Source organism: Streptomyces sp. NPDC005435 (assembly GCF_040703155.1).
GTDB lineage: Bacteria > Actinomycetota > Actinomycetes > Streptomycetales > Streptomycetaceae > Streptomyces.
In genome coordinates, this window is the sequence record NZ_JBEXEQ010000009.1 from 1 (window position 1) to 55,448 (window position 55,448).

Here is a 55,448-nt window from a genome sequence, read left to right on the forward strand (position 1 = left end):
GGTTGATAGGCCAGATATGGAAGCCCGGTAACGGGTGGAGTTGACTGGTACTAATAGGCCGAGGGCTTGTCCTCAGTTGCTCGCGTCCACTGTGTTGGTTCTGAAACCACGAACAGCCTCATGTGCCACACATGACGGTCTGACAGTTTCATAGTGTTTCGGTGGTCATAGCGTGAGGGAAACGCCCGGTTACATTCCGAACCCGGAAGCTAAGCCTCACAGCGCCGATGGTACTGCAGGGGGGACCCTGTGGGAGAGTAGGACGCCGCCGAACTCCTTTTACAGCTCCGGCTCTTGGGCATAACTGCCCGAGAGCCGGAGCTTTTTTGCGTTGGGGTAAGGTCATGGGGAATTGTTGGCACGTTTCGTAACAGGAGGCCCCCGGGTGGAGGTCCAGGAGACCCGCGTCCAGACAGACCGGGTCCTCACCATCCCCAACATCCTCAGCATGGCCAGGCTCGCCGGCGTACCCCTGTTCCTGTGGTTGATCCTCAGGCCGGAGTTCGGCGGTCCGAAGAGCGATGGCTGGGCACTTCTGGTCCTGGCGCTCAGCGGGGTCAGTGACTATCTGGACGGCAAGCTCGCCCGCCGCTGGAATCAGATCAGCAGCCTCGGCCGGGTGCTCGATCCCGCCGCCGACCGGCTCTATGTCCTTTCCACTCTGCTCGGTCTCACCTGGCGGGAGATCCTGCCGCTCTGGCTGACCGCGCTTCTGCTGGCGCGCGAGCTGATGCTGCTCGTGATGGTGGGTATCCTCCGCCGGCACGGCTATCCGCCGCCGCAGGTGAACTTCCTCGGGAAGGCCGCCACGTTCAACCTCATGTACGCGTTCCCGCTCCTTCTGCTCAGTGACGGAAGCGGTTGGATCGCGTCACTCGCCGCCATTTTCGGATGGGCGTTCGCAGGGTGGGGTACAACCCTGTACTGGTGGGCAGGAGTGCTTTACGTGGTTCAGGTCCGCCGTCTGGTGCGCGCGGACGCCATGGCCGATTGAGCCCGGGCGGCGCTGCCCGGAGGCGATGCTTCCGTGACGCTTCGATGGCCCGCGCGGGAAAAGTGCGGGACAATCTGGACGGGTGAAGTCGGCTGGACCGTCATCTCTTGAGGAGGACGCTTCCGACATGAAGGCCGTCGTGATGGCTGGTGGCGAAGGCACACGCCTGCGCCCGATGACCTCTAGCATGCCCAAGCCGCTCCTGCCGGTGGTGAACCGCCCGATCATGGAGCATGTGCTGCGGCTGCTCAAAAGGCATGGACTCAACGAGACCGTTGTGACCGTCCAGTTCCTGGCGTCGCTCGTCAAGAACTATTTCGGTGACGGCGAAGAACTCGGCATGGAGCTGACCTATGCCAACGAGGAGAAGCCACTCGGTACCGCCGGAAGCGTCAAGAACGCCGAGGAAGCGCTGAAGGACGACGCCTTCCTCGTGATCTCCGGTGATGCCCTCACGGACTTCGACCTCACCGAGCTGATCAACTTCCACAAGGAGAAGGGTGCCCTGGTCACGGTCTGCCTGACCCGGGTGCCCAATCCGCTGGAGTTCGGCATCACCATCGTCGACGAGGAGGGCAAGGTCGAGCGCTTCCTTGAGAAGCCGACCTGGGGCCAGGTCTTCTCCGACACGGTGAACACGGGCATCTATGTGATGGAGCCCGAGGTATTCAACTATGTCGAACCCGATGTGCCCGTCGACTGGTCCGGCGATGTCTTCCCGCAGCTGATGAAGGAAGGCAAGCCCATTTACGGCTACATCGCCGAGGGCTACTGGGAGGACGTCGGCACGCACGAGAGCTATGTGAAGGCCCAGGCCGACGTCCTTGAGGGCAAGGTCGACGTCGACATCGACGGATTCGAGATCTCGCCCGGTGTGTGGGTGGCCGAGGGCGCGGAGGTGCACCCCGACGCGGTGCTGCGCGGGCCGCTGTACATCGGTGACTACGCCAAGGTCGAGGCGGGCGCGGAGCTGCGCGAGCACACCGTCGTCGGCTCCAACGTGGTCGTCAAGAGCGGTGCTTTCCTGCACAAGGCCGTCGTCGCCGACAACGTCTACATCGGGCACAACAGCAATCTGCGCGGCTGTGTCGTCGGCAAGAACACCGACATCATGCGGGCCGCCCGGATCGAGGACGGCGCGGTCATCGGTGACGAGTGCCTGATCGGCGAGGAGTCGATCATCCAGGGCAACGTCCGGGTGTACCCGTTCAAGACGATCGAGGCCGGCGCCTTCGTCAACACCTCGGTCATCTGGGAGTCCCGCGGCCAGGCGCATCTCTTCGGCGCCCGCGGCGTGACCGGCATCCTGAACGTCGAGATCACCCCGGAACTGGCCGTCCGGCTGGCCGGCGCCTACGCGACGACCCTGAAGAAGGGCGCCACGGTCACCACGGCCCGCGACCACTCCCGGGGTGCCCGCGCGCTCAAGCGGGCGGTCATCTCCGCGCTCCAGGCCAGCGCCATCGACGTACGCGACCTGGAGAACGTGCCGCTGCCCGTGGCGCGGCAGCAGACCGCGCGCGGCAGCGCGGGCGGGATCATGATCCGTACCTCGCCCGGTGTGCCGGACTCGGTGGACATCATGTTCTTCGACGGGCAGGGCGCGGATCTCTCCCAGGGCAGTCAGCGCAAGCTGGACCGGGTGTTCGCGCGCCAGGAGTACCGGCGTGCCTTCCCCGGCGAGATCGGTGACCTGTACTTTCCGTCGAGCGTGTTCGACTCGTACACCGGCTCGCTGCTGCGGAACGTCGACACGACCGGGATCGCGGAGTCCGGGCTCAAGGTCGTCGTGGACGCCTCCAACGGCAGCGCGGGGCTCGTGCTGCCCAGTCTGCTCGGCAAGCTCGGGGTGGACTCGCTGACCATCAACCCGGGTCTGGACGAGTCGAGACCGACGGAGACCGAGGAGATGCGCCGCCGGGGCCTGGAGCGGCTCGGCGAGATAGTGGCGTCCTCGGGGGCCGCGTTCGGCGTGCGGTTCGACCCGGTCGGCGAGCGGCTGTCGCTCGTGGACGAGAAGGGCCGGATCATCGAGGACGACCGGGCGCTCCTGGTCATGCTCGACCTGGTCGCGGCCGAGCGGCGCAGCGGCCGGGTGGCGCTGCCGGTGACCACGACCCGTATCGCGGAGCAGGTGGCCGCGTACCACGGCACGCAGGTCGAGTGGACGACCACGTCCCCGGACGACCTCACGCGTGTGGGCGGCGAAGAGGGCACCATCTTCGGCGGCGACGGTAAGGGCGGCTTCATCGTCCCCGAGTTCAGCAGCGTGTACGACGGCACGGCAGCGTTCGTGCGGCTGATCGGGCTTGTGGCGCGGACCCAGCTCACGCTGAGCCAGATCGACGCGCGGATTCCGCGGGCGCATGTCCTCAAGCGGGACCTGGCGACCCCGTGGGCCGTCAAGGGTCTGGTCATGCGGCGGGTCGTCGAGGCGGCCGGTGACCGGTTCGTGGACACGACGGACGGGGTGCGCGTGGTCGAGAGCGACGGGCGCTGGGTGATGGTGCTGCCCGACCCCGCCGAGGCCGTCACGCATCTGTGGGCGGAGGGCCCGGACGACGCCTCCGCGCAGGCACTGCTCGACGAGTGGTCGGCCGTCGTGGACAGCGCGGGCCGGTAATCCGGTCATACGGCACATCGCGGGCCGTCGCCACACCGGCGGCGGCCCGCGGTCGTGTGTCCGTCTCCGCCCCGGCGCGGGGCCCGGCCGCGGGGTGGGGCCGTTCGAAGGCACCGTTCGCGGCATGCGACTATGTGCGACATGCCGCAGCAACCCCCCGTTCGGAGCAGCCCCACGCGGCCGAGGCGTCCGGACGCCTCGATGTCGTTGATCACCAACGTCATGGACCACAGCCTCGACGATGGATACGCCGAGGCCGCCGCCCGCAGGGAGTCCGCCGGCGAGCGGGGTCTGCCCAAGACCCTGCGGGCCAAGCTCGGTCTCGCCGGGGGTCTGGTCCTCGCGGCGCTCGTGGTGACCGTGGGGGCGGCTCAGGCGCGTGTGGCGGCGCCGGGGGTGGCCAAGGAGCGCCAGGAGCTGATCGACCGCATCGACCGCGAGAACGCCGCCGCCGACCGTCTTGAGACCGGCGTGGACAAGCTGCGGGACGACGTGAGCGCGCGCCAGCGGGCGGCGCTCAAGCAGACCGGGGGCAGCCAGGCCGACCTGATGGGCATCCTGTCGGGTGCCACGGCGGTGCACGGACCGGGGGTGCGGCTCGTGGTGAACGACGCCAAGGAGGCGAGCGCCGGGGGAGACGTCACCAACCCGCGCGAGGCCGCCGGGTTCTCCGACACGGGGCGGGTGCGCGACCGGGACATGCAGCGCGTGGTCAACGGTCTGTGGGAGTCCGGTGCGGAGGCCGTCTCCATCAACGGACAGCGGCTGACCGCCCTGTCCGCGATCAGGAACGCGGGTGACGCGATACTGGTCGACAACAGGCCGCTGGTGCCGCCGTACACGGTGCTCGCGGTGGGGGACGGGCAGCGGCTGGCCACCAGGTTCCAGAACACCGCCGACGGGCTGTATCTCCACGCCCTGAAGGACAACTTCGGTATCCGGGTCTCCCTCTCCGCGGAGAAGGACGTCCGGCTGCCGTCCGCACCCAGTGTGATCGTACGCACAGCGCAGCCGAACACAGCGCAGCCGAACGCAGCACAGCCGAACGCCGAGAAAACTGAGAAGGGCACATCGTGATCGCCGTACTGGGCCTCGTCGTGGGAGTCGTGGCCGGCCTGTTGGTCCGGCCCGAGGTTCCGGCGGTTGTCGAGCCTTATCTGCCCATCGCCGTAGTGGCGGCGCTGGACGCCGTGTTCGGCGGTCTGCGCGCCATGCTCGACGGCATCTTCGACGACAAGGTCTTCGTGGTCTCGTTCCTGTCGAACGTGGTCGTGGCCGCCCTGATCGTGTTCCTGGGCGACAAGTTGGGCGTGGGCGCGCAGCTGTCGACCGGCGTCGTGGTGGTCCTCGGCATCCGCATCTTCTCCAACGCGGCCGCCATCCGCCGGCACGTCTTCCGGGCGTGAGCGCGATGAGCGACCAGGGAGAGCGGCCGGAGAACAGGCTGCGCAAGGAACTGCCCGCCGAGGTACCGGCGTCGGAGCCCCGGCCCGAGCCGTCCGCAGCGGAGGAACCCCGGCCCGCGCGCGAGAGCGCGTCCAAGGCGGCGCCGCTGCCCGAGCCGGAGTCCGCGCCCGAGCCCGCGCCCGCGCCCGAGGAGGAGCCGGACGCCGCCGAGCCCCGGCTCACCGGGCGTCAGCGGCTGGCCGCAGGGCTGTGGCCGCCGCGGCTGACCCGGGCCCAATTCATCGTCGCCCTGCTGCTGTTCGGGCTCGGTTTCGGTCTGGCCGTGCAGGTGGCGTCCAACAGCGACAGCGACAGCGCGCTGCGTGGGGCGCGTCAGGAGGACCTCGTCCGCATCCTCGATGAACTGGACGACCGTACTCAGCGTCTTGAGGATGAGAAGCAAGGTCTCGAAAAGCAGCGGGAGGAATTGCAGAGCAGCTCCGACCAGGCGGCCGAGGCCCGCAAGCAGACCGCCGAGAAGGAGAGGCAACTCGGCATACTCGCGGGCACGGTGGCGGCTCAGGGGCCCGGCATCACCATGACGGTCGACGACGCGAAGGGGACGGTCGAGTCGGACATGCTGCTCGACGCGATCCAGGAACTGCGCGCGGCCGGCGCGGAGGCCATACAGATCAACGGTGTCCGTGTGGTCGCGAACACCTATCTCACCGACTCGGGCAAGACGGTCAGTGTCGACGGGAACAAGATCGACGCGCCGTATCGTTTCAAGGTCATCGGGAAGCCGCAGGACCTGGAGCCGGCGTTGAACATCCCTGGAGGCGTGGTGCAGACCTTCGAGAAGGAGCAGGCCACGGTGAGTGTCGAGCGGTCGAACAAGATCGTTGTGGATGCCTTGCGGCAGGCGAAGCAGCCTGACTACGCTCAGTCGTCCTCCCGGTGAACCGGTGGTGCATGGGCCGAGTCCGGCAGGGGCATGAGGTTGCGGGGGGTCGGCGCACCGAAGGGGTGGTGCGTGGTGGAAACTGTCTGGTGGATACGGACGTTGTGAAGATGTCCGGATCGGCCGGTGTCGGCAATCAGGGTTCGTCCTGCCCCACGGGCGGGTCTGTTTCGGTCAAGGGGAATCGCCCGTGAAGTTGTTTGGGAAGTTGTTCGGCAAGAGCGCGCGAGAGGGCGGCGACAACGCGACGGCCCGTCATCGCGCACAGTCCGAAGAGGAAGGCCCCCGTCCGCTGTTCCGCGACGAGGTCGCTGGTCCGGCCGGTGGCAATTCGGGAGGCCAGGGCGCGGCGTCCGTTGACCCTGCCCGGTCCGGCGGCATAGGTTTCGGGCAACCGTCAACCTCAAGTGCGGGTGGAGGGTTTGCCTCCGACCCGTCCGCGTCCAACGCCCCCGGGGGGTCCATGTCGGTCCTGGAGTGTTCCAGGTGCGGGAACCGCAACGCGGAGAACGCCCGTTTCTGTTCCAACTGCGGTGCGCCTCTGCGTCCCGGCGCCACGCCCGAGCGTGCCTCGGAGACCACGTCGACGATCTCCATCTCCGGTATCGAGGCGTACGACGCCGAGATGACCGGTCAGACGGCGGTCCCGATGCTGTCGCCCGAGGCGCAGGCGGCGGTCGACGCGCTGCCGGCGGGCTCCGCGCTCCTCGTGGTGCGCCGGGGTCCGAACTCGGGCAGCCGCTTCCTGTTGGACAGTGACCTGACCACGGCCGGCCGTCACCCGCAGAGCGACATCTTCCTGGACGACGTGACGGTCTCGCGCCGTCACGTGGAGTTCCGGCGCGCTGCGGACGGGTCCTTCACGGTCGCGGACGTGGGCAGTCTGAACGGCACGTACGTCAACCGGGAGCGTATCGACGAGATCGCTCTGGCGAACGGTGACGAGGTCCAGATCGGTAAGTACCGACTGGTCTTCTACGCGAGCCGGCAGGGCGTCTGACCTACCCCCGGACACCCGTCCGGGGGAACCACAGGGAAGGTCCATGCTTCAAACACCGAGCGGCGGTGCCGGAATCGGTACCGCCGCCAGGGACAGCGAACCGATGAGCATCGGCACCGTGCTGAACGTGCTGCGCGACGAGTTCCCCGAAGTCACCATCTCCAAGATCCGTTTCCTGGAGTCGGAGGGCCTCGTCGAGCCGCGCCGGACCCCCTCGGGGTACCGCAAGTTCGGTGCGGAGGACGTCGAGCGGCTGGGCCACATCCTGAGAATGCAGCGGGACCACTATCTGCCGCTGAAGGTGATCCGCGAGCATCTGGACGCCATGGAGCGCGGCGAGGCGGTCCAGCTGCCCGTCGTAGGACGCCAGCGCTCCGCCGAGGACATGGCGGACGAGCAGGCCGAGGTGCCCACGGTGGCCCGGATCGGCCGGGACGAGCTGCTGTCGGCCGCCGGCATCGACGAGGGCGAGCTGCGGGAGTGGGAGTCGTACGGGCTCATCGCCCCCCTGGCGGACGGGGTCTACGACGCCGAGTCCGTCACGGTGGCGGCCCTCGTGGCCGAGCTGGGCGGGTTCGGGATCGAGCCGCGCCATCTGCGGCTGATGAAGGCGGCGGCCGAACGCGAGGCGGGCCTGGTGGACCAGGTGGTGGCGCCGCTCAAGCGCCACCGCAACCCGCAGACCAGGGCGCATGCCGAGGCGCGTACCAAGGAGCTGGCGGCGCTCACCATGAAGCTGCACGCGGCCCTGGTGAAGTCCGCGCTGGGGGTCCGGCTGCCCTGAGCGAGGGGCCCCGAGGGGGGACCGGATCGCCCACCTGTTCCCGGCCCGACTACCCAAACGTCCCGGGCACGGCCTAGGGTTGCTGTGTGAACGAGCTCGATGTCGTAGGTGTCCGGGTCGAAATGCCCTCCAACCAACCGATCGTGCTCCTGCGCGAAGTGGGAGGCGACCGCTACCTCCCCATCTGGATCGGGCCCGGGGAGGCGACGGCGATCGCCTTCGCCCAGCAGGGCATGGCCCCCGCGCGGCCGCTGACGCACGACCTGTTCAAGGACGTGCTGGAGGCCGTCGGTCAGGAGCTGACCGAAGTGCGCATCACGGATCTGCGTGAGGGCGTCTTCTACGCGGAGCTGGTGTTCGCCAGCGGGGTCGAGGTGAGCGCGCGTCCGTCCGACGCCATAGCGCTGGCCCTGCGCACCGGCACGCCGATCTACGGGAGTGACGGGGTGCTCGACGATGCGGGCATCGCCATCCCGGACGAGCAGGAGGACGAGGTGGAGAAATTCCGCGAGTTCCTCGACCAGATCTCGCCCGAGGACTTCGGCACCAGCAGCCAGTGAGACACCGGCGCGGACCCCGTGGTCAGAAGGCCACGAGGGCGCCCGGTGCCGCCGTGCGACAGCGCCGGCGGCGCTGTCACGAGCGGGCAATTGCCAACGGCTCGTGAGAGCGTCCTACGACCCCTCGCGAGCGCATTCGGCTAGCCTTTCCCCGCGGTGGGACACGAGAAACCACTCTCAGGGTGATTATCACTCGGCGTGCCGAGTGTGGCGATCGTTGACGCACCCCTGGTGACTGCCTACCGTCGAGATGGCAGGTCAAGGACGGAGGTCGGCGTGAGAACCAGCGGCGACGGTACGGCTGGGGGCGCCCCCGGAAACGGGTTCGGGGCGAGCGGTCCGTACCCTCCCCCAAGCTCGCGGCTCCGCCCGAGCGGCGGGTATCCCCAGCCCAGTGGTACGGCGGAACCCGCTTCGCAGCGGCCGACGGCGGTGCCCGACGGCGAGGGGGTGGAGACGGCGGCCGAGGAGATCGGTTACCGCGGGCCCACGGCCTGCGCGGCGGCCGGCATCACCTATCGGCAGCTCGACTACTGGGCCCGCACCGGCCTGGTGGAGCCGAGCGTGCGGCCCGCCCATGGATCGGGCACCCAGCGGCTGTACAGCTTCCGGGACGTGGTCGTCCTCAAGATCGTCAAGCGCTTCCTGGACACCGGTGTCTCGCTGCAGAACATCCGTTCGGCGGTACAGCACCTCAGGGACCGCGGCTTCCGCGACCTGGAGCGCATGACGCTGATGAGCGACGGCGCCACGGTCTACGAGTGCACCTCCCCGGACGAGGTCCACGCCCTGCTCCAGGGCGGCCAGGGCATCTTCGGCATCGCCGTCGGCGTGGTGTGGCGGGACGTGGAGAGCGCGCTGTCCCAGCTGCACGGCGAGCGCGTCGACACCGGCGAGACGCTGATCGGGCACAACCCGGCGGACGAACTGGCCAGGCGGCGCAACCGGGCGGTCTGAGCCCGCGGAAAACGCACTCCGGCGCCGGGTGACCGGCGTTGTCAGTGGTGTGGTGCACCATCGGACATGTGAGAGCCGCGCCGACGATCCTCCATCTCGACATGGACGCCTTCTACGCCTCGGTGGAGCAGGCGTCCAAGCCGAGCCTGCGCGGCAAGGCGGTCGTGGTGGGCGGTCTGGGGCCGCGCGGAGTGGTGGCCACGGCGTCGTACGAGGCGCGGGTGTTCGGGGTGCACTCGGCGATGCCGACGGCGCAGGCGCGCAGACGGGCGCCGAACGCCGCGTACCTCACCCCGCGCTTCACCGTCTACCGGGCGATCAGCGAGCAGGTGATGGCCCTGCTGCGCGAGCTGTCGCCGCTGGTGGAGCCGCTGAGCCTGGACGAGGCGTTCGTGGACCTGGAGGCCGCGGGGACGGCCTGGGACGAGCCGTCGGCGCGCGCGGCCGGGGTCAGGCTGCGCGCCGACATCCGGGAGGCCACCGGACTGACGGGCTCGGTCGGGCTCGCCGCCTCCAAGATGCTCGCGAAGATCGCCTCCGAGCGGGCCAAGCCCGACGGACTGTGCCTCATAGAACCCGGCACCGAGCGCGCCCTCCTCGGCCCGATGCCGGTGCGGACCCTGCCCGGGGTCGGCCCCGCCACCGGCGACCATCTGCGCCGGGCCGGCATCACCACCGTGGACGAGCTGGCCGAGGCCGGTGAGGACGAACTGGTCCGGCTGCTCGGCAAGGCGCACGGACACGCCCTGTACGCGATGGCGCTGGCCCGCGACGACCGGCCCGTGGTCGCCGAGCGCGAGGCCAAGTCGGTCTCCGTCGAGGACACCTACGACGTGGACATCCACGACCGGCCGAGAATCGGCCTGGAGGTGCGGCGGCTCGCCGACCGCTGCGTACGCCGGCTGCGCGGTGCCGGGCTGTCCGGCCGCACCATCGTGCTCAAGGTGCGGCGCTACGACTTCTCGACGCTGACCCGCTCCGAGACGCTGCGCGGGCCCACGGACGACCCTGCGGTGATCCGGGAGGCGGCCGCGCGGCTCCTGGAGTCCGTCGACACCACCGGCGGGGTGCGGCTGCTCGGCGTCGGCGTCACCGGTCTGGCCGATTACACCCAGGAGGATCTGTTCGCGCAGGCCGCGGGGGAGCTGGCCGCCGAAGCGCCCGAGGAGGCCGTGCCCGAGCCGCTTCCGGCCGCGCCGGACACTTCTCCGGAGCGGCAGTGGCGGCCGGGCCAGGACGTACGGCACGCCGAGCACGGGCCCGGCTGGGTGCAGGGCAGCGGGCTCGGCCGGGTCACGGTGCGCTTCGAGACGCCGTACTCCTCGGCGCCCGGCCGGGTGCGGACCTTCTGGACCGACGACCCGGAGCTGGTGCCGGCCGACCCGTTGCCGCTGGTGGCGGGGGAGAGCGAGGGGGAGCGGGAGGGAGGGGGTCAGGCGTCCTCGGTGCCCGCGAGCTTGCCGAAGTCGCGGTCGGGGACCCGGGGAGCGGTGGGGGAGGCGGACACGTCGAGGCCGTAGTGGTGGTAGAGCTGGAGTTCCTGCTCGGGGGAGAGGTGGCGGCCCACCCCGAAGTCCGGGGCGTCCTTGATGAGCGCGCGTTCGAAGGGGACGTGGAGGGTGCCCTCGACCAGTTCGCTCGGTTCGAGCGGGACGAAGGCGTCGCGGGAGAAGAGTCCGGTGCGTATGGCGGCCCACTCGGGCACGCCCGTGGCGTCGTCGAGATACACCTCGTCGATGGTGCCTATCTTGGTGCCGTTGCGGTCGAACGCCTTGCGGCCGATCAGATTGCGCGGATCAATGTCGGTCTGCACGGTCGCGCTCCCTCCACGTGGTCCCAACTCATCCGTTAGCACTACAAAAGAGCAGAATGAGCGTGGCGGCCACTCGAACGCCGCGGGTCACGGCCCCGCTGGTACCCTGACAACGGCTGCCGACCCCGTGCGGGAGAGTCCTCCGAGCAAGTCGGAGGCGCCGAAGGAGCAACTCCTCCCCGGAATCTCTCAGGCCCCCGTACCGCACGGACGAGGTCACTCTGGAAAGCAGGGCGGGCGTCCAGGCTCCCGCCCTCACCGACGGTGAAAGCCGGGGCCCTCGGGCATCCGGTGAAGCTCTCAGGTATGAGATGACAGAGGGGGAGGCCGGTGGGCACCCGCGCCGAGGTGCCCCTCGCAGGTCGCGCCAGACCAGGAGGCCTCCGCACATGACCGCCCCTCGCATTCCGCTCTCCGCACTCGAAGCGGGCATCCCCTTCGAGCAGCGCCACATCGGGCCCGACCACGAGGCACGGGCCAAGATGCTCGCGCAGGTCGGCTACGGCTCCCTCGACGAGCTGACCGCCGCCGCCGTCCCGGACGTCATCAAGAACGCCGACGCCCTCGACCTGCCGGACGCCCGCACCGAGGCCGAGGTGCTCGCGGAACTGCGTTCCCTCGCGGACCGCAACCAGGTCCTCGGCTCCATGATCGGCCTCGGCTATCACGGCACCTTCACCCCGCCGGTGATCCTGCGCAACGTCATGGAGAACCCGGCCTGGTACACCGCCTACACGCCGTACCAGCCGGAGATCTCCCAGGGCCGCCTCGAGGCCCTGCTGAACTTCCAGACGATGGTCGCCGAGCTGACCGGGCTGCCCACCTCCGGCGCCTCCCTGCTCGACGAGGGCACCGCCGCCGCCGAGGCCATGGCGCTCTCCCGGCGCATGGGCAAGAACAAGAAGGGCCTCTTCCTGGTCGACGCGGACACGCTGCCGCAGACCGTCGCCGTCATCGAGACGCGCGCCGAGCCGACCGGCGTCGAGGTCGTCGTCGCCGACCTCAGCGAGGGCATCCCGGCCGAGCTGGCCGCCCGTGACATCACCGGCGTCCTGCTCCAGTACCCCGGTGCCTCCGGTGCCGTACGCGACCTGAAGCCGGTGATCGAGCAGGCGCACGGGCTGGGCGCGCTCGTCACCGTCGCCGCCGACCTGCTCGCCCTCACCCTGCTCACCTCGCCCGGCGAGCTGGGCGCGGACATCGCCATCGGCACCACCCAGCGCTTCGGCGTGCCCATGGGCTTCGGCGGCCCGCACGCCGGCTACATGGCGGTGCACGAGAAGTTCGCCCGCAGCCTGCCCGGCCGGCTCGTCGGCGTCTCCGTGGACGCGGACGGCCACAAGGCCTACCGGCTCGCACTGCAGACCCGTGAGCAGCACATCCGCCGCGAGAAGGCCACCAGCAACATCTGCACCGCGCAGGTGCTGCTCGCCGTCATGGCCGGGATGTACGCCGTCTACCACGGCCCCGACGGCCTGCGCACGATCGCCCGCCGCACCCACCGTTACGCCGCGATCCTCGCCGAGGGCCTGACGGCGGGCGGCGTCGAGATCGTCCACGGCGCCTACTTCGACACGCTCACCGCGCGCGTGCCCGGCACGGCCGCCGATGTCGTCGGCGCCGCGCGCAAGGGCGGGGTCAACCTGCGCCTGGTCGACGCCGACCACGTCTCGCTCGCCTGCGACGAGACAACCAACCGCGCCCAGGTCGCCGCCGTGTTCGCCGCGTTCGGCGTCGAGGGCGACATCGAGGCGCTGGACGCGGCCGCCGCCGAGGCACTGCCCGAGGCCCTGCTGCGCACCGACGACTACCTCACCCACCCGGTCTTCCACGAGCACCGCTCCGAGACGGCCATGCTGCGCTACCTGCGCAAGCTGTCCGACCGCGACTACGCGCTCGACCGGGGCATGATCCCGCTCGGCTCCTGCACCATGAAGCTGAACGCGACCACCGAGATGGAGCCGGTCACCTGGCCCGAGTTCGGCCAACTGCACCCCTTCGCGCCCGCCGACCAGGCCGAGGGCTACCTCACCCTCATCCACGAGCTGGAGGACCGCCTCGCGGAGGTCACCGGCTACGACAAGGTCTCCCTCCAGCCCAACGCCGGTTCCCAGGGCGAGCTGGCCGGACTGCTGGCCGTGCGCGCCTACCACCGCGCCAACGGCGACGAGCAGCGCACCGTCTGCCTCATCCCGTCCTCCGCGCACGGCACCAACGCCGCGAGCGCCGCGATGGCCGGCATGAAGGTCGTCGTCGTCAAGACCGCCGAGGACGGCGAGATCGATGTCGAGGACCTGCGCGCCAAGATCGAGCAGCACCGCGACCAGCTGTCCGTGCTGATGATCACCTACCCGTCGACGCACGGCGTCTTCGAGGAGTACGTTGCCGACATCTGCGCCCAGGTGCACGACGCGGGCGGCCAGGTGTACGTCGACGGCGCCAACCTCAACGCGCTGGTCGGCCTCGCCAAGCCCGGCCACTTCGGCGGCGACGTCTCCCACCTGAACCTGCACAAGACGTTCTGCATCCCGCACGGCGGCGGCGGCCCGGGCGTCGGCCCGGTGGCCGTACGGTCGCACCTCGCGCCGTACCTGCCCAACCACCCGCTCCAGCCGGCCGCCGGTCCGGAGACGGGCGTCGGCCCCATCTCGGCGGCGCCGTGGGGCAGCGCGGGCATCCTGCCGATCTCCTGGGCGTACGTCCGCCTCATGGGCGGCGAGGGGCTCAAGCGCGCCACCCAGGTCGCCGTGCTCTCCGCGAACTACGTCGCCAAGCGCCTGGAGCCGCACTACCCGGTGCTCTACACCGGCCCCGGCAACCTCGTCGCGCACGAGTGCATCATCGACCTGCGCCCGCTCACCAAGGCGACCGGCGTCAGCGTGGACGACGTGGCCAAGCGCCTCATCGACTACGGCTTCCACGCCCCGACCATGTCCTTCCCGGTGGCCGGCACGCTGATGATCGAGCCGACCGAGTCGGAGGACCTGGCCGAGCTGGACCGGTTCTGCGACGCGATGATCGCGATCCGCGCCGAGATCGAGAAGGTGGGCTCCGGCGTGTGGTCCGCCGACGACAACCCGCTGCGCGGCGCCCCGCACACCGCGGCGGCCCTCGGCGGCGAGTGGGCGCACCCGTACAGCCGCGAGGAGGCCGTCTTCCCGGCCGGTGTCTCGGCGGCCGACAAGTACTGGCCGCCGGTGCGCCGTATCGACCAGGCCTTCGGTGACCGCAACCTGGTGTGCTCCTGCCCGCCGCCGGACGCGTACGAGGACTGAGTCCGTACACACCCGAGGGGCGGCTCCCGGTCCGTGGATCCTGTGGATTCACGGACCGGGAGCCGCCCCTCGGCGTCTTTCTCAGACGGTGGCCAGCGAGACCTCCGTCGACTTGATCAGCGCGACCACGTCGGAGCCCGTCGTCAGCTTCAACTCCTCCACCGACTCGTGGGTGATGGCGGAGGTCAGCTCGGCGCCCGGCACCGCGATCTTCACCGCGGCCATGGCCTCGCCGGTGGCGATGTCCGTGATGGTGCCCGCGAGCTGGTTGCGGATCGAGATGTGGTGCACGGGCTCGGTGGCGAGCGAGACCTCCGTCGCCTTCACCAGGGCGCGCACCGACGTGCCCTCGCGAAGGCCCAGGTCCTCGGCGGCCTCCAGGGTGATCGCCGCGGTGATGTCCTGACCGCCGGTCAGCCGGACTTTGACGGTCGCCATGACCTCGCCGGAATGGACCGCCGTGACGGTGCCGGGAAGCTGGTTGCGGATACTCATGGTCATGGCGCCCCACCGTAACGGGTACGCGCGCTCACTCTGGGTAAGCGTGCGTCTGCGTCGCCTTGACGGTCGCCCAGACCGCCGCGCCCGGGTGAAGGCCGAGCTCCGCGGCCGCGGCCGTGGTGAGGTCGGCGGCCAGCGGCAGGTCGCCCGACAGGTCGGCGCGGATCTGGTCGCCGTGGGACTCGAGCCCGACGACCTGGCAGCGCCACAGATTGCGGGCGCTGGCCCCGGTCGGGCGGTCCCGGAAGAGGGTGACCGCGACCGGCGGGAAGGCGACGAAGGCCGGCCCGGTCAGCTCCTCCGTGGTCGTGATCTCCGGCCCGGCGTCGAGCCGTACGGTGTGCCCGTCGGCGGTGCCCCGGTAGAGGTTGAGGCCGACCAGCTGGGCGATGTAGTCCGTGCGCGGATGGCGGGCGATCTCCGTGGGGCTGCCCTCCTGCACCACACGGCCGTGCTCCACGACCACCAGCCGGTCGGCGAGCACCATGGCGTCCAGCGGATCGTGTGTGACCAGGACGGCTACGGCCTCGAACTCCGCGAGATGGCGCCGCAGTTGGGAGCGGACCTCCAGACGGGTGCGCGCGTCCAGGGCGGCGAGCGGTTCGTCGAGCAGCAGCAGGCGGGGGCGGGTGGCCAGCGCCCGCGCCACGGCGACGCGCTGGGCCTGGCCGCCGGAGAGCCGGCGCGGCTTGGCGTTCACGTGGTCCGCGAGTCCCAGCCGGTCCAGCCACGCCGCCGCCTGGGCCCGCGCCTCCGCCTTGCCCACGCCGTGGCAGCGCGGTCCGAAGGCGACGTTGTCCAGGGCGGACAGATGCGGGAAGAGCAGATAGTCCTGGAAGACCACGCCGACCGGACGCGACTCCGGCGGAGTGCGCTCCAGCCGGTCGCCGTCCAGGCGCAGATGCCCCTCGCTGAGCGGGATCAGGCCCGCGAGCGCCCGCAGCGCGGTGGTCTTGCCCGCGCCGTTGGGCCCGAGCAGCGCCACCACGTCACCGGGGGCGGCGCGCAGGGACACGTCGAGGCGGAAGGTGCCCCGGTCGACGACGAGCCGGGCGTCCAGGCCCTGCTCGCCCTCGCCCGTGGCCTCCACGTCGCTCACGCCGGTGCGGGGCGCGTTGATCTCGGTCATCCGGGAACTGTCCTTCGTCGGTACGCGCGCGGGGGGCGACTTCCATCCTCGCGGCACCGTCACGCTCCTGTCATCCACCGGTCCCGCAGCCCCGCCAGGACCGCGATGGACACGGCCAGCAGGATCAGGCTGAGGGAGATCGCGGCCTCGGGGTCGTTCTGCAGGGCGAGGTAGACCGCGAGGGGCATGGTCTGGGTACGGCCCGGGAAGTTGCCCGCGAAGGTGATCGTCGCGCCGAACTCGCCGAGCGCACGCGCCCAGGCCAGTACGGCACCGGCGGCGATGCCGGGGGCGATCAGCGGCAGGGTGACCCGGCGGAACGCGGTGAAGCGGGACGCGCCGAGCGTGGTGGCCGCCTCCTCGAAGCGCGGGTCGGCCGCGCGCAGGGTGCCCTCGACGCTGATGACCAGGAAGGGCATCGCGACGAACGCCTCGGCGATGATCACACCGGTGGTGGTGAACGGCAGGGTGATTCCGAACCAGGAGTCCAGCCACTTGCCGACCACGCCGTTGCGCCCGAGGGCGAGCAGCAGGGCCACACCGCCGACGACCGGCGGCAGCACCAGCGGCAGCGTCACCAGGGCGCGCAGGAGGCCCCGGCCGGGGAACTCGGTGCGCGCGAGGATCCAGGCCAGCGGCACCCCCAGGACCAGGCTCACCGCGGTGGCGGCCGTCGCGCTGATCAGGGACAGCTGGAGCGCCTGCCACACCTCGGGGCTGGTCAGCTGGTCGGGCAGGCTCTTCCAGGGAGCGCGCACGAGCAGCGCCAGCAGGGGCACCAGCAGGAACGCGATCGCCACGAGCCCCGGCAGCAGGAGCGGGACCGGGACCCCGCGCCGGTGCGCGCGGACGCGGGGGCGCCGCGGCCCTCCCTTGCGGGGAGTGGTCGCGGCGCCGGTGCCGTCTAGTGCGGTCACGGCTGGAGGAAGCCGGCCTGGGTCAGCACCTTCTGGCCCTCGGACGACTGCACCAGGGCGATGAACGCCTTGGCGGTGTCGGCGTTGTGCGACTGCTTCAGCAGGGCGATCGGGTAGTCGTTGATCGCGTCCTTGGACTCGGGGAACTCCACGCCCGCGACCTTGCCCTGGGCGGCCTTGACGTCGGACTTGTAGACGAGGGAGGCGTCGGCCTCCTTCAGCTCGACCTTGTTGAGCGCGGACTTGACGTCCTGCTCGTAGGAGACCGGGGTGACCTTGAGGTGACTGGCGTCCAGGACCTTCTGGGCGGCGGCGCCGCAGGGCACCGTCTTGTCGCACAGGACGACCTTGAGCTTGGGGTCGGTCAGGTCCTTCAGGGAGTCGACCTTGTCGGGGTTGCCCGGCAGGGTCGCGATCTCCAGCTGGTTGCGGGCGAAGGTGGCCGGGGTGCCGACGGCGTCCTTCTTGTCGGTGACGATCTGCATCGTCTTGGGGCTGGCGGCCGCGAAGACGTCGGCCGGGGCACCGCTGGTGATGCTCGCGGCGAGGGTGTCACTGCCGCCGAAGTTGAACTCGACCTTCGTGCCCGGGTGCTGCTTCTCGAAGTCCTTGCCGAGCGTCGTGAAGGACTCCTTGAGGGAGGCCGCCGCGAACACGGTGACGGTGCCCTTCAGCTTCGGGCTCGCCGAGGCGGAGTCCGACGAGTCCGCCTTGGCGGGCGTGGACCCGTCGTTGGAGGAGCACGCGCTGAGGGCCAGCAGGGCGGCAACTCCCACGCCGGCCAGCGGCAGCATCCGGCGGGTCCGGCGTACGGAACGGGTCATCACGGTTCTTCTCCTCACGATCAGTGGAACAGCCGTTTGTGCTCTTCCACGGCCGGAGTCCGGCCATGCGGCGATGATACTGCCGCAATTACGGGTGGTAGACCATCTGTGGCATTGCATGAGCGGCCAAGTTGTGACCTGAGGCTGGCATATGCGTTTGCGCGCCACCGTCTTACGGGTACGTATTCCTGGGAGGTGGTCGCAAGGTGTCACTCGCGCAATGGGCCATGACCGGCGACCTGGCCAGACCCGCCCGGCTGACCGTGCGGGACCTGCTCGGCTGGCCGCAGTACGGGGTGGACGTGGCGTTCGAATGCGCCACGAGCGGCATTCAGCGGCACCGTTTTTCGGGGCCGCGCCTTTACGACGTGCTCACGGACGCGGGCCCTCATTTCGACCCGGTCCGGCGTAAGGACAGACTCCGCTTTCTCATTGCGGTGACTGGGACGGACGGGCATCACGCAGTGTTGTCATGGGCCGAGATCGACCCCGATTTCGCGCACGCTCCGGTACTTCTCGGGGTCACGGTCGACGGTGCTCCGCTGGACGCGGCGGGTCCGCAATTGGTGCTGCCCCAGGACCGCTGCGGCGGCCGGCACGTCAGCGGGATCACCGGCATCCGGGTCGACGGGAACTACCACTTCGGCACGCCCGCGCCGGTCGCGTCGGCGGCGGCTTCCTGAGCTGCGCGGACGACGCGCCGGGGGCGTCGGCGGCGTTCCGGACGGCTCGGCCGTCCATGTCCGGTCTGTGAGATATCTTTCATCGGAATTCGGCCCGGAAGTCGCTTTTCGTCCGGGCCGGAAAACCGCGTAAAGCAATACTTGCCGCTAAGTGTTTGTTAGCGGTTGGATGCGCTCAGATGCGATCAATATGGACATTCGTGGACTTCACGCGCGCCGTGGCCTCCATGCCGACCTCCAGGCCGAGTTCGTCCACTGCCTCCCGGGTGAGCAGGGAGACCAGCCGGTGCGGGCCCGCCTGGATCTCCACCTGGGCGGCGACGTCGCCCAGCTTGATGGCGGTGACGATGCCGGGGAAGGCGTTGCGGACCGAGGTGTAGGAGGTCTCCTCCTCACCGGCGCCCGTCTGGGCCAGCTCGACCGAGAAGGCCGCGAGGTCCCGGCCCGCGATCAGGCGGCGTCCGGATTCGTCGCGGTGCGTGGCCATGCGGCCGGCGTCGGCCCAGCGTCGCGCGGTGTCGGGGCTCACGCCGAGCAGCCGCGCCGCCTGGCCGATGGTGTATGACTGCATGTTCGTCACCATAAATCCAGAGGTCGGGAACGGGGCACACGGGTCCGGTTTCGCGTGTCACGTGCTGTGGTCCGAGTGGCCGAGCGGAGGGGCCCGGCGCGGGGGCTCAGCCCGTGTGGACGCGGGGGCGGCGGGCCCGGTCGGGTTCCGCCTCGCGCAGGACCTCGCGGGTGACGGGGGCGACCTCGCCCTGTCCGAAGAGGAAGAAGCGCAGGAAGTTGGCGAAGGGGTTGCCCTCCGTCCACTCGAAGTAGATGTGCGGGGTGCGGCCCGTCATGTCGCGTACATGGAGGAGCAGCGCGGCCAGGCCGTTGGGGATCGAGGCGGATTCGACGGTCAGCACCCGGTAGCGGTTGTGCAGGACCTCGCCGTGCACGGCGAGGCAGGACTCGAACTCGGAGGGGTCGGAGACCTTCACCTCGACGAAGACGAAGTCCTCCTGCTCGGGCATGTCGTTGTCGGCCCGGATCTGCTCGATTTTGTCGCGGTACTCGGCCTTGTCGCGCTGGTCGGGCTCGTTGGCGATGAACCGGATCTTCCGACTGGCCATGTCCCTGACGAATCGTTCCGCCATCGGGTCCATCGTCACGCTGGTCACGCGCAGCTCGAAGGCGCGGGCCAGCCGGGACAGCAGCGAGACCAGCATGATGCCCGCGATGAAGCAGGCGCCGATCTTCACACCGTCCGGACGCTCGATGACGTTCACGACGGTCGTGTAGAGGAACACCGCCGCGATGACCGCGAACGCGATGGTCCAGCCGCGCTCCTGCGCCTTGTGCGCGGCGATGGTCACCGCGATGGCGGCCGAGCTGATCAGCACCAGCACACCGGTGGCGTAGGCGCTGCCCTGCTTGTCCACGTTGGCGTCGAAGAGCCAGGTCACCAGGAAGGCGATCAGGATGAAGACGATCACCATCGGGCGGACGGCGCGTGCCCAGTGCGGTGCCATGCCGTAGCGGGGCAGGTAGCGCGGCATCAGATTGAGCAGGCCCGCCATGGCCGAGGCGCCGGCGAACCACAGGATGGCGATGGTCGAGACGTCGTACACCGTGCCGAAGATGTTGCCCAGGTACTCGTGCGCGAGGTACGCGAGGGCGCGGCCGTTCGCCTTGCCGCCCGCCTTGAACTCCTGCGCCGGGATCAGCAGCGTGGTGATGAAGCTGGTGGTGATGAGGAAACAGCTCATGATCACGGCGGCCGTGGTGAGCAGCTTCTTGGTGTCCCGGATGCGGCCGGTCGGCCGTTCCTCGGTGTCGCCGTCGTCGCCCTTGACGTGCGGCATCACGGCCACACCGGTCTCGAAGCCGGACAGGCCGAGGGCGAGCTTCGGGAAGACGATCAGGGCGACGCCGATCATCATGAAGACGCTGCCGTGCTGCGCGGTCAGCGCGGTGGTCCAGTCGGTCACCACGTGCTCGGCGGTCAGGACGTGCCACAGTCCCGCGATCACCACGACCACGTTCAGCCCGAGATAGATGCCGACCAGGGCGACGGCGACGCCTATCGCCTCCAGGAAGCCCTTGAGGAACACCGCGCCGAGCAGAGCGACCAGCAAGAGTGTGATCACCATCTGATGGCCCTGGAGCAGGCTCGTCAGATGCGGATTCTCCACCAGGTGGGTGGAGGCGTCGGCGGCGGACAGGGTGATGGTGATCAGGAAGTCGGTGGCCGCGAAGCCCAGGAGCGTCAGGACGAACAGCTTGCCCTTCCAGAACGACAGCAGCCGCTCCAGCATCGCGATCGAGCCCTCGCCGTGCGGGCTCTCCTGCGCCACCCGCCGGTAGACCGGGAGCGCGCCCGCCAGGGTGACGATGACGAGGACCACGGTCGCGAGCGGCGAGAGGAGGCCGGCGGCCAGGGCGGCGATGCCCGGCTGATAGCCGAGGGTGGAGAAGTAGTCGACACCGGTCAGGCACATGACCCGCCACCAGCGCTGCCCCTTGTGCGGGGGTTCCGGCTCGGCGTGGGGTCCGGTCAGGCCGCCGCTCCTGCCCATGTCGGACAGCCCCTCAAGCATCCAGGCGCGCAGGCGACTGGGAGGGTGCTCGGTCGTGGCCATCGGCGTGCTCCTGGTGTGCGGCTCAGCTCTCTGCGGCTCTCTGCGGCCATCACACGGACGGCGGCACCAGCGTAAGCGGAGAGTGACGCCAGGGCCCATGGCTGCCGGATCCGACGGCGTCAATCTTGCGTTAAGAATGGCCCGACTGGTGGTGGCGAAGCAGCAAAAGCGGAGGCCCGGAGCCTGGCGGGGCGCGCGGACAGGGGACGGAGGAGGGGCGGTCCGCGCTCCCGGGGCGGACACCGAGCGTCATCTCAAGCCAGGTCGTCCTTGCGTCTTCGTACGACGTTTCCATGCTGCCCCGGGCGGGGCGGGTCCGCAGCCGCTGGGGGGCTTACGGAGGGGCCGCGGCGTGGGCGGATGTCACAGCTCGCGCGTGTCGATGCGCAGGTGCCAGGCGTTGCGCCGGTGGACGGCCACCAGCTGGGACTCCAGCGGGGAGGGCGGCACGGCGAGCACCGGACAGTGGGCGTGGGCGAGGCAGTGCCGGGAGACCCGGCCGGAGAAGGGGTGGCGCAGCTTGCGCCGCCCGGCGCCGACGACGAGCAGGTCGCTCTCGCGGTCCGCCACGCACACCAGGGCGCGGCCGGGGGTGCCCCGGATGATGACGGGGTGCAGCGGGAAGCCCGGACCCGTCTCCCCGAACACCTCCTCCAGCACCGAGACCAGCCGCTGCTCGGCCAGGCGCTGCCACTCCTCGAGGAGCGGGTCGTGGACCAGGGCGCGGCGCGCGGCCGGTTCTCCGCCCGGCGGCTCCCAGGCGAGCGCGGGCCACAGCTCGGCGTTCAGCCGGCGGGCCAGCGCGGTGGCCTGGCGCAGGGCGGCCACGCTGCCCAGCGACCCGCTCACGCCGGCCACCACCCGGGTGGTGACGGAGGCGTCGTAACCCGGCATCACAGCACCGTTCCTCGTGACGGCTCTCCCCGCGCGCGGGGCTCACCTTCCATCCCACTCCCACCGGGGCGATCCGACCAGCCGGGGGCGGGGGTTCTGACAGGTCCCTGACGGGGAGGGTGGGGCTGCGGGGGCGCTTTGGGGGGCCGAGGGGGCGCTTTCGCTTACCGGACAGGCGTCTTTGCGTACCGGGGGCGCGTCGGGTTCTGGTACGGACACGCGTCGGGTCTTGGCGCGGATAAGCGCCCGGCTCGGTACGGACACGCGTCGGGGCCGGTGCGCACCCTGATGTGTACGCGTCCGGCCCCTCGGGTCGCCGGGTGCCCCGCAGGGCTCCCGGGTGGTGCTCGGTGTGCCGCTCAGGCGGCGGTCATCACATGGTCCGCGCCGAGCGGGCGGTGCGGCGCGATCACCCGGCCGTCGGGCAGCAGCTCACCGGTGTCCTCGAAGAGCAGGACGCCGTTGCACAGCAGACTCCATCCCTGCTCCGGGTGGTGCGCCACGAGGCGGGCGGACTCGCGGTCGGCGGACTCGGCTGGCGGGCACGGCGGCTGGTGCTGGCACATGGGTGGGATCTCTCGCTCTGTCGTGGTCATGTCCGTCCCCCGTAATGAGTCGGTCGGAACCCAGTGTTGCCCTACGGAGGTCGTTCCGCAGGGATTTCGCGGCACCGCTTCTCACAGGTTGATGACGTGTCACCCACGCGGACGGTTCAATCCAACTGCACTGTCATTTTGGGTGGTTCGCAGTCACCGGAAGGGGCTAGTCCGCATGGTCCACATGGGCTGTCCGGGATGATCCGGGGGCTCCACGCGGGTCGTGGCGGCGGCCCGCAGACAGTCGTACCCCGCTTCCGGGGCGCGGAAGCGGGGTACGGCGGTTTCCGTTCCGGTCGCTGTTTCGGCCGGGTCAGGCGGGGGAGCCGAGCAGCGGGACGCGGTTCGCCCGCAGGGTCAGGACGGGCAGCAACTCCGCGACCCGGTGTGGCCGGTGCGCGGGGATGCCGGGCGGGGCCGGGGCGAGCGGGATCAGCAGGTCGTCGGCGGCGGGCAGCCCCTCGGCCGGGTCGGCCGTGATGTCGCCGTGCAGCCACAGGGTGAGCATGTAGAGGCCGGGGACGGACAACAGGCGTGGCTGGTACGGCTGTTGCAGGGCCTCCGCCTGCTGGAGCGCGCGTTCGGTCGAGGGGATGTAGGGGCCCTCGAAGAAGTGCGAGAAGGCCCAGCCGTCGGGGGTCAGCATGGTGTCCGCGGCGGCCACGGCGCGGTCGCCGGAGCGGATCAGGAAGCGCCAGCCGGCCAGTCGGGTCGCGGCCGGGCCCGGGTCGGTGGCGTGGTCCAGCACATGGACGGCGAGCGGGAGTTCGGCGGTGACGGGTCCCTGAGCGGCACGCAGGGAGGGGGTGCGGGCCTCACGTACCGCGGTGGGGGAACCGAGGGCCGTGAGGACGGTGCGCAGTGCGGGCGCGGGGGCAGGGGGAACGTGCAGCGGCATGGTGGGTCGCCTCTCGTTCGACAGGCGCGGCGGCGCGAGGAGGGTAGGGCGGACGGCGCTGTCTGCTCACAGGTGGGCGGCCTGGGAGATGGGGGCCCGGAGCGGTGGACGCGGGTGTGGCTGAGGCCCGTCGTCCGTCACCTGACGGCGGGAACACGGTGGGAACGCGTCGGAAACCGATACCGGGGCGCCAACCTTCGGCCTTCTCCGCGAAGTTTATACGACACGTGTTCAGGTGGTGTTTCGGCTAACGGATTCCGGTGATCGGAACAAGTGGATATCCGGCCGGGAATCTGCGGTATTCATCCCGATTTCCGGGGCGCGCCGCGCCGCTGACCTCCTGCTCCGCGTGTCACGCGGTCGGCCGAATGTCGTCGGCGTTTTTCACGAGACGATCTGGGCACCCGAAGGTGCGTGCTGCGGTATGCCCGGTGAATGTGCCGCGGGACACCACGACAGAATAACGGGCGACGAGGCCGGATGCGGCGTTATGGATCGCTTCCGCTGGGCATCATCCCACCTGATCCGGGGAGACCGGACCGGTGAGCCCGGCGGCCGGACCCTCGGGCCGCCCGTCCGAGGAGGGATATCTGCATGGGGGAGAAGGTCGTGGCAGGGTCGTTCGACCTGTCCGATCGCGGGCGCTACCGCGAAAAGCTCCAGAAGTGCCTGGCGGGACTGGAGCGGCTGCTGGCCGAGAGGCGTTTCGACCGGCCCAAGAACCTCATGGGGCTGGAGATCGAATTGAATCTCGCCGGCGCCGACGGCCTGCCCAGAATGTTGAACGGTCAGGTTCTGGAGCGGATCGCCAGCCGGGATTTCCAGACCGAACTCGCCATGTTCAATCTGGAGGTGAACATAGCGCCGCACCGGCTGGGCGGCCGGGTTTTCGACGGGCTGGCCGAGGAGCTGCGCACGTCCCTGGCGTATGCCGACCGCAAGGCCGGCGAGGTCGACGCCGGCATCCTGATGATCGGCATCCTGCCCACGCTCGGCCGTGACGACCTGGTCTCCTCGAACCTCTCCGAGGTGGACCGGTACGCCCTCCTGAACGACCAGATCGTCGCCGCGCGCGGTGAGGACTTCCGGCTCGACATCGACGGGGTCGAGCACCTGCGGTGCACCTCCAAGTCCATCGTCCCCGAGGCCGCGTGCACCTCCGTGCAGCTGCATCTCCAGGTCACGCCGGGGCGGTTCGCGGACGTGTGGAACGCGGCGCAGGTCGCGAGCGCGGCCCAGATCGCGGTCGGGGCCAACTCGCCCTTCCTGTTCGGGCACGAGCTGTGGCGCGAGTCCCGGCCGCCGCTGTTCCTCCAGGCCACCGACACGCGCCCGCCGGAACTCCAGGCGCAGGGGGTGCGGCCGCGCACCTGGTTCGGGGAACGGTGGGTGTCCTCCGCGTACGAGCTGTTCGAGGAGAACCTGCGCTACTTCCCGGCCCTGCTGCCGATCTGCGACGACGAGGACCCGCTGGAGGTGCTCGACGCGGGCGGCGTGCCCCGGCTCGCCGAACTCGTCCTGCACAACGGCACGGTGTACCGCTGGAACCGGCCCGTCTACGACATCGCCGACGGCGTCCCGCACCTGCGCGTCGAGAACCGGGTGCTGCCCGCCGGGCCCACCATCACCGACGTGATCGCCAACGCCGCCTTCTACTACGGCCTGGTGCGCGCGCTCGCCGAGGAGCCCCGCCCGGTGTGGACCCGGCTGCCCTTCACGGCCGCCGAGGCCAACTTCGACGCGGCCTGCCGGTACGGCATCGACGCCCGCTTCGTCTGGCCCCGCCGCGGCCGCTACGGCGGCGTCGGCGAAACCGACGCGGTCACCCTCGTCCGCGACGAACTCCTCCCCATGGCCTCGGCCGGCCTCGACGCCTGGGGCATCGAACCCGCCGACCGCGACTTCTACCTCGGCGTCATCGAGGAACGCTGCCGCCGCCGCGTCAACGGCGCCTCCTGGCAGGCGGCCACCTTCCACCGCGCCCTGGAACGGGGCATGGACCGGGAGGCCGCCCTGGCCGCCACGACCCGTCGCTACGGCGAGCTCATGCACGCCGGAGAGCCGGTGCACACATGGCCGGTGGGGGTGCCGGAGGCGGTGACGCTGGGGTGAGGGGCGCTCCGCGGGTTGGGCGGGGTGGTTGTGCGGGGCGCTCCGCGGGTTGGGCGGGGTGGTTGTGAGGGGTGGGGTTCTTGAGGTGCGGGAGTGGAGGTCGGCCGGCAGTGGTGCTTCTGGGGTGACTTGGGTGACTTGGGTGACGAGGCCCGGGTGCGCCGGGTGCTTCTGAGGTGACGGGAGTGGTGGGGCGGGGCGGCGGAGGTCGGCCGAGCCCGGTGGGTCTGGGGGCGGTCGGGTTGGCCGCCCCCGGTGCCTTGGGGTGACGGGGCTGGTGGGGGTTGGTTCCGTCCGGCTTCCGGGGTGACTCGGCTGGTGCGGGCCGCCTCCGCCGGGCCTCCGAGGTGACGGGGGCGGTTGGGCTGGCTACGCCCCGACGCCGCGTCCGCGAGCGCTGGAGATCACCACTGCTCCGGGGTGACCAGGGCGGTGAAGGCCGGATGCGCCCGGCTCGTCGGGCGGGGTCCCTGTGACCCGGTGCGTGGGTTGGTTGCGGGGTTCTGCGATCCTTGCGGGGTCTCTGAGGTCGAGCGCAGGTGGAGGCTGAACCGGTGGCCGAGTCCCTTTCGCGGGAGCGGAGTCCGCGGCGGATGCTGCGGGACGAGACCCTGCTGGTGCTGGCGCTCTCGCTGGGGGCGAGCGGGGTGTCCGCGCTCATCAGTTTCGTCGGGTCGGTGACCGAGCCGGGGGGACTCAAGGATCAGGCGGCCACGCTCAACGCCTCCGCCGCGCCGGGGCGTCCCTGGCTGGACCTCGCCTGGCAGCTCTTCGGGATCGCGTCCGCGCTGGTGCCGGTGTTCCTCGTGGCGCACCTGCTGCAGCGGGAGGGCAAGAGCCTGCGGGTGATCGGGTTCGACCGCAGCCGGCCGTGGTCCGACCTGGCGCGGGGCGCGGCGGTCGCGGCGGTGATCGGCAGTACCGGCATCGCCTTCTACCTCGCCGCACGGGCCCTCGGCTTCAACCTCACCGTGGTGCCCGAGGCGCTGCCCGACGTGTGGTGGAAGTTCCCGGTGCTGGTGATGTCCGCCGTGCAGAACGCGGTCCTCGAAGAGGTCATCGTCGTCGGGTATCTGCTGCGCAGGCTGGGCCAGTTGGGCTGGACACCGGGTACCGCCCTGGTGGCCAGCGCGGTCCTGCGCGGCTCGTACCACCTCTACCAGGGCATCGGCGGCTTCATCGGCAACATGGTCATGGGCGTGGTCTTCGTCTGGCTCTACCGCCGCTGGGGCCGCGTCGGCCCGCTGGTCGTGGCGCACTCCCTGCTCGACATCGGGGCGTTCGTCGGTTACGCGCTCCTCGCGGGCAAGGTGGGCTGGCTGCCCACAGCCTGAGCGGGCGGCGGCGAGCCGCGTCGACGCCGCCTGGCTCGCCGCCAACCCCTCTTCTCAGGCGTGCAGTTCGCCGTCGATCACCGTCACCGCGCGGCCGACCAGCAGAGTGCGGTCGTCGCGCAGACGGGTACGGACGTACCCGGTCCGGCGGGAGGCCTGGAGGCCGGTGAGGTCGTCGCGGCCGAGGCGGGTGGACCAGTACGGGGCGAGGGCGGTGTGGGCGCTCCCGGTGACGCTGTCCTCGTCGATACCGATGTTCGGGAAGAAGCAGCGGGAGACGAAGTCGCAGCCGAGGGTGGGGTTTTCGGCGCGGGCGGTGACGATCACCCCGCGCGAGGAGCACTCGGTGAGTTCCTTGTGGTCGGGGGCCAGCTCCAGTACGGCCTTCTCGTCCGCCAACTCCACCAGCAGATCGCCCACTTCGGGGCCCGTGTCGTAGACGGCGACCGGGTCCGCGCCGAGTGCCCGCGCGAGGCCGTCCGGGGCGGCCACCTCGGTGAGCGGGGCGGTGGGGAAGTCCAGGGTGATCCAGCCGTCGTCGCCGGGGGTGGCCGTGAGCACCCCGCTGCGGGTGGCGAACCGTACCGGCCCCTCGAACGTGCCCGTGGTGTACAGGATGTGGGCTGTGGCCAGCGTGGCGTGCCCGCACATGGCGACCTCGGTACGCGGAGTGAACCACCGCAGCGCCCAGTCCGCCTCACCGCCCTCCGGCAGCCGGTGGGCGAACGCGGTCTCGGGGTGGTTCACCTCGGCGGCGACGTTCTGCAGCCAGTCGTCGTCGGGGAAGACGTCGTCCAGGAGGACCACTCCGGCGGGATTCCCGGTGAAGGGCAGATCGGTGAAGGCGTCCACGATTCGAATGCGCATGGCGCAGACCCTAGAGCGCCGGATCACCGGGAGTCCAAGGCCAGTTGGGGCGGGGTGGCCCGGTTGTGCCGGGCGGCGGCGCGGTCTCGGAGAGCGAGGCGTCCTCGTACCCGACGACGAGACAGGCCGTGGCCGCCGGTCCACGGGAGAGGCGCGCGAGCCGGACCCGTTCCGGCAGCCCGACCGTGAGCGGGCCGGCCTCGCCGACGAAGCGGTACGTGTCCCGGCGGGAGTCCTATGACCTCGTCGCCGTATCGAGCGGGCTGTCCCGCTGTTCGATCCGGCGCAGCGCTTCCAGCGGGTAGGGCGTCTCCCGGTTCTCCTCCTGGAGCCTGCGGAAGAAGTCCCACATCACCGCGGCGAGCGGCGCGTGGCGGGTGATGAGCGCGGCGGCCGGCTCCGGGATTCCCGTGGGGCGCCTGCCCTCGGCGCAGGCGCGCACCAGTGCGAGGCGCTCGTCCCAGTCGTATCCGTACAGGGCGGTGACCAGCCAGTACACCAGGTACGAGGCCGTGTAGCGGTGGTCGTGGCCGTGGTGCCGGGCGTGGAAGGCGGCCTCGTCCGGGGAGAGGGCGAAGCGGGAGGAGAGCGCGAGGCCGTAGTCCGCGAAGTACAGGCGCCGGCCGTCGGTGAGGATGTTCTCGAAGTGGGCATCGAAGTGCAGCAGCCCGTGGGCGTTCATGAACGAGGTGCCGGCTCGCAGCTCGTCGTCCACCATGGCGCAGGCCCGCGCGGCCGCCTCCTCACCGGCGCCGATCCGTACGCCCAGCCAGTCGTGCAGGCTGTGCGGGATGTACTCCAGGAACAGCACGAGGCTCGCCGTGGACCGCTGGAGAGCCTCGATCCGGCGGCGTACGCCCGGTTGGCCGCCCCAGTACGCGACAGCTCGTTCCACGTCGGCCAGTTCCTCGGGAAGGGGCAGGCCAGGTCCCGGCAACACCCGCCAGTGGTGCATCAGGGGGAAACCCTCGTACTGTCCGGTGATCACCCAGTTCGTCGTCATGGTGTGCACGGCCAGCTCCCGCCAGGCGCTGACCCCTGGGCTGCCGATGCTGCCGACTCCGTACTGGCAGAAGGAAGGCATCCCGAACAGGTTCGCCGTGGAGTGGACGTTCTCCGGCCGTCGTTCGAGATCGGTCAGAGGAACTTCCTTGACGAAGACCGGAGTTCCGTCGACGTCCAGCAGTACGGTCTTGCCGCCGATGCCGGAACCCACCGGTGCGGCTGCGTCCAGGAGTTCGCGCAGTCCGCGATCACCGTGCAGCGCCAGCGAGTTGGAAACGGCGCCGTGGGCCGCCAGACGGGCAGCGCGGGACATGTCGGGGCTCTTCACTGTGCCTCCAGCCGGATGCCCGCAGCTCGTGCGGCCGCTCCAACGGACGACCAGGCAGGGGCTGTTCGCCACCCTACTCATGGTGAGGGCGTGATCCGCGCCGACAGCTCTCGTTAGGATCTGCCACATCATGGACGTGATGACGGGGAACGAGATGATCGCCATCCCGCCGGGGCGGGTGACGCTGTCGGACCGGCGGACACAGCGCAGTTGGGCGGTCGAACTCGCGCCCTACCGGCTCGCGGCGTTCCCGGTCACCCAGGCGTTGTACGCGCAGATCACGGGCCGGCGGCCGAGTGCCGCCCGCGGGGACCGGCTGCCCGTCGAGTCCGTCTCCTGGTGGGACGCGGCGCGGTTCTGCAACGACCTGTCCGGGCGCGCCGGGCTCACGCCCGCGTACCACTTCGGTGCCGAGGCCGAGGACGTCGAGTGGGACGCCTCCGCCGACGGGTATCGGCTGCCGACCGAGGCCGAGTGGGAGCACGCCTGCCGTGCCGGGACGACCGGGCCGCGCTACGGGGAGCTCGACGAGATCGCCTGGCACCGCGGCAACTCGCACGAGCGTGTCCACGAGGTGGGCGGCAAACGCCCCAACGCGTGGGGGCTTTACGACATGCTCGGCAACGTCTGGAACTGGTGCTGGGACGTCTACGACGCCGAGGTCTACGGCGCGTACCGGGTGCTTCGCGGCGGTGGCTGGTTCGACGAGCACTGGAGCTGCCGGGCGTCCGCGCGGCGCCGCAGCCATCCGACTTTCCAGGTCGACGACGTGGGGTTCCGGGTCGCGCGTTCCGTTGTGTGAGTTCGTCTGAGTCGCCTGAGTTGGCTGAGGGGACCGCTTGGGCGGCCGCCCCGCGCCGGCCGGTCCGGCGATAGCGTGATCCTCATGACTGCTGAAGGCGAGGCGCTGGCCGGCGGGATGGCGAACGCGGGGGCGGTCTTCCGCCGGGGGGAGTGGGTGGAGCGCCCCGCACCGCGCAACGCGCGCGCCCTGCACGCCCATCTCCTCGCACTGCGGGAGCACGGCTTCGACGCGGCGCCGGCCCCTGTCGGTCTCACCGCGGACGGCCGTGAGCGGCTGACGTTCATCCCCGGAGACGTGGCTCTGCCGCCGTTCCCGGACTGGGCGATGACGAGTTCCGCCCTCGCGTCGGTGGGGAGCCTGCTGCGGCGTCTGCACGACGCCGGCGCGGCCGTCGCGGTCGACACCCACGCCGAGTGGCCCCGGGACCTCGCCGACCCGCAGGGGGGAACGACGGTGTGCCACAACGACGTGTGCCCGGAGAACGTCGTCTTCCGCGACGGCCGTGCCGTGGCCCTGATCGACTTCGACCTGGCGGCCCCGGGCCGTCCCCTCTGGGACATCGCCATGACCGCCCGCTACTGGGTCCCCCTGCTCGATCCCGAGTCCGCGGCCGCTACCCACCCCCACGGCCTGCCCACGGCCGCACGGCTGCGGACCCTCGCCGACGGCTACGGCCTCCCGCCGGGGGACCGCACCGAACTGCCCCACGTCATCGAGCAGGCCACAGAGGTCTGCCGCGCCTTCGTCGCCCGCCGCGTGGCCGACGGAGACCCCCTCTACCTCCAGGCGCTGGCCGAACGGGGCGGATGGGAACGCTGGGACCGCGTGCAGGCGTGGCTGGTGGACCACCGCGAGACGTTCACGGCTGCGCTGCTGGACTGACCGGGCCGGGCGTTCGAGGGCGCTGCGGACGGCCTGCCGACGAGCCGCCTCTCTCGAAAGTCATATGCGGTGCGGTACGGCTCCGTCCTGCCGGTGGTAGAGGTCGCGCAGCAGGGAGATCTCGGCGCCGTGGTGGATCAGCTCCCTGTTGACGTGCAGGACCCTGTTCTCCATGGGGAACCGCTCGGGACCCAGCGTGGGCGGATTGTCCAGGTCGGCGTCCGAGAGCTGGCGGACCCCCGTGTTCCATCTGCCGTACATTTCATCGAGCTGTTTCAGTGCCTCGTCGGCGGTCCCCGCGTAGGCGAATGTCCGGGAGTCGACGTCCTGGCCGCCGAAGTACCAGCCGACCCGATAGCCCAGGCACGAGACGATGATGTGCGCCAGCCGCCAGGCGATCGTGGTCACCGGTGCCGGCACCGGGGCGGGGGACGTGGAGTCCATCGTCCATTGCCCCGAGCCTTCCGACACCGGTGCGGCCGACGTGGCGCGTGGGCGGATGCTCCAGCAGTCGCGCACCGGCTCCCAGAAGTACTCCTCGTCGGTGAGACCGTCCAGCCGTGGCCGCAGGTTCTTGTGCCAGTACCAGTCCAACTGATCCGCGAGCCGCTCGCTTCTTGTCATCGCCGCACACTACAGAGCCGTCGAGCAGAGTGATCGTCGCCGTCTGTGGCCGGCCGTGATGGTGCGCGTGTCGAGGGTCCGGAACCCGGGAAGCGGGGTGGCGAACCACTCGCGGGTGTGAGGGCGGCAGACCGCACCGTCGGCGGTTTCGAACACGCCGTAGGCGCCGTAGTGATCAGCATGCCGGCCGTAGCGGCTCCGGTTGCGTGCGTGGTCTTGCGGCAGAAGGCGTGCGCGGCTGATCATTTCCGGAGAGGCTTCGACACCCGTGAGGTCGTCGAAGCCGCACTGCTGGAGTTCCTCCATGACGCGGCCGTATCCGCATCCGTAGTCGAGGATCGCCGCGTGCGTGCTGATCCCGTTGAGCCACGGCAGATGGAGCGGGTGGGTGAACGTCTTCGTAGCCGCGGCGGCATCCCCGTAGGGGATCTGACGGTTGAGGCCGGACACGGCAGAGGCCTCTCGATCCGGTCGTCCGCACGAACATCGACGATCACCGCCGAGCCGTCGACGCGAGGGTTACGAGTCGTGGCTGGAGAGGGACAGGCTGATCCTGCTGGACCCCGATCCGCAGGTGGTCGCGGTCGCCTCGCAGCCGTTCTGGCTGCACTGGCACGACGGCACACGCAAGCGTCGGCACACTCCCGACTCTTCGTCCGGCTGTCCGACGCAGCCTGGCACCGACGGATGACGTCGTCGGCCCCGGGCACCGAGGTCGCCCGCATTCCGTTCAAGGTTCGTCCACGACAGGGAGAAGGGATCGCCTCGTTCATCACCCGCCTCGCCAAGGCGAACTACCTTCCCCGGCCTACCTGCGGAAGTACCTCGCTGAACCGCCCATGCACCGGGGCAGTCCGACCTGGCCCCGCGTTGCCGCCACCGCTGGCCGCGACACGGACGGGCGCCAGCAGATCCTGAACACGGTCAACTGCGAGGAGTGCGGGGCCCCATACAGTCCAAAGCGAGCTTCGGCGTCAAGCCGCTGACCCGTTCGAGAGCCTGCCGGCAGAAGAGGTGCCGTCCAGCGGTATACCGCTGGCGAACAACACCGCCGCGTCCGGCTCGCCCGCTGGCCCCACCCCGCAAATCGACACCGACGACCCCCGGGACATGCGAAGTCTGTTCGGACCCGCTGCCCGAAGGACGCAACATGTCACAACGCCGGACATGCTCCCAGCGCTGCCGCCAGAAGGCATACCGCCAGCGCAAGCTCTTCCGGCCTGCGAACCTACGACCGCGCAGGTTGGTTGGCGATCAGAAGGGTGCTGCCGGCAGGGCGGAAGCCCAGACGTGAGTAGATGCGAGCGACGGTGTCCTCCGCATAGGCGAGGAAGACAGTGCCCACCCCGTTGTCGCGAGCGTGGGTGACCAGTGCCGCAGTGACGGCGGCGGCCAGGCCCTGGCGGCGGGCGGTGGGCAGGGTGCCGACACCGCCGATCTCGGTGGTGCCGTTCGCCGGGTGGTAATGACCAGCAGCGAGCGGGGTGCCGTCCGAGGCCAGGGCAGCGATGAGCGTCTTGTGCCCGCAACGGATCGCGGGGCGGATCGTTCGCACGGTGCCGTCCTCGGTCAGCTCCTCGGCCACCACCGACAACTCCTTCCGACCCGCCAGGCCCACCATGGTGCCCTCCTCGGCAAAGGCCAACCGGGGCAGGGCGAGGACCGCGGGCAACGCGGGGTCATCGGCCGTCACCACACGGAGCGTCACGCCAGCCGGCAACGGCTGCGGACCAACCGGATGGTCCGGATCCAGAGCCATCAACGGTCGTTCCGCCACTGGCAGGCCGGCGGCCTCGATACGGGCCCGCAACGTCGGCGCCTGCTCGGCCAGCCACTCGAAAGCCTCCGGCACACCGAGTTCGCGCTGCCGGGCCCGCACCTGGGCGATGTCAGCGGCGGTTACGGCCGCACCCCCCTCCGCGGTGGGCTGGGCATGGCTGGGACCGCCGTAATAAGGGGCACCTGGCCCCTTTCGCACGAACAGCCGTAACGGACCGAACTCTTCGGCATCAGCGAACAGCAACGGCACGGTGGCGTAGTACTGCTCGATACGGGCACGCAGCGAGTCGCTCATGCGGCGCATCCCACCACGGGACGGTGTCTCACCGCATCCAAGATTTGCCGGTCGGCAATCGATCAGCGATCACTGGCACAGGACAACAGTCATCCGGACGGCAAGGGCATTGTCGTAAGCACGGAAGCGATATATCGTTGAGGTGTCGCGTAAGAGACGCGATGGGTACGTGACTGATCGACGATGGAATGGAGTGGTCGCGATGCGGAACCACGGATTCGAGCGTGGGCATCGTCCCGGCGGGCCCGGCCGGCAGGGCTGGGGGGCGTTCGGGGGAGTTGAAGGGCTGCGGGAGGCGTTCGGGCCGTTCGGGCCCGGGGGGCCGGGGTTCGGGCCGGGTGGTCCCGGTGGGCCGGGGCGGCACGGGTTCGGGCCTGGCTTCGGGCCGGGGCCCTGGGGCGGCATGGGGCGCGGCGGTGGCCGGGGGCGGGCGCGGCGCGGTGACGTGCGGGCCTCGATCCTGGCGCTGCTCAAGGACCGGCCGATGCACGGGTACGAGATGATTCAGGAGATCGCGGAGCGCAGTGGGGGTGCGTGGAAGCCGAGCCCCGGCTCGGTCTACCCCACGCTCCAGCTCCTGGAGGACGAGGGCCTGATCGCCAGTGAGAGCGAGGGCGGCAAGAAGCTGTTCTCCCTCACCGAGAGCGGACGGACCTCCGCCGAGGAAGGCCCGGAGGCTCCCTGGGAGGAGGCGACGCGCGGTGTCGACTGGGAGGCGCTGAGCGAGATCCGGCAGGCCGGGTTCGGGCTGATGGAGGCCTTCGGGCAGGTCTGGAAGACCGGCACCAAGGAGCAGCGGGAGAAGGCGCTCACCGTCATCAACGAGGCCCGCAAGAAGCTGTATCTCATCCTCGCGGACGAGGACTGACGCGCCGGCGGGGGCGGACGGAACGGGTCGGCGGGGCGTGTCTCACGGCCGCCGCGCCGGCCTCACGTCCGCACGCGTCGTATCACCGCCGCGTCGAACAAGTCCCACGCGCGCGGGAAGGCGCTCTCGTCATGGCAGTGCCAGGCGTCCCAGAAGAGGTCGGCGAGCAGCGCGTCGTGCGGGGCGTAGACCCGGTACACGTACTGCTTGCCGTCCACCGCCGGCAGGCCCACCAGCCAGCACAGGCATCCGTCCTCCACTTGTTGTGTGACGTACGAAAGGGGCAAGAGGTTGCCCCATGGGGCGTAGGCAAGGCGGCGCGCGCCCCTGACACGGAATCGACCGGATCTCCTCCGTGAGGATGAGATGGACGCGCCGGTTGTCCGCTCACCGTGGGACGCGAGAATGGTTCCCGCCGTGGATGCCGTCCGCTCCGGCGCCTGATGAGGTGTCTTCCGTGGAACCCCGCACAGCCGGCCGGTCCGCCTCCGACGAGGGCGTACCGCGCGCCGAGAACGACACCGGGCCCGGCACCGGCTTCGCGTCGGTGATCGCCGGTGCCCGCCGCAGGGCCGTACGCGACGGCGACCGGCAGATCGACACCGCCCATCTGCTCCACTCGCTCCTGGAGACCGACCCCGAGGCCCGCGCCGCCGTCGGCACCCCGACCCAGCTCGCGCGGCTGCTCGGGTATCTCGTGCAGCGCAGCATCGGGTACGGGCTGCGCTGGCAGGGCGGTTCCGAGGTGTCCGGTGCCGAAGCCGCCGCCGGCGGCGAGCGGTGGTCGCCGGTCGCGGCCGCCGCGCTGCGCGACGCCGAGGTGCGCGCCGCCCCGCGCCGGGGCGCGGGCGGGGCCGACGGCGTCGACCTGCTCGCCGCCCTCGTGGCCGACCCGCGGTCACGGGCCGTCGAGGTGCTGGAGCGCGCCGGGATTCCGGCGGGCGAACTGCGGGACCGGCTGCGGAACCGTACGGCCGGCGGCGCGGCACCCTGCTGACACCGGCGCCCGCGCGGGCGCCGGGCCATGCCGATTCCCGTGCCTGCGCGGGCGATCCGCTGCACGCCGATTCCCGTGCCCGCGCGGCTGTCCGGGCCACCCCGATCCCCCTGTCCGAGCGGGCCCCCGGTCCACTCTCCGAGACAGGAGTTAAAAAGGGTGACGCTCATGTCGTCCCCTGTCATCATGTGCGCGTGCACGTGTCTGGGAGCAAGGATGGCGGCCGCGGTGCCGGGCTGGGGCTCGCGCTGGTGTCGGCCGTGGCGTTCGGCGGGTCGGGAGTCGCGGCCAAGCCGCTGATCGAGGCGGGGCTCGACCCGCTGCATGTGGTCTGGCTGCGCGTGGCCGGTGCCGCGCTGGTGATGCTGCCCGTGGCGGTACGGCACCGCGCCTTGCCGCGCCGCCGCCCCGCGCTGCTCGCCGGGTTCGGACTGCTCGCCGTCGCCGGTGTCCAGGCGTGCTACTTCGCCTCGCTCTCCCGCATACCGGTCGGCGTGGCGCTGCTCCTGGAGTATCTGGCGCCCGCGCTGGTGCTCGGCTGGGTGCGGTTCGTGCAGCGCAGGCCGGTCACCAAGGCCGCCGCGCTCGGTGTGGTCCTCGCGGCGGGCGGCCTCGCCTGTGTGGTCGAGGTCTGGTCGGGGCTCAGCTTCGACCTGCTCGGCCTGCTGTTCGCGCTCGGCGCCGCCTGCTGCCAGGTCGGCTACTTCGTCCTGTCCGACCAGGGCGGCGACGCGGGCGAGGAGGCACCGGACCCATTGGGCGTGATCGCGTACGGCCTGCTGATCGGCGCCGCCGTGCTGACCGTCGTCGCCCGCCCGTGGGGCATGGACTGGCGGGTGCTCAGCGGCACCGTGCGGCTCGACGGCAGCGCCGTACCCGCCGCCGCGCTGCTCGTCTGGATCGTCCTCGTCGCCACCGTCCTCGCCTACGTCACCGGCGTGCTCTCGGTACGGCGGCTCTCGCCGCAGGTCGCCGGGGTCGTCGCCTGTCTGGAGGCGGTCATCGCGACCGTGCTCGCCTGGGTGCTGCTCGGGGAGCATCTGTCGGCGCCGCAGGTGTTCGGCGGCGCGGTGGTGCTCGTGGGCGCGTTCATCGCGCAGTCCGCCACGCCCGCCAAGGGCTTCGCGGGGCCGGTCGCGGAGAGCGGCGGCGCGGAAAGGGAGTTGTCCGCGCGGGGAACCGCTGCCTAGGCTGCTGATCATGCATTCGCACGCACTGGTCCTTCCGCCCCCGGCCGCCTGAGGCGGGCCTCCGGGAAGAACACGCCCGCGCCTCGCGCGCCGGGCGGGACGGTGCTGCCCGCAGACGAAGTCCGCGCGTCCGAGTCGGACGCCTGCCAACTTCCGCACTGATCCAGTGCGTTTCTGCGGAGAAACCTCGTGTCGAACGCTGTCTCCGGCCTGCCCGTCGGGCGTGGCCTGCTCTATCTGATCGTCACCGGCGCCACCTGGGGCACGGCGGGCGCCGTCGCCTCGCTGGTCTACCGGAGCGGGGACATGGGCCCTTTCGCCCTGTCCTTCTGGCGCTGCGCGTCGGGGCTGGTGCTGCTCGTCGTGGGCCGGCTGCTGCGCCGCACCAGCACTCCCAAGCCCGCTGCCCCGCGTGACCGCGCCGCCCTGCTCCGGCAGGCGCTCGCGACCGGTGTCGGTCTGGCCGTCTTCCAGACCGCCTACTTCGCCGCCGTGGACGCCACCGGCCTCGCCGTCGCCACGGTCGTGACCCTCGGCGCCGGTCCCGTCCTCATCGCGCTCGGCGCCCGGTTCCTGCTCGGGGAACGGCTCGGCGCCGGAGGTGTCCTCGCGGTCGGCGGCGCGCTCGCCGGGCTCGCCGTGCTCACCCTCGGCGGCTCGGGCGGCACCGTGCGCCCGGCGGGCGTGCTCTGCGCGCTCGGCTCGGCCGCCGGCTACAGCGCGATGACCCTGCTGACCCGCTGGTGGGGCCGTACGGGCACGGTCGACGCGGGAGCCACCACGGTCGGCGCCTTCGCGGTCACCACCGTGTGCCTGCTGCCGTTCGCCCTCGTCGAGGGGCTGTTCCCGCACACCGGGCACCCCCTGCGGCTCCTCGCGCTGCTCGCCTACCTCGCCTCCGTCCCCACGGCCCTCGCCTACGCCCTCTACTTCGCGGGAGCCGCCGCCGTACGGTCCGCCACCGTCTCCGTGATCATGCTCCTGGAGCCGGTGACGGCCGCCGTGCTCGCCGTCGCGCTGCTGGGCGAGCAGCTGACGACGGCCACGGTGACGGGCACGCTGCTGATGCTCGGCGCGGTCGCGGCCCTCGCGGCGGGGGAGGCCCGTGACGCCGGAGGCCGGGTGCCGGTGGCCGCGTAGAGCCGCGGTGGCCCGCCGGTACGGTCCGCCCCGAGCGGGTGGACCGTGTCAGCGGGCCTCGTCTCCGAGGGAGACCAGCAGGGCGCGCAGCAGCCGGTTGAACTCGGCGGCGTCCTCCGGGGCCAGGCCTGAGAGGATCTCACGCTGGTCGCGGACATGCCCTTCCACGGTCGCGTCGACCAACTCCCGCCCCTCCTCGGTCAGTTCGATGTGCAGGCTGCGCCGGTCGCCGGGGACCGGCTCGCGGGTGACGAGGCCACGGGCGACGAGCCGGTCGACCCGGTTCGTCAGGGCCGCCGAACCGATCATGACGCTCTCGGCCAGCTCCTTGGCCGTGAGCGGCCGGCCGCCACGGCGGAGCGTGGCGAGCACATCGAACTCCCAGGTCTCGATGCCGTGTTGTGCGAAGTACTCCTTCAGGCGCGCGCTGACCAGCCGGGACAGGCGCAGCACCCGGCCGATCGTGCCCATCGCGTCGAGGTCCAAGTCCTCGCGCTGGTCGGCCCATTGACCGAGGAAGCCGTCGACGGCGTCACGCATGTGGTCACCTCACCCTTGCTTTCGTCGGACCTTTCTCCGCCGGAGCATGCCGTCGTGTCCCGCGTCATCCGCTCGCGTCGCAGCATCCGTCACTATCGGCCGGACCCCGTACCGCCCGCTCTTCTCCAGGAGTTGATCGACCTGGCGCTGGAGGCGCCGTCGAGCTTCAACCTCCAGGCCCGGTCGATAGTCGTCGTCACCGGCGAGCCGGGCCGCGCGGCGCTCGCCGAGGCCACGGGCGGGCAGCCGCATCCCCGGGAGGCCCCGGTGACGCTGGTCTTCGTCGCCGAGTCCGGCGCCTGGCGCGAGGACCGAGGCGACATCTGGGAGCGGGCACGGCGCGGGGGAGCGTGGACGGAGTCGTTCGCCGCCGCCTCACCCGTCGACGCGCGCGCCTTCTACGAGGATCCGCGCCGCCGGGGCCTTGAGCGCGAGTGCGCGGTGAAGGACGCCATGATCGCCGCGTCCTTCCTGATGATCGCCGCGCACGCCGCGGGGCTCGCCACCAGCCCCATGAACGGCTGGGACGAGGCGGAGGTCAAGCAGGCCATCGGTGTCCCGGGCCGCGACGATCTCCACATCGCCCTGCTCCTGCCGCTCGGCCGTCCGGCCGAGACCCGGCCGCATCCCGGCCGCCGGGACCGCTCCCTGACGGTCCACCGGGAGACCTACGGCCCGACACCGTGCGGGGCTCGTGCCGGACGGCGTGACCAGGTCTCCGGAGAGGCGAAGTGAGCGGTCGGCGCGGCGCGGTGACCTCGGCCGTCACCGCTCTCGCCCCGGCGGTGTGGGGCTCCACCTATGTCGTCACCACCGAGTTCCTGCCGCCCGGCCGGCCGCTGCTGGCAGCCGTGCTGCGGGCGTTGCCCGCGGGGCTGATCCTGCTGGCGGCCACCAGGACGCTGCCGAAGGGCATCTGGTGGTGGCGGGCCGTCGTGCTCGGCGTGCTGAACATCGGCGCGTTCTTCTCTCTCCTCTTCCTCGCCGCCTATCACCTGCCCGGCGGGGTCGCCGCCCTGGTGATGTCCGCCCAGCCGATGATCGTGCTGGTGCTGGGTGCGCTGCTGCTGAACGACCGGATACGGGCACGGCACCTGGTGTCCTGCCTCCTCGGCGCGGCGGGTGTCGGCCTGCTGGTGCTGCAACCGGGGGCGGGTCTCGACGGCATCGGCATCGCGGCGGGACTCCTCGGCGCGCTGTCCATGGCATCCGGACTGGTGCTCACCAAGAAGTGGGGCCGCCCCCGGTGAGTTGCCTGCTGGCTTTCACCGGCTGGCAACTCACCGGGGGCGGGCTGGTGTTGCTGCCCTTCGCCCTGGTTCACGAGGGTCTGCCGGAGCGCCTCACCTGGAGCAACCTCGGCGGCTTCGCCTACCTCGGCATCGTCGGCGCCCTGGTCGCCTACGCGCTGTGGTTCCGAGGAGTGGCGCGACTGCCCGCCCTCGCCGTGTCGTTCCTTTCGTTCGCGTCCCCGCTGTGCGCGACGGTCCTCGGCTATCTGGTCCTCGACGAGACCCTGCGTCCGCTCCAACTGCTCGGCGCGGTCGGCGTGATCGGGGCTGTCGTCCTCGCCCAGCCGCGCGCCGCTCCGCCACCGGCGCCGCGCGTCTGTACGGCCGGCCGGGGCTGAGCGGCGCCGGCCCCGGCCGTGGTGCGGCTAGACCGTCTCCGCCGTCTGCTCCGCCAACTTCGCCAGGTAGTCCGGGAGTTCGAGGTCCGGCGCCAAGTCGCCGTTGGGCACCGGGACTTCGTAGCCCTTGCGGAGGGGGACCACGCCCGCCCAGTGCGGGAGGGCGAGGTCCTCGGGCTCGTCGTTGGCGCCGCCCGTACGGAGCTTGGCCGAGACCTCGGTGAGATCGACGCGGATCACCGCGGTGGCGGCCAGTTCCTTCTTGTTCGCGGGGCGGGAGTCCGCCGAGCGGCCGGGGACGACCTGGTCCACCAGGGCGTCGAGGGCCATCGAGCGCTCCTCGGGGTCGGTGACCTGGTGGGCGATGCCGTGCACCACCACCGAGCGGTAGTTGATCGAGTGGTGGAAGGCGGAGCGGGCCAGCACCAGGCCGTCGACATGCGTGACGGTGAGGCAGACCGGAAGGCCCGGGTCCCCGGCGCCGCTCATCCGCAGCGGGCGCGAACCCGTGGAGCCGTGCGCGTACAGCCGCTCGCCGACCCGGCAGTACAGCGTCGGCAGCACCACCGGCGCGCCGTCCCGCACGAAGCCGAGGTGGCAGACGTACCCCTCGTCGAGGATCGCGTGCACCAGCTCCTTGTCGTACGACGCCCGGTCGGCGGACCGGGTGGGCACGGTGCGGTCGGTCGGCGTGTAGGCGGCGGGCTTCTCCTCGGTCCCCTGCATGGCGGTCCCTCCCTGGACTCTCTTATTGCACTAGTGCATAATCTGCTTTGTGCTAGGAGAGTATCCGATCGAAGGTCGTGGCGCAGCGGAGATCGCGGCCAGTGTGGAGCACGCGGTCAGCAGCGGTGAGCTGCGGCCGGGCCACGTCCTGCCCCCGCTCAGGGAGTTGGCCACGCGTCTCGGAGTGAATCCCAATACCGTCGCGGCCGCCTATCGCACCCTGCGCGAGCGCGGGGTGATCGAGACCGCCGGGCGCCGGGGCAGCCGGGTGCGGCCCAAGCCCGCCACGACCGGGCGCGACGAACTGCGCGTGGAGGTGCCGCCCGGCGTGCGGGACCTGTCCACCGGCAACCCCGACCCGGACCTGCTGCCCCCGCTCGGCCCGGCGTTCGCGGACGCGGCCGCCCGCGCGGACCACGCCCCCGTCCTCTACGGCACCGAGCCGGTCGACCCCGGCCTCGCGCGCATCGCCCGCGCCGGACTCGACGCCGACGGCGTGCCCGAGGGGCCGCTCACCGTCACCTCCGGCTCCCTCGACGCCGTCGAGCGGGTCCTCGCGGCCCACCTCAGGCCCGGCGACACGGTCGCGGTCGAGGACCCCGGCTGGGGCAGCGTCCTGGACCTGGTCCCGGCGCTCGGGCTGCGCGCCGTACCGGTGGGCGTGGACGACGAAGGGCCGCGCGTGGAGGACCTGCGCGCCGCCCTGGACGCCGGGGCCCGCGCGCTCATCGTCACCGTCCGCGCCCAGAACCCCACCGGCGCCTCGGTGAGCGCGTCACGTGCGCGGGCGCTGCGGGCCGTACTCCGCGCGCACCCGGACGTGCTGCTGATCGAGGACGACCACGGCCACGGCTTCGTGGATCTCGCGCCGCATCCGCTCGCCGGGGCCACCGCCCACTGGGCCTTCGTGCGCTCGGTCTCCAAGAACTACGGCCCCGATCTGCGGGTCGCCGTCCTCACCTGCGACGCCCGCACCGTCGACCGGGTGCGTGGCCGGCAGCGGCTCGGGCCCGGCTGGGTGAGCCTGCTGCTCCAGCGCGCGGTGGCCCGGCTGTGGGCCGACGACGCGGCGGACGGCTCGGTCGCGCGGTCCTACGCCGCGCGCCGCACGGCGCTGACCGAGGCGCTCGCGCGGCGCGGGGTCACCGCGTACGGCCGCAGCGGCATGAACGTGTGGGTGCCGGTCCCGGACGAGACCGGCGCGGTGGCCCGGCTCCTCCAGTCCGGCTGGGCGGTCGCGCCCGGCGCCCGCTTCCGGCTCGGCACCCCGCCCGGAGTCCGCATCACCGTCTCACCGCTCACGGGGGCGGACATCGAGCCGCTGGCTGACGCGGTGGCGGCGGCGGTACGGCCGTCGCCGGCGCGGTCTTACGGGTGAGGCCGGGGTGGTCGTCCGGCTGAGGCCGGGGTGGTCGTACGGGTGAGGTGCGGACGGTGGGACGGGCGAGGCCGGGGTGGTCGTACGGGTGAGGCGCGGACGGCTGGACGGATGAGGCGCGGGCGGTCGCACGGGTGACGCGGGGTGGTCCCGCTGCCGCGCGTGCGGCGTGCCGGGTGGTCAGCCCTTGCGCCTCGCCTGGGTGAGCGCGGCCCCCGCGAGGACGATCACGGCGCCCACCGGAGTGGTCCAGGCGATCGACTCCCCGAGGATCGCCACGCCCGCCGCCGTGGCGATGACCGGGATGAAGTAGGTCACCATCTCGGCGGTGGTGGGGCCGACTTCGACGACGAGCCCGTACTGGATGAGCACGGCCACCCCGGTACCGAGGGCGCCCAGCGCGGCCACCGCGAGCAGCGGGACGAGGGCGAAGTGTGTCGGGAACGAGGTGAACAGGGGGGTCAGGACGGCCAGTTGGACGGTCGCCACGAGCAACTGCGCTCCGGTCATGGCGAGGTGCGAGTCGCCCGTGTCCGACAGGGTGCGCCGGAGGTAGATCCAGCCGACCGGGTAGCACAGCGAGGCCAGCAGGGCCAGCGCGGTGCCCGTGGCGTCGACGCCATGGAAGCCCTGCCAGGCGCCGAGGACGGTCAGCACCCCGAGGAAGCCGAGGCCGAGCCCGGCGAAGCGGACCCGGGTCGGGCGGTCCTCGGAGAGGGCGACCAGGGAGAGGACCATGCCCCACAGCGGCGAGGTGGCGTTGCAGATGCCGGCCAGGGTGGAGGGGATGGTCAGCTCCGCGTAGGCGAAGAGGGAGAACGGCGCGGAGTTCAGGAAGAACGCGGCGACCGCCATGTGCCCCCATGTCCGGGCCTCGCGCGGCAGCCGCTCGCGCTTGACCGCCATCGCGGCGACGAGCACGGCCGTGCCGAACACCAGCCTGCCGAGGGTGACTTGGAACGGCGCGTACGAGGTCGTGCCGACCTTGATGAAGAGGAAACTGAACCCCCAGATCAGGGAGAGGATGCCGAAGCGCAGACGCCAGTCGGTACGAGGGTGTGGGGCGGCCGGGGTGGACGCGGGGGAGGGGGACACGGAGGACGCGGACGGCGGCGTTGCCGTGGGGCAAGGGGAGACCGTGCTCATGCCGTCAAAGATGCGGGCCGCAACTTCGTAGCACAATCGAGAATTATCGCGCGGTATCTCTTAGTATCGCTTACATGTTGAACCTGGAGCGCCTGCGCACCCTGGACGCCCTCGCCCGGCACGGCTCCGTCAGTGCCGCGGCCGGCGCGCTGCACGTCACGACCTCCGCCGTCTCGCAGCAACTGTGCAAGCTGGAGCGGGAGGTGGGGCAGCGGCTCCTCGCCAAGAACGGGCGCGGTGTGCGGCTCACGGACGCGGGCCGGCTGCTCTCCGAGCACGCCGTGCGCATCCTCTCCCAGGTGGAGCTGGCCCAGTCGGACCTGGAGGCGCACCGGGGGCAGGTCGTCGGCGAGCTGCGTCTCTCGGCGTTCCCCACCGCCGCCCGGGGGCTGTTCCCGGCCACGCTCGCCGGACTGCGGACCCTGCACCCGGGGCTGCGGGTGCGCTCCAGCGAACTGGAGCCGGCGCAGGGCCTCGCCGGGGTCGTACGCGGCGATCTCGACCTCGCGGTGGTGCTCGACTGGTACAACAAGCCGATGCCCGTGCCGGACGGCCTGGTCAAGGCGCCCCTGCTGGACGACCTGGCGCACCTCGCGATCCCCGCCGGGCATCCGCTCGCCGGCCGGGACGAGGTGGACCTCGCGGAGTTCGCCGAGGACGAGTGGATCACCTGGGGCGAGGGGGAGTTCTGCCACGAGTGGCTGCTCTTCACCCTGCGCTCCAGAGGTGTCGAGCCCATCATCGGTCACCGGGCGGGCGAGACCCATACGCAATTCGCCCTTGTCGCCGCCGGGTTGGGAGTGTGCATCGCACCTCTGCTGGGGCGCGACCCGGTGCCGCCGGGAGTGGTCCTGGTCCCGCTCAAGCAGCGGGTGGGCAGGCATGTCTACGTCGTCTGGCGGGCGGACGCGGACCGTCGTCCCTCGATCCGGGCGGCGGTCGAGGCGCTGCGGCTGGCGGCGACGCGGCTCGAAGCGGCCCAGAAGACAGAGGAGTCGGACTGAAGCCGCGCAAGTCCCGCCTCTCGTGCGGGACTTGCGCATCCGCTCCTTAAGCCCTGCCCAGTTTCCGGAAGTCCCAGGAGACGATCTTCTCCGGGGTGAGCCGGGCCCAGGCGTGCCGGCCGTCGTGCGGCATCTCGTCCAGGCCGAAGTTCTTGCGCGCGAACAGCGTTTCCACGGCGTCGAGTTCGGCGCACAGCTCGCCCGTGCGCGGCACCTCGCCCACGAACTCCACGCGCCCCGACAGCTCGGCCCCGCGCAACTGGTCGTACTCCTCGCCCGCGTCCACCACCACCGCGACCCGGTGGTCACGGCTCAGCTGGGTCCAGCGTTTGCTGCGCACCACGGAGTAGAGCCACAGCGAGGTGCCGTCCCAGACGAACCACAGCGCGCTCACGTGCGGGGCGCCGTCCGCCGAGACGGTCGCGACCCGGCAGGTGCGCTGGACGGTCAGGAAAGCGTCCAGCTCGCCCGGCGTCATCATGATCTTCCGGCCCCGGCGCTGCTCGGTGACGGTCATACGGCCCCCTCTTCTCCCCAGTAGTCCAAGAGAACACCCCCGTGTGGCCGATCTTCTGACGCGGCGCCAGAAAAAGGAACAGGGCCCAGGGGGAGCGTGATCAGGCCAGCTCGATCGAGTCGCCGGACACCTTGATCTTTTTCGCGGGCAGCCCCTGTGTCGCGGGCCCCTGTTTCACGCTGCCGTCCTCCACCGAGAAGCGGCTGTTGTGACACGGGCACACGATCACCCCGTCGCTCACGCTGCCCACCGCACACCCCTGGTGGGTGCACTTCGCGGAGAACGCCTTGTACGTACCGGCGGACGGCTGGGTCACCACCACGCCCTCGGCCTTGAAGATCTTGCCGCCGCCCTCGGGAATGTCCGAGGTCTTGCCGAGCGTGGTCCCGGCCGCACCGCTGCCGACGGCGTCCGAACCACCGTCCGAACCACAGGCCGCCAGGGCCACGGTGAGCCCGGCGGCTCCGGCCGCCGCCATCACCGTACGCCGGGCGGGGTTCGCTACGGGCTGGGACGATGCGCTGGTCATGGGGTGTTCCCTTCCGCCGGGGTGGTCGTACGTGATCTGTCCAGGGGTACGGTCCGGCCGCACCGCCTGTTCAGCCACGTGCCCCGATCCTCATGGCTCGGGTATGAGGAGGGCGTAAGAACGACTCCGGCGAGCCGCGGGCTTTGATCCGACGTGCCTGGCGGGTTATCCACAGGAGGCAATCGGCCCGGTGGCCCTGTGGGTATGGTGGAGTGGCCTTGCCGGATTGAATTGGGGGAATTCGTGACGTTCGAGCAAGAGTGGGCCGAAATGCGTGCGGCGGCGGCCAAGCGGACCGCCCTGCAAATCGACAGTGTTCCGGCCGACGGTGGCGGAGGCGGTGGCGGCGGGCAGGACCTGGTGGTCAATCGGGACGACCTCGGTGCCATCGGAAATGAAGCGTATGACCTGCTGGGCCGGCTGACGAAGGACGGCGACATCGCCCGTGCCTCCACATTCGACGCGGCGACGGCGCTGACCGGCGGGAACTTCGTGAGCGGTGCGGCCGTGCTGAAGGTGAACGACTTCTGGCAGACGCATATGAAGACACTGCTGGACGCCTGCGCCCAGATTTCGAACCATCTCGATTACACCAAGGCCCGGCACGCCGAGGACGAGGCGAAGATCGAGGGGAACCTGACGCAGATATCCGCGCTCACGGAATACATGAAATAAGGCTCGGGGGAGCATGCGGCATGCTGAAATACGAGGACATAATCCACGCCCCGGTGGCGAAGCTGAAGGCCGCCGCCGATGACTGGTCGGAGATGGCGGGGAAGCTGGACAAGCTCGCCACCGACGCCGCCGACGGGATGAAGGCGAAGGCGGACAGGGCGGCCTGGGAGGGCGTCAACGCGGGCGTCACCAAGGCGTTCATCGGCAAGACGGTCAAGGAGTTCGCGGACGCCGCGGCCGAGGCCAAGGGTGTGAAGCTGATCCTGGAAGACGGTCACGCGGCCATCAAGAAGGCCATGGACGAGCTGATCGGCATCCGGGACCACGAGGGACCCGCGGCCGGTGTCCACGTGGACGGCAAGGGCAAGGTCACGGCGCTGCACCCGTTGTCCGAGAGTTTGACGCCGCACCGCGATCCCGACTACGGCGAGCTCCTGAAGCAGGAGCAGCGAAACATCGACTCGTGGCAGAAGAGGATCGACCTCATCGTCGACAACTGCAACGACACCGATCTCGCTCTCAAGAACAGCCTCCAGGCCAACGTCACCGACCGCAAGGACTTCAGCGCTCCGACGTACACGAAGCTGGACCAGGAGGAGGCCGCCCGCGCCGCCGCTCTGGCGGCCAAGGGCCGGGACCTCACCCACGCCGAACTCCAGCAGCTCAACGAGCTGTTGAAGGACAACAGCTCGTCGAAGGAGTTCGCCAAGGACTTCTACGGGAAGCTCGGCCCCGAGAAGTCGCTCGCGTTCTTCGGTCAGCTCTCCATGGACACCTCCGAGCACGGAAAGGTCGACCCGGAGCGCCTCAAGGACGTCCAGGAGCTCCAGAGGAACCTCGGCCTCAACCTGGCCACCGCCTCCCACGACAAGGAATTCACCGACAAGTGGGGTCCGGAACTCCGCAAGTTGGGTACGGAGCGCATTCCGCTGGCCAAGCACGACTACGGCGGGCCGTTCGGCTACCAGCTGCTCGGCGGGATCATGCGGTACGGCAACTACGACGCCAAGTTCCTCAACCCGATTGCCGAACACGTGGCGCAACTCCACGCCAAGGACCCGTACATGTTCTCCGAGAACAAGGTGGTGAACAGTCCGTTCAAGAACCCGTTCAACCCCTCCGGCGTGAACGGAGCCGGATACGACCCGGCCACCGCCATGCTGGAGGCCCTCGGCAACAGCCCGGAAGCCGCGAAGAAGTTCTTCGCCGACCCGCCGACCGCGTACAACGAGGACGGCACGGTCAACCACGGAGCCACGGCCGATCTCGGGAAGAACAAGGACGGCGGGGCGATCGACAACTACCTCGACTTCTTCGGCAACGAGAAGTGGCAGTCCTTTGCCGACGTCAACTCGCTCGACCCCAAGGAGCTCAAGGCGTCGCTCGACCAGATGCCCGACGCCCTCGGCCACGCCCTGGAGGCGGCGACCCTCGGCTACCCGGCCGGGCACCCGGACGCCCACGTGGTGCGGGACGCGGACAACGCCGCGGTCATGCAGAAGGTCATGGAGAAGTACGCCGACGACCCGGGTCTGCTGAAGAAGCACGAGGAGGCGATGGCCGACAGCCTGGGCGTCATGGGCGCCGGCTACATCGACGACATCAACTGGGCGCTGGACAAGAACGATTCGGGCAGCGTGTTCGCGCCGGGCAAGAACCCGGACGGGCACATCGACTTCGCGGACACCTCGGACGGGAACGGGCGGAGTGTCGTCCGGGGCTTCCTCAGCACCCTGGGCCAGCACCCGGACGCCTACGCGACGGTCTCGACCGCGGAGCAGGTCTACACCCGCAGCGCGCTGGAAGACACGGTGGGGCCGGACGGACAGATCACCGACGAGGTCGCCGCCAGGGCCAGGGCGACCGTACGCACGGGCGCCGAGGTGCAGGGCATGCTCGACCAGTCCCGGGCCGACCAGGTGGAGGCGACGAACCTCAAGACCCACGAGGACTACGAGAAGGCGGTCGCCAAGCGGTCGGGCTGGGTCGAGTTCGGGGCCACGGCGGGCCTGGCGGCGGGCGTCGCCTTCCTGCCCGCGACCGCGGCCGTGGGCACGGCGGCGGTGCTCATTCCGCTGGCGACCGACACCGCCAGTGGGGCTGCCGAACAGTTCATCGGCCAGATGGTCGGTGACATCTCCGACAACTCTGTGGATGAGCACAAGGAGAAGCTGGAGGAACTCACCGACGACGAGAAGGACAAGATCTACTCCGCCGGCGAGAGCATGGCCGAGTCCCCGACGGAGCAGTTCCTGGCACGTCACGTTGCGGAGCCCGAAAAAAGCCCGTTCGCGCAGGACCTGCGAGAGTCGATGCTGCTCGGCTACGGGGTCGGCAACGACCGGGAGAACCAGCAGGGCAACGACCCGGAGACGGGCTGATGCCGGTGGACGGCCGAGAACACGTGAGGATGCGGACAGTGATCAGTCGTAGGTCGGTACGTGCGGGACTGCTCTCCGCTGCCGTGGCCGGCTCGTTGCTTCTCGGGGCCACGGGCTGTAGCGGTGACGAGGACAAGACCGGCCTTCCGAAGGACTACAAGGTCGTTGCGGGGACACAACTCTGCGGTGGCAATTCCATATCCGCGGACGCGTCCAAGGCGCTGAAGGTGATCACGGGTGCGTCGCGCTTCGAGGCGTCGTCGAAGAGTTACACCGTCGCGCAGGCCGCGTCGGACCTTGCTTTGGCAACGCCGGACTTGACCGTCGGCAGAGAGGATGCCTGCCGTGTCTTCACACCCATCGGCACGCCGCATTTCAAGCTGGTGATCACCTGGCGGCTGGCCGACAGCGCCCCTACGGACAGTCCGGCGGCCCCGGAATTCACCGTACTGAAGATGGGGGACGAAACTCTGGCTGCGGCGGACAAGGCGTACGTCTTTTTCGCGTGCCGGAGTGACAAGTTGGTCGGCTCGTCGGGAGAGGCTCACATCGTGATCGGCGTGGAGCGCGGAGGCATGCCGAAGGACCCCCAGGACAACGTGCGGGCGTTGAAGAACGCCTACGCCACCGTCGCCCACTCCTTCTCCCTGGCCATGGCCAAGCAACTCCGCTGCGAGAACAACGGCGGGCTCCCCGCGAGGCCCGTGCTGGATCCCGCGTAGCGATCACCCTCGGTTACTATGCTCACTTCATACCGGAGGCCGGAAGCAGAGGGCGCACATCCGTCGGCGGAGTGCCCGGGGAGTGGGGCGGAACATGCTGAAAGACGTCACCGCCACCCGGTACATCACGCCGCTGCGTGAGGGTGGCTCACTGCCGGGGCTCGTCGAGGGCGACGATCTCCGGGCGTACGTCATGAAGTTCACCGGCGCGGGGCAGGGGCGCAAGACGCTGGTCGCCGAGGTGGTGTGCGGGGAGCTGGCGCGGCGGCTCGGGTTCCGGGTGCCCCGGCTGGTGACGCTCGGCCTCGACCCCGTCCTGGGGCTCGCCGAGCCGGAGCGGCAGGTGCAGGAGCTGCTGCGGTCCAGCGGGGGCGTCAACCTCGGCATGGACTTCCTCTCCGGCGCCCTCGGCTACGACCCGCTCGCCTTCCCGGTGACGCCCGGGGAGGCGGGCCGGATCGTCTGGTTCGACGCGCTGATCAACAACGTCGACCGCTCCTGGCGCAACCCCAACCTCCTCGTGCAACAAGGGCAGTTGTGGCTCATCGACCACGGCGCCACCATGATCTGGCACCACAACTGGCCCTCCGCCGACGCCTCGGCCGCCCGCCCCTACGACGCCTCCGACCACGCGCTGGCCCGCTTCGCCCCGGACGTCGCCGCCGCTGCCGCCGAGCTGGCCCCGCAGGTCACCGAGGAGCTGCTCGCCGAGGTCACCGCCGAGATCCCGGACGCGTGGCTGACCGGCGAGCCCGGCTTCGACACCCCGGACGACCTGCGCCGCGCCTACGCCCGGCCGCTGCTCGCGCGGGCGGTCTCCGTCCATGAGCGCATCAACGGCCTCCAGGAGAGCAAGTGAGCGAGCACCACATTCACATGGCCGGACATGTGGTCGAGCGCCACATCACCCGGACGGGTCAGGGCGGCGACCGCGATGTGTACGAGTACGCCCTGCTCCGCGTCGTACCCCGCGTCGAGCGCGGCGAGCGGATCAACGCGGGGGTCGTCGTCTACTGCCGCGCCCACGACTACGTCGGTGCCCGCACCCATCTGGACGAGGCCCGGCTGCTCGCCCTCGACCCGGCGGCCGACGTGGCCGGGATCCGGGCCGCGCTCGGTGCCGTCGAGCGGATCTGCGCGGGCGGGGAGGGCGCCGGCCAGGCCGCGGGCGACGACGCCGGACGGCGCTTCCGCTGGCTGATCGCGCCGCGCTCCGCCGTCGTACAGCCGGGACCCGTGCACACCGGGCTGACCGCCGATCCGGTGGCCGAGACCGAACGGCTGCTCGACCTCCTGGTCAGGTAATGGATCACACCACCCGGTGTCCCGTTGACACCGGGTGCCAGTGCTTCTAGCGTCACGGGTGCGGAAGGTACTAAGCGGTCGCTCACCGCACTCGGGTCCGGTCAAGGGCCACTCGGGTTCTCTCAAGGGCGAGGAGAAGCAGCAATGTCCACCACTGAACAGCGGGTCGCGGTAGTCACCGGCGCGGCACGAGGGATCGGCGCCGCCACCGCCGTACGCCTGGCCGCCGAGGGTCACGCCGTCGCCGTGATCGACCTGGACGAGGCCGCCTGCAAGGACACCGTCGAGAAGATCAGCTCGGCGGGCGGCAAGGCCATCGCGGTCGGCGCGGACGTCTCCGACGAGGCGCAGGTCGAGGCCGCCATCGCCCGCGTCGCGGAGGAGCTGGGCGCGCCCACGATCCTCGTCAACAACGCCGGCGTGCTGCGCGACAACCTGCTGTTCAAGATGAGCGCGTCCGACTGGGACACCGTCCTGAACGTGCACCTTCGCGGCTCCTTCCTCATGACCAAGGCCGTCCAGAAGCACATGGTCGACGCGGGCTTCGGCCGGATCGTCAACCTCTCCTCGTCCTCCGCGCTCGGCAACCGCGGCCAGGCCAACTACTCGGCCGCCAAGGCGGGTCTGCAGGGCTTCACCAAGACCCTCGCCATCGAGCTGGGCAAGTTCGGCATCACCGCCAACGCCGTCGCCCCCGGCTTCATCGCCACCGAGATGACCAAGGCCACCGCCGAGCGCGTCGGCATGGGCTTCGACGACTTCAAGAAGGCCGCCGCCACCCAGATCCCGGTCCAGCGCGTGGGCGAGCCCGAGGACATCGCCAACGCCATCGCCTTCTTCACCGGCGAGGCGGCCGGATTCGTCTCCGGCCAGGTGCTGTACGTCGCCGGCGGACCGCTCGACTAGTCGCCCGGGCAGCTGAAGAACCTAGTCACTCGGGAATCTGAGGATCACGGACATGACTGAACTCCCGGAGCTCTCCGGCAAGGTAGCGCTCATCACGGGCGCGAGCCGGGGCATCGGCTACGGCGTCGCGGAGGCCCTGATAGCGCGCGGCGACCGCGTGTGCATCACCGGCCGCAACGAGGAGGCGCTGAAGGAGGCCGTCGAGCGGCTCGGCGCCGAGCGCGTCATCGGCGTCGCGGGCAAGGCGCACGACCTCGACCACCAGAGCGCGGTCGTCGAGCGCACCATGGAGGCGTTCGGCCGCATCGACTTCCTGGTCAACAACGCGGGCACCAACCCGGTGTTCGGCCCCATCGCGGACGTCGACCTGAACGTCGCCCGCAAGGTGTTCGAGACCAACGTCATCTCGGCGCTCGGCTTCGCCCAGAAGACCTGGCACGCCTGGCAGCGCGAGAACGGCGGCGCGATCGTCAACATCGCCTCCGTGGCGGGCCTGGCGCCCTCGCCGTTCATCGGCGCGTACGGCGTCAGCAAGGCCGCCATGATCAACCTGACCCAGCAGCTGGCGCACGAGTTCGCGCCCCGGGTGCGGGTCAACGCGATCGCCCCGGCCGTGGTGAAGACCAAGTTCGCCGAGGCGCTCTACGAGGGCCGCGAGGCGGAGGCCGCCGCCTCCTACCCGCTCGGCCGGCTCGGCGTGCCCTCCGACATCGGCGGGGCCACCGCCTTCCTCACCTCCGAGCAGTCCGACTGGATCACCGGCCAGACGCTCGTCGTGGACGGCGGCATCTTCCTCAACGCCGGGGTGGGCTGACCCTCCCCTCGGGTGCCTTCCGGCCCCTGACCGGCCGTCTCTTCCGGGCGTCGTTCCCCAGCGGAACGGCGCCCGGAGTGCTGTACGGCGGCCGGTCGCGGTGCGGTGACGCGCCCGGTCGCCGCCATGACAACGTCGTCACCGCCGGATCCGTCAACAACGGCTGTTTCAGGGGAGGTTCAGGAGGCGTAATGCTGCGGTATGGTCTGCCGACCTTGGTACGGCGGATCGAGGAGCGTGCGCGTGTTCAAGCGGAACCGATTCCTTCGAAGAGTCGCGGCGGCCGCGTCCATCAGCCTGGTGTCCGGCTGCGCCCTGCTCCCCGGCAGCGCCCGGACCGACGACGGCCCGATCGTCGTCGGCACCACCAGCGCCCCCAGCACCCTGGACCCGGCCGGGTCCTGGGACGGCTCCTGGGAACTGTTCCGCAACGTCTACCAGACGCTTCTCGCCTACCCCAACGGCGCCGTCACCCCCCAGCCCGACGCCGCCCAGAGCTGCGACTTCTCCGACTCCACGGGCCTCACCTACCGCTGCCGGCTGCGCCCGGGCATGAAGTTCTCCGACGGCCACCCGCTCAACGCCCAGGCCGTGCAGGCGTCCGTCAACCGTATCCGCGTCATCGACGCCCCCGGCGGTCCCGCCGGTCTGCTCGGCAGCCTGGACCGGGTGGAGACGTCCGGCGACCGCGACGTGATCTTCCACCTCAAGAAGCCGGACGCCACGTTCCCGTTCGTGCTGGCCACCCCCGCCATGTCGATCGTGGACCCCCGCGACTACCCGGCCCACTCCCTGCGCGACAAGGGCGACGTCCACGGCTCCGGCCCGTACCGCCTCCAGTCCTACGACGAGGGCAAGGAGGCCGTGCTCGTCCGCAACGACCGCTACGAAGGCTTCGCCAAGCGGCTCAACGACGCGGTGACCATCCGCTACTTCCAGGACTCCGGCTCCATGGTCCGGGCGCTGCGCGGCAAGAGCATCGACGTTACCTACCGGGGTCTGGCCGCCGACGACATCGTGGCCCTGGAGAAGGAGGACCGGACCGACCTCCAGCTGATCGACGGCGCCGGCACCGACATCAGCTACCTGGTGTTCAACCCCAAGGACCCCTGGGCCCGGCAGGACGCCGTACGCAAGGCCGTCGCGCAGGTCGTCGACCGAGGGGCCATCGCGCACCGGGTCTACAAGGACACCGTGGACCCCCTGTACTCCATGGTCCCCAAGGGCCTGGTCGGGCACACCACGCCCTTCTTCGACACCTTCGGCGACCCGAGCACCGCCAAGGCCCGCAAGATCCTCACCGGCGCGGGCATCACCCGGCGCGTCCCGCTCACCCTCTGGTACACCAGCGACCGCTACGGCTCCGAGACGGCCCTGATGTTCCAGGAGCTGAAGCGGCAGCTCGACGCCTCGGGGCTGTTCACGATCACCCTGAAGGCCCGGCCCTGGAAGAGCTATGTGGCCGGCTACCAGAAGGGGGAGTACCCGGTTTTCGGGCGCGGCTGGTTCCCGGACTTCCCCGACCCGGACAACTTCATCACGCCGTTCGTCGGCGAGAACAACGCGCTCGGCACGCCGTACCCGGCCAAGAAGATCACCTCCGTCCTGCTGCCCCGCTCGCGCGCGATGCGCGACCGCGCCGAGGTGGTCAAGGACATGGCGGAGGCGCAGCAGGAGATGGCGGACGACGCGCGGCTGCTGCCGCTGTGGCAGGGCCGGCAGTACGTGGCGGCCAACGGCGACATCTCCGGTGGGGAGCGGGCCCTCGACCCCTCGACCATCATGACGATGTGGGAGCTGTACCGGAAGACCAGCTGGTGAGAGGGGGCGTACGGCATCCTCGCGTGCTCGTTGTCAGTGGTCGCCTGTAGGTTCTGAGTGCTGGAAGTGACCGCACATCGTGAGGACGTTGACGTGACCGACATCGCCATGCTGCCCGAGTCCTGGCGCGGGGTTCTGGGCGACGAGCTGGAGAAGCCCTACTTCAAGGAGCTGACCGAGTTCGTCGAGGAGGAGCGGGCGAAGGGCCCCGTCTACCCCCCGCGCGAGGAGGTCTTCGCGGCACTCGCGGCCACGCCGTACGACAAGGTCAAGGTCCTCGTCCTCGGCCAGGACCCGTACCACGGCGAGGGCCAGGGGCACGGCCTGTGCTTCTCGGTGCGGCCCGGCGTGAAGACGCCGCCCTCGCTGCGGAACATCTACAAGGAGATGCATGAGGAGCTGGACCTCCCGGTCCCGGACAACGGCTATCTGATGCCGTGGGCGGAGCAGGGCGTCCTGCTGCTGAACGCGGTGCTGACCGTGCGCGCGGGCGAGGCCAACTCGCACAAGAACAAGGGCTGGGAGAAGTTCACCGACGCCGTGATCCGCGCCGTCGACGCCCGACCCGACCCGGCGGTCTTCGTCCTCTGGGGCAACTACGCGCAGAAGAAGCTCCCCCTGATCGACGAGACCCGGCACGTGGTCGTCAAGGGCGCGCACCCCTCGCCGCTGTCGGCGAAGAAGTTCTTCGGCTCGCGTCCGTTCACCCAGATCAACGAGGCGATCGAGAAGCAGGGGCACGAGGCGATCGACTGGCGGATTCCGAACCTGGCCGGCTGAGCGGGTCCGTAGGGGGGTGCTGCCGGTCCGGGCGTGTCACCCCGGTGTACGGGGCCGCCTGCCCGGCATCTTCGCCGGCTGCGGTTAGCGTCGGGGCAGGCGGGCCGGACGGCGGCCCGGCGGGACGGCTCGGAGGGCGCGGTGGCGGAGCGGCAGGAGCAGGCGGCGCCGGATGCCGTGCTGACCCGTATCGGGCAGGTCGTGATGCTGCACCACGGCGGTGACCGCGAGGAGGCCCAGCGGCGCCTGCTGGAGCTGTGGGCCGAGACGGCCGAGGCCGGCGACCCCCTGCACCGCTGCACCCTGGCCCACTACCTCGCCGACACCCAGGACGACCCGGACGCCGAACTCGCCTGGGACCTGAGGGCCTTGTCGGCAGCCCAGGAGCTGACCGGCACCGACCCCTCGCCGGTCCGGGGTTTCTACCCCTCCCTCCACCTCAACCTCGCCGCCGACTACCTCAAACTCGGCCGCTCCGACGCCGCCCGCACCCATCTGCACCGCGCCCGCCGCGCCGCCGACTCCCTCGCCGACGACGGCTACGGCGCGGGAGTCCGGGCCGCCATCAGCCGGCTGGAACTCCGGCTGGGGGACGGGGAGGGGTTCGGACCGCCGCGCCAGCGGCCGGTGGGGTAGCGGGGGCGCGGGCGGTGGCCCCGCGCGGCCGGGCGAAGCGCCGGCCGGCGGATGTGACGCCGGTGCCTGGCGGGGCGAGCGCGTCCCCTGCCCGGTCGGGCGACCGGCGCCTGGGTGTCGCGCGAGCGGCACCCGTCCCGCCCCTCAACGCCCGTACGCCCGCCCGCAGATCACCGACGCCGGGCTGTCCTTCCGCCAGCCGCCGTACTTCCGGCCGAGCGCGCAGATGTCCGGTGCCCTGACGGTCGGGCGGGACCGGGGCGCGGGGGCCGGGCGGGGTGCGGGGT

55 protein-coding genes, 2 rRNA genes, 1 pseudogene and 1 riboswitch (1 of these 59 running past the window's edge) are annotated in these 55,448 nt (G+C 70.8%); of the genes and pseudogenes, 36 read left to right on the forward strand and 22 right to left on the reverse strand.

The annotated features are described in order from the left end of the window. The 12 genes from AB0898_RS13010 to AB0898_RS13065 all read left to right on the forward strand — a co-directional run. Positions 1-74: ribosomal RNA gene (locus AB0898_RS13010) — 23S ribosomal RNA — on the forward strand; the annotation flags it as partial. 83 nt (positions 75-157) lie between these two features. Then, positions 158-274, forward strand: a 5S ribosomal RNA gene (gene rrf / locus AB0898_RS13015). Positions 275-385: 111 nt separating this feature from the next. After that, complete coding sequence (locus AB0898_RS13020; RefSeq protein ID WP_366802960.1) at positions 386-994, forward strand: CDP-alcohol phosphatidyltransferase family protein; 609 nt, start codon at positions 386-388, stop codon at positions 992-994. Between the two features lie 127 nt (positions 995-1,121). Next, positions 1,122-3,617: a mannose-1-phosphate guanyltransferase gene (locus AB0898_RS13025; RefSeq protein WP_366802961.1), complete on the forward strand. Its 2,496-nt coding sequence runs from the start codon at positions 1,122-1,124 to the stop codon at positions 3,615-3,617. Between the two features lie 132 nt (positions 3,618-3,749). Then, positions 3,750-4,694, forward strand: coding sequence for a DUF881 domain-containing protein (locus AB0898_RS13030; protein WP_366802962.1), 945 nt, complete (start codon positions 3,750-3,752; stop codon positions 4,692-4,694). After that, on the forward strand, positions 4,691-5,023 hold the full coding sequence (locus AB0898_RS13035; RefSeq protein WP_003988855.1) for a small basic family protein: 333 nt from the start codon (positions 4,691-4,693) through the stop codon (positions 5,021-5,023). Before AB0898_RS13030 ends, AB0898_RS13035 begins: the two co-directional genes overlap by 4 nt. Positions 5,024-5,028: 5 nt before the next feature. Continuing rightward, on the forward strand, positions 5,029-5,964 hold the full coding sequence (locus AB0898_RS13040) for a DUF881 domain-containing protein (RefSeq protein WP_366803194.1): 936 nt from the start codon (positions 5,029-5,031) through the stop codon (positions 5,962-5,964). Between the two features lie 82 nt (positions 5,965-6,046). Next, complete coding sequence (locus AB0898_RS13045; RefSeq protein WP_366803195.1) at positions 6,047-6,964, forward strand: FHA domain-containing protein; 918 nt, start codon at positions 6,047-6,049, stop codon at positions 6,962-6,964. Positions 6,965-7,007: 43 nt separating this feature from the next. Then, a complete protein-coding gene (locus AB0898_RS13050) occupies positions 7,008-7,748 on the forward strand; it encodes a MerR family transcriptional regulator (RefSeq protein ID WP_366802963.1) in 741 nt (246 codons plus the stop codon). A gap of 86 nt (positions 7,749-7,834) precedes the next feature. After that, on the forward strand, positions 7,835-8,308 hold the full coding sequence (locus tag AB0898_RS13055; protein WP_004002801.1) for a bifunctional nuclease family protein: 474 nt from the start codon (positions 7,835-7,837) through the stop codon (positions 8,306-8,308). Between the two features lie 276 nt (positions 8,309-8,584). Continuing rightward, complete coding sequence (locus tag AB0898_RS13060) at positions 8,585-9,265, forward strand: MerR family transcriptional regulator (RefSeq protein WP_366802964.1); 681 nt, start codon at positions 8,585-8,587, stop codon at positions 9,263-9,265. Positions 9,266-9,333: 68 nt separating this feature from the next. Beyond that, entirely contained in the window at positions 9,334-10,785 is a 1,452-nt protein-coding gene (locus tag AB0898_RS13065; protein ID WP_366802965.1) for a DNA polymerase IV, read from the forward strand. Here the strand turns inward: AB0898_RS13065 and AB0898_RS13070 are convergent. Beyond that, on the reverse strand, positions 10,698-11,078 hold the full coding sequence (locus AB0898_RS13070) for a PRC-barrel domain-containing protein (RefSeq protein WP_366802966.1): 381 nt from the start codon (positions 11,076-11,078) through the stop codon (positions 10,698-10,700). The two genes, AB0898_RS13065 and AB0898_RS13070, sit on opposite strands and share 88 nt — an antisense overlap. A gap of 120 nt (positions 11,079-11,198) precedes the next feature. Further along, positions 11,199-11,293: riboswitch (glycine riboswitch) on the forward strand. A 174-nt stretch (positions 11,294-11,467) separates the two neighbouring features. Here AB0898_RS13070 and gcvP point away from each other — a divergent pair. Next, the gene (gene gcvP, locus AB0898_RS13075; protein WP_366802967.1) at positions 11,468-14,353 is read left to right on the forward strand and encodes an aminomethyl-transferring glycine dehydrogenase; all 2,886 of its coding nucleotides are present in this window, start codon (positions 11,468-11,470) and stop codon (positions 14,351-14,353) included. 81 nt (positions 14,354-14,434) lie between these two features. Here the strand turns inward: gcvP and AB0898_RS13080 are convergent, their stop codons facing one another. Genes AB0898_RS13080 through modA form a run of 4 tightly spaced genes read right to left on the reverse strand, consistent with a single transcriptional unit; the run spans position 14,435 to position 17,724 of the window. Continuing rightward, the gene (locus tag AB0898_RS13080) at positions 14,435-14,854 is read right to left on the reverse strand and encodes a TOBE domain-containing protein (protein WP_366802968.1); all 420 of its coding nucleotides are present in this window, start codon (positions 14,852-14,854) and stop codon (positions 14,435-14,437) included. 28 nt (positions 14,855-14,882) lie between these two features. Next, positions 14,883-15,983, reverse strand: a complete 1,101-nt coding sequence (locus tag AB0898_RS13085; RefSeq protein ID WP_366802969.1) for an ABC transporter ATP-binding protein — start codon at positions 15,981-15,983, stop codon at positions 14,883-14,885. Between the two features lie 59 nt (positions 15,984-16,042). Continuing rightward, positions 16,043-16,900 carry a molybdate ABC transporter permease subunit gene (gene modB, locus AB0898_RS13090; RefSeq protein ID WP_366802970.1) on the reverse strand — a complete coding sequence of 286 codons (858 nt, stop codon included), beginning with the start codon at positions 16,898-16,900 and terminating at the stop codon, positions 16,043-16,045. Continuing rightward, positions 16,897-17,724, reverse strand: coding sequence for a molybdate ABC transporter substrate-binding protein (gene modA, locus AB0898_RS13095; protein ID WP_366802971.1), 828 nt, complete (start codon positions 17,722-17,724; stop codon positions 16,897-16,899). Before modA ends, modB begins: the two co-directional genes overlap by 4 nt. A 227-nt stretch (positions 17,725-17,951) precedes the next feature. Between modA and AB0898_RS13100 the strand changes: the two genes are divergently transcribed. Continuing rightward, entirely contained in the window at positions 17,952-18,407 is a 456-nt protein-coding gene (locus AB0898_RS13100) for a molybdopterin-dependent oxidoreductase (protein ID WP_366803196.1), read from the forward strand. Between the two features lie 175 nt (positions 18,408-18,582). Here AB0898_RS13100 and AB0898_RS13105 read toward each other — a convergent pair whose 3' ends face one another. The 5 genes from AB0898_RS13105 to AB0898_RS13125 form a co-directional block, all read right to left on the reverse strand. After that, positions 18,583-18,978, reverse strand: coding sequence for a helix-turn-helix transcriptional regulator (locus AB0898_RS13105; RefSeq protein ID WP_366802972.1), 396 nt, complete (start codon positions 18,976-18,978; stop codon positions 18,583-18,585). Between the two features lie 106 nt (positions 18,979-19,084). Next, positions 19,085-21,037, reverse strand: coding sequence for an amino acid transporter (locus AB0898_RS13110; protein WP_366802973.1), 1,953 nt, complete (start codon positions 21,035-21,037; stop codon positions 19,085-19,087). Between the two features lie 363 nt (positions 21,038-21,400). Beyond that, the gene (locus AB0898_RS13115) at positions 21,401-21,931 is read right to left on the reverse strand and encodes a universal stress protein (protein WP_366802974.1); all 531 of its coding nucleotides are present in this window, start codon (positions 21,929-21,931) and stop codon (positions 21,401-21,403) included. Between the two features lie 359 nt (positions 21,932-22,290). Beyond that, positions 22,291-22,497: a DUF5999 family protein gene (locus tag AB0898_RS13120; protein WP_116152356.1), complete on the reverse strand. Its 207-nt coding sequence runs from the start codon at positions 22,495-22,497 to the stop codon at positions 22,291-22,293. Between the two features lie 343 nt (positions 22,498-22,840). Further along, positions 22,841-23,425, reverse strand: a complete 585-nt coding sequence (locus AB0898_RS13125; RefSeq protein WP_366802975.1) for a hypothetical protein — start codon at positions 23,423-23,425, stop codon at positions 22,841-22,843. 594 nt (positions 23,426-24,019) lie between these two features. Here AB0898_RS13125 and AB0898_RS13130 point away from each other — a divergent pair. Next, positions 24,020-25,537, forward strand: a complete 1,518-nt coding sequence (locus AB0898_RS13130; protein ID WP_366802976.1) for a glutamate--cysteine ligase — start codon at positions 24,020-24,022, stop codon at positions 25,535-25,537. A 593-nt stretch (positions 25,538-26,130) separates the two neighbouring features. Further along, the gene (locus AB0898_RS13135; protein WP_366803197.1) at positions 26,131-26,871 is read left to right on the forward strand and encodes a type II CAAX endopeptidase family protein; all 741 of its coding nucleotides are present in this window, start codon (positions 26,131-26,133) and stop codon (positions 26,869-26,871) included. 54 nt (positions 26,872-26,925) lie between these two features. Here AB0898_RS13135 and AB0898_RS13140 read toward each other — a convergent pair whose 3' ends face one another. Both AB0898_RS13140 and AB0898_RS13145 read right to left on the reverse strand, forming a co-directional pair. After that, positions 26,926-27,738, reverse strand: a complete 813-nt coding sequence (locus AB0898_RS13140) for a PhzF family phenazine biosynthesis protein (RefSeq protein ID WP_366802977.1) — start codon at positions 27,736-27,738, stop codon at positions 26,926-26,928. Positions 27,739-27,973: 235 nt separating this feature from the next. Continuing rightward, entirely contained in the window at positions 27,974-29,056 is a 1,083-nt protein-coding gene (locus AB0898_RS13145) for a protein kinase family protein (RefSeq protein ID WP_366802978.1), read from the reverse strand. 145 nt (positions 29,057-29,201) lie between these two features. Here AB0898_RS13145 and AB0898_RS13150 point away from each other — a divergent pair, with 145 nt between their 5' ends. Together AB0898_RS13150 and AB0898_RS13155 are read left to right on the forward strand one after the other, a co-directional pair. Next, positions 29,202-29,873 (forward strand): SUMF1/EgtB/PvdO family nonheme iron enzyme, encoded by a 672-nt coding sequence (locus AB0898_RS13150; protein WP_366802979.1) that lies wholly within the window; start codon positions 29,202-29,204, stop codon positions 29,871-29,873. An 84-nt stretch (positions 29,874-29,957) separates the two neighbouring features. Further along, positions 29,958-30,758, forward strand: a complete 801-nt coding sequence (locus tag AB0898_RS13155) for a phosphotransferase (RefSeq protein ID WP_366802980.1) — start codon at positions 29,958-29,960, stop codon at positions 30,756-30,758. 60 nt (positions 30,759-30,818) lie between these two features. On the opposite strand, the gene AB0898_RS13160 is transcribed toward AB0898_RS13155, so the two are convergent. From AB0898_RS13160 to AB0898_RS13170, 3 genes are all read right to left on the reverse strand, one after another. Continuing rightward, the gene (locus AB0898_RS13160; protein ID WP_366802981.1) at positions 30,819-31,382 is read right to left on the reverse strand and encodes a DinB family protein; all 564 of its coding nucleotides are present in this window, start codon (positions 31,380-31,382) and stop codon (positions 30,819-30,821) included. A gap of 9 nt (positions 31,383-31,391) precedes the next feature. Continuing rightward, positions 31,392-31,832 (reverse strand): class I SAM-dependent methyltransferase, encoded by a 441-nt coding sequence (locus AB0898_RS13165; RefSeq protein ID WP_366802982.1) that lies wholly within the window; start codon positions 31,830-31,832, stop codon positions 31,392-31,394. A 778-nt stretch (positions 31,833-32,610) separates the two neighbouring features. Then, complete coding sequence (locus AB0898_RS13170) at positions 32,611-33,456, reverse strand: GNAT family N-acetyltransferase (protein WP_366802983.1); 846 nt, start codon at positions 33,454-33,456, stop codon at positions 32,611-32,613. Positions 33,457-33,658: 202 nt separating this feature from the next. Here AB0898_RS13170 and AB0898_RS13175 point away from each other — a divergent pair, with 202 nt between their 5' ends. Then, positions 33,659-34,324, forward strand: coding sequence for a PadR family transcriptional regulator (locus tag AB0898_RS13175; RefSeq protein ID WP_366802984.1), 666 nt, complete (start codon positions 33,659-33,661; stop codon positions 34,322-34,324). A gap of 62 nt (positions 34,325-34,386) precedes the next feature. Here AB0898_RS13175 and AB0898_RS13180 read toward each other — a convergent pair whose 3' ends face one another. Beyond that, positions 34,387-34,584 (reverse strand): hypothetical protein, encoded by a 198-nt coding sequence (locus tag AB0898_RS13180; RefSeq protein ID WP_361118189.1) that lies wholly within the window; start codon positions 34,582-34,584, stop codon positions 34,387-34,389. A gap of 197 nt (positions 34,585-34,781) precedes the next feature. Between AB0898_RS13180 and AB0898_RS13185 the strand changes: the two genes are divergently transcribed. From AB0898_RS13185 to AB0898_RS13195, 3 genes are all read left to right on the forward strand, one after another. Further along, complete coding sequence (locus AB0898_RS13185; protein ID WP_366802985.1) at positions 34,782-35,321, forward strand: Clp protease N-terminal domain-containing protein; 540 nt, start codon at positions 34,782-34,784, stop codon at positions 35,319-35,321. Between the two features lie 188 nt (positions 35,322-35,509). Beyond that, entirely contained in the window at positions 35,510-36,511 is a 1,002-nt protein-coding gene (locus AB0898_RS13190) for an EamA family transporter (protein ID WP_407078336.1), read from the forward strand. Positions 36,512-36,700: 189 nt separating this feature from the next. Beyond that, positions 36,701-37,651 (forward strand): EamA family transporter, encoded by a 951-nt coding sequence (locus AB0898_RS13195; RefSeq protein ID WP_366802987.1) that lies wholly within the window; start codon positions 36,701-36,703, stop codon positions 37,649-37,651. A gap of 48 nt (positions 37,652-37,699) precedes the next feature. On the opposite strand, the gene AB0898_RS13200 is transcribed toward AB0898_RS13195, so the two are convergent. Continuing rightward, complete coding sequence (locus AB0898_RS13200) at positions 37,700-38,191, reverse strand: MarR family transcriptional regulator (protein WP_366802988.1); 492 nt, start codon at positions 38,189-38,191, stop codon at positions 37,700-37,702. Positions 38,192-38,245: 54 nt separating this feature from the next. Between AB0898_RS13200 and AB0898_RS13205 the strand changes: the two genes are divergently transcribed. Both AB0898_RS13205 and AB0898_RS13210 read left to right on the forward strand, forming a co-directional pair. After that, positions 38,246-38,926: a nitroreductase family protein gene (locus AB0898_RS13205; RefSeq protein WP_366802989.1), complete on the forward strand. Its 681-nt coding sequence runs from the start codon at positions 38,246-38,248 to the stop codon at positions 38,924-38,926. Further along, positions 38,923-39,797 (forward strand): annotated as a pseudogene (locus tag AB0898_RS13210) (EamA family transporter); the annotation flags it as partial. The gene AB0898_RS13205 and the pseudogene AB0898_RS13210, both read left to right, overlap by 4 nt. Before the next feature lie 51 nt (positions 39,798-39,848). On the opposite strand, the gene AB0898_RS13215 reads toward AB0898_RS13210, so the two are convergent. Beyond that, positions 39,849-40,547 carry a pyridoxamine 5'-phosphate oxidase family protein gene (locus AB0898_RS13215; RefSeq protein WP_366802990.1) on the reverse strand — a complete coding sequence of 233 codons (699 nt, stop codon included), beginning with the start codon at positions 40,545-40,547 and terminating at the stop codon, positions 39,849-39,851. A 49-nt stretch (positions 40,548-40,596) separates the two neighbouring features. Here AB0898_RS13215 and AB0898_RS13220 point away from each other — a divergent pair, with 49 nt between their 5' ends. Then, positions 40,597-41,925: an aminotransferase class I/II-fold pyridoxal phosphate-dependent enzyme gene (locus tag AB0898_RS13220; RefSeq protein ID WP_366802991.1), complete on the forward strand. Its 1,329-nt coding sequence runs from the start codon at positions 40,597-40,599 to the stop codon at positions 41,923-41,925. Positions 41,926-42,105: 180 nt separating this feature from the next. Here AB0898_RS13220 and AB0898_RS13225 read toward each other — a convergent pair whose 3' ends face one another. Then, the gene (locus AB0898_RS13225; protein WP_407078337.1) at positions 42,106-43,107 is read right to left on the reverse strand and encodes a DMT family transporter; all 1,002 of its coding nucleotides are present in this window, start codon (positions 43,105-43,107) and stop codon (positions 42,106-42,108) included. 38 nt (positions 43,108-43,145) lie between these two features. On the opposite strand from AB0898_RS13225, the gene AB0898_RS13230 reads away from it, so the two are divergent. After that, positions 43,146-44,075, forward strand: a complete 930-nt coding sequence (locus AB0898_RS13230; protein WP_366802993.1) for a LysR family transcriptional regulator — start codon at positions 43,146-43,148, stop codon at positions 44,073-44,075. A gap of 46 nt (positions 44,076-44,121) precedes the next feature. Here AB0898_RS13230 and AB0898_RS13235 read toward each other — a convergent pair whose 3' ends face one another. Continuing rightward, positions 44,122-44,592 carry a pyridoxamine 5'-phosphate oxidase family protein gene (locus AB0898_RS13235; RefSeq protein WP_366802994.1) on the reverse strand — a complete coding sequence of 157 codons (471 nt, stop codon included), beginning with the start codon at positions 44,590-44,592 and terminating at the stop codon, positions 44,122-44,124. Between the two features lie 100 nt (positions 44,593-44,692). Further along, positions 44,693-45,121 carry a Rieske 2Fe-2S domain-containing protein gene (locus AB0898_RS13240; RefSeq protein ID WP_366802995.1) on the reverse strand — a complete coding sequence of 143 codons (429 nt, stop codon included), beginning with the start codon at positions 45,119-45,121 and terminating at the stop codon, positions 44,693-44,695. Between the two features lie 243 nt (positions 45,122-45,364). Between AB0898_RS13240 and AB0898_RS13245 the strand changes: the two genes are divergently transcribed. From AB0898_RS13245 to AB0898_RS13290, 10 genes are all read left to right on the forward strand, one after another. Next, on the forward strand, positions 45,365-45,796 hold the full coding sequence (locus tag AB0898_RS13245) for a hypothetical protein (RefSeq protein ID WP_366802996.1): 432 nt from the start codon (positions 45,365-45,367) through the stop codon (positions 45,794-45,796). Positions 45,797-45,816: 20 nt separating this feature from the next. Continuing rightward, positions 45,817-48,177, forward strand: coding sequence for a hypothetical protein (locus AB0898_RS13250; protein ID WP_366802997.1), 2,361 nt, complete (start codon positions 45,817-45,819; stop codon positions 48,175-48,177). A gap of 29 nt (positions 48,178-48,206) precedes the next feature. Further along, positions 48,207-48,899 (forward strand): hypothetical protein, encoded by a 693-nt coding sequence (locus tag AB0898_RS13255; protein ID WP_366802998.1) that lies wholly within the window; start codon positions 48,207-48,209, stop codon positions 48,897-48,899. 94 nt (positions 48,900-48,993) lie between these two features. Beyond that, positions 48,994-49,758 (forward strand): HipA family kinase, encoded by a 765-nt coding sequence (locus AB0898_RS13260; protein WP_366802999.1) that lies wholly within the window; start codon positions 48,994-48,996, stop codon positions 49,756-49,758. Then, positions 49,755-50,204: a DUF3037 domain-containing protein gene (locus AB0898_RS13265; RefSeq protein WP_366803000.1), complete on the forward strand. Its 450-nt coding sequence runs from the start codon at positions 49,755-49,757 to the stop codon at positions 50,202-50,204. Before AB0898_RS13260 ends, AB0898_RS13265 begins: the two co-directional genes overlap by 4 nt. Positions 50,205-50,348: 144 nt before the next feature. Then, positions 50,349-51,110: a 3-oxoacyl-ACP reductase FabG gene (fabG, locus tag AB0898_RS13270; protein WP_366803001.1), complete on the forward strand. Its 762-nt coding sequence runs from the start codon at positions 50,349-50,351 to the stop codon at positions 51,108-51,110. A 52-nt stretch (positions 51,111-51,162) separates the two neighbouring features. Beyond that, positions 51,163-51,924: an SDR family oxidoreductase gene (locus tag AB0898_RS13275; protein WP_366803002.1), complete on the forward strand. Its 762-nt coding sequence runs from the start codon at positions 51,163-51,165 to the stop codon at positions 51,922-51,924. 243 nt (positions 51,925-52,167) lie between these two features. Then, entirely contained in the window at positions 52,168-53,745 is a 1,578-nt protein-coding gene (locus AB0898_RS13280) for an ABC transporter substrate-binding protein (RefSeq protein WP_366803003.1), read from the forward strand. A 93-nt stretch (positions 53,746-53,838) separates the two neighbouring features. Continuing rightward, entirely contained in the window at positions 53,839-54,525 is a 687-nt protein-coding gene (ung, locus tag AB0898_RS13285; protein ID WP_366803004.1) for a uracil-DNA glycosylase, read from the forward strand. Positions 54,526-54,666: 141 nt separating this feature from the next. Further along, the gene (locus AB0898_RS13290; RefSeq protein ID WP_366803005.1) at positions 54,667-55,161 is read left to right on the forward strand and encodes a hypothetical protein; all 495 of its coding nucleotides are present in this window, start codon (positions 54,667-54,669) and stop codon (positions 55,159-55,161) included. A 144-nt stretch (positions 55,162-55,305) separates the two neighbouring features. Here AB0898_RS13290 and AB0898_RS13295 read toward each other — a convergent pair whose 3' ends face one another. Further along, positions 55,306-55,448, reverse strand: the final stretch of a protein-coding gene (locus AB0898_RS13295; protein WP_366803006.1) for a hypothetical protein. 277 nt of this gene lie beyond the right edge of the window; the window shows 143 of its 420 coding nt (coding positions 278-420); its start codon lies beyond the right edge, outside the window; it ends in the stop codon at positions 55,306-55,308.

Bases quoted from the DNA above. Each gene is read 5' to 3' on its own strand.
- AB0898_RS13025 (WP_366802961.1), top strand. From the start codon at position 1,122: ATGAAGGCCGTCGTGATGGCTGGTGGCGAAGGCACACGCCTGCGCCCG.
- AB0898_RS13030 (WP_366802962.1), top strand. From the start codon at position 3,750: ATGTGCGACATGCCGCAGCAACCCCCCGTTCGGAGCAGCCCCACGCGG.
- AB0898_RS13040 (WP_366803194.1), top strand. From the start codon at position 5,029: ATGAGCGACCAGGGAGAGCGGCCGGAGAACAGGCTGCGCAAGGAACTG.
- AB0898_RS13050 (WP_366802963.1), top strand. From the start codon at position 7,008: ATGCTTCAAACACCGAGCGGCGGTGCCGGAATCGGTACCGCCGCCAGG.
- gcvP (WP_366802967.1), top strand. From the start codon at position 11,468: ATGACCGCCCCTCGCATTCCGCTCTCCGCACTCGAAGCGGGCATCCCC.
- AB0898_RS13080 (WP_366802968.1), bottom strand. From the start codon at position 14,854: ATGACCATGAGTATCCGCAACCAGCTTCCCGGCACCGTCACGGCGGTC.
- AB0898_RS13085 (WP_366802969.1), bottom strand. From the start codon at position 15,983: ATGACCGAGATCAACGCGCCCCGCACCGGCGTGAGCGACGTGGAGGCC.
- modA (WP_366802971.1), bottom strand. From the start codon at position 17,724: ATGACCCGTTCCGTACGCCGGACCCGCCGGATGCTGCCGCTGGCCGGC.
- AB0898_RS13100 (WP_366803196.1), top strand. From the start codon at position 17,952: ATGACCGGCGACCTGGCCAGACCCGCCCGGCTGACCGTGCGGGACCTG.
- AB0898_RS13105 (WP_366802972.1), bottom strand. From the start codon at position 18,978: ATGCAGTCATACACCATCGGCCAGGCGGCGCGGCTGCTCGGCGTGAGC.
- AB0898_RS13110 (WP_366802973.1), bottom strand. From the start codon at position 21,037: ATGGCCACGACCGAGCACCCTCCCAGTCGCCTGCGCGCCTGGATGCTT.
- AB0898_RS13115 (WP_366802974.1), bottom strand. From the start codon at position 21,931: ATGCCGGGTTACGACGCCTCCGTCACCACCCGGGTGGTGGCCGGCGTG.
- AB0898_RS13120 (WP_116152356.1), bottom strand. From the start codon at position 22,497: ATGTGCCAGCACCAGCCGCCGTGCCCGCCAGCCGAGTCCGCCGACCGC.
- AB0898_RS13125 (WP_366802975.1), bottom strand. From the start codon at position 23,425: ATGCCGCTGCACGTTCCCCCTGCCCCCGCGCCCGCACTGCGCACCGTC.
- AB0898_RS13130 (WP_366802976.1), top strand. From the start codon at position 24,020: ATGGGGGAGAAGGTCGTGGCAGGGTCGTTCGACCTGTCCGATCGCGGG.
- AB0898_RS13135 (WP_366803197.1), top strand. From the start codon at position 26,131: ATGCTGCGGGACGAGACCCTGCTGGTGCTGGCGCTCTCGCTGGGGGCG.
- AB0898_RS13140 (WP_366802977.1), bottom strand. From the start codon at position 27,738: ATGCGCATTCGAATCGTGGACGCCTTCACCGATCTGCCCTTCACCGGG.
- AB0898_RS13145 (WP_366802978.1), bottom strand. From the start codon at position 29,056: ATGTCCCGCGCTGCCCGTCTGGCGGCCCACGGCGCCGTTTCCAACTCG.
- AB0898_RS13150 (WP_366802979.1), top strand. From the start codon at position 29,202: ATGGACGTGATGACGGGGAACGAGATGATCGCCATCCCGCCGGGGCGG.
- AB0898_RS13155 (WP_366802980.1), top strand. From the start codon at position 29,958: ATGACTGCTGAAGGCGAGGCGCTGGCCGGCGGGATGGCGAACGCGGGG.
- AB0898_RS13160 (WP_366802981.1), bottom strand. From the start codon at position 31,382: ATGACAAGAAGCGAGCGGCTCGCGGATCAGTTGGACTGGTACTGGCAC.
- AB0898_RS13170 (WP_366802983.1), bottom strand. From the start codon at position 33,456: ATGAGCGACTCGCTGCGTGCCCGTATCGAGCAGTACTACGCCACCGTG.
- AB0898_RS13175 (WP_366802984.1), top strand. From the start codon at position 33,659: ATGCGGAACCACGGATTCGAGCGTGGGCATCGTCCCGGCGGGCCCGGC.
- AB0898_RS13200 (WP_366802988.1), bottom strand. From the start codon at position 38,191: ATGCGTGACGCCGTCGACGGCTTCCTCGGTCAATGGGCCGACCAGCGC.
- AB0898_RS13215 (WP_366802990.1), bottom strand. From the start codon at position 40,547: ATGCAGGGGACCGAGGAGAAGCCCGCCGCCTACACGCCGACCGACCGC.
- AB0898_RS13230 (WP_366802993.1), top strand. From the start codon at position 43,146: ATGTTGAACCTGGAGCGCCTGCGCACCCTGGACGCCCTCGCCCGGCAC.
- AB0898_RS13235 (WP_366802994.1), bottom strand. From the start codon at position 44,592: ATGACCGTCACCGAGCAGCGCCGGGGCCGGAAGATCATGATGACGCCG.
- AB0898_RS13240 (WP_366802995.1), bottom strand. From the start codon at position 45,121: ATGACCAGCGCATCGTCCCAGCCCGTAGCGAACCCCGCCCGGCGTACG.
- AB0898_RS13250 (WP_366802997.1), top strand. From the start codon at position 45,817: ATGCTGAAATACGAGGACATAATCCACGCCCCGGTGGCGAAGCTGAAG.
- AB0898_RS13255 (WP_366802998.1), top strand. From the start codon at position 48,207: ATGCGGACAGTGATCAGTCGTAGGTCGGTACGTGCGGGACTGCTCTCC.
- AB0898_RS13260 (WP_366802999.1), top strand. From the start codon at position 48,994: ATGCTGAAAGACGTCACCGCCACCCGGTACATCACGCCGCTGCGTGAG.
- fabG (WP_366803001.1), top strand. From the start codon at position 50,349: ATGTCCACCACTGAACAGCGGGTCGCGGTAGTCACCGGCGCGGCACGA.
- AB0898_RS13275 (WP_366803002.1), top strand. From the start codon at position 51,163: ATGACTGAACTCCCGGAGCTCTCCGGCAAGGTAGCGCTCATCACGGGC.